The sequence below is a fragment of the Novosphingobium profundi genome, assembly GCF_020524485.1.
Classification (GTDB): domain Bacteria; phylum Pseudomonadota; class Alphaproteobacteria; order Sphingomonadales; family Sphingomonadaceae; genus Novosphingobium; species Novosphingobium profundi_A.
Genome location: NZ_JAIVLF010000007.1, coordinates 1 through 56,890 on the forward strand (window position 1 = coordinate 1; position 56,890 = coordinate 56,890).

The 56,890-nt window shown below is 67.3% G+C and carries 51 protein-coding genes, 1 tRNA gene and 1 other annotated feature; of the genes, 25 read left to right on the forward strand and 27 right to left on the reverse strand.

The genetic code is table 11. From position 1 onward, the window contains the following. From LC060_RS18810 to LC060_RS18835, 6 genes are all read left to right on the forward strand, one after another. Positions 1-290 (forward strand): hypothetical protein (locus LC060_RS18810; protein WP_226638252.1); only part of this gene is annotated, 290 nt, incomplete at its 5' end. A 66-nt stretch (positions 291-356) separates the two neighbouring features. Then, on the forward strand, positions 357-1,358 hold the full coding sequence (locus tag LC060_RS18815) for a glycosyltransferase (RefSeq protein ID WP_226638253.1): 1,002 nt from the start codon (positions 357-359) through the stop codon (positions 1,356-1,358). Continuing rightward, on the forward strand, positions 1,355-2,815 hold the full coding sequence (locus tag LC060_RS18820) for an oligosaccharide flippase family protein (protein ID WP_226638254.1): 1,461 nt from the start codon (positions 1,355-1,357) through the stop codon (positions 2,813-2,815). Before LC060_RS18815 ends, LC060_RS18820 begins: the two co-directional genes overlap by 4 nt. A gap of 12 nt (positions 2,816-2,827) precedes the next feature. Beyond that, entirely contained in the window at positions 2,828-3,691 is an 864-nt protein-coding gene (locus LC060_RS18825) for a glycosyl transferase (RefSeq protein WP_226638255.1), read from the forward strand. Between the two features lie 60 nt (positions 3,692-3,751). Further along, positions 3,752-5,572 carry an ABCB family ABC transporter ATP-binding protein/permease gene (locus LC060_RS18830; RefSeq protein WP_226638256.1) on the forward strand — a complete coding sequence of 607 codons (1,821 nt, stop codon included), beginning with the start codon at positions 3,752-3,754 and terminating at the stop codon, positions 5,570-5,572. Positions 5,573-5,789: 217 nt separating this feature from the next. Further along, positions 5,790-5,845: a sequence feature (sul1 is cis-regulatory element that is thought to sense ions involved in sulfur or methionine metabolism; They are found in Alphaproteobacteria), on the forward strand. Between the two features lie 82 nt (positions 5,846-5,927). Then, positions 5,928-7,412 (forward strand): SulP family inorganic anion transporter, encoded by a 1,485-nt coding sequence (locus LC060_RS18835; protein WP_226638257.1) that lies wholly within the window; start codon positions 5,928-5,930, stop codon positions 7,410-7,412. 276 nt (positions 7,413-7,688) lie between these two features. On the opposite strand, the gene LC060_RS18840 is transcribed toward LC060_RS18835, so the two are convergent. The 6 genes from LC060_RS18840 to LC060_RS18865 form a co-directional block, all read right to left on the reverse strand. After that, positions 7,689-7,895 (reverse strand): DUF1737 domain-containing protein, encoded by a 207-nt coding sequence (locus LC060_RS18840; RefSeq protein WP_148626424.1) that lies wholly within the window; start codon positions 7,893-7,895, stop codon positions 7,689-7,691. A 266-nt stretch (positions 7,896-8,161) separates the two neighbouring features. Continuing rightward, positions 8,162-8,563, reverse strand: a complete 402-nt coding sequence (locus LC060_RS18845; RefSeq protein WP_226638258.1) for a GFA family protein — start codon at positions 8,561-8,563, stop codon at positions 8,162-8,164. Between the two features lie 65 nt (positions 8,564-8,628). Further along, a complete protein-coding gene (locus LC060_RS18850) occupies positions 8,629-9,018 on the reverse strand; it encodes an ACT domain-containing protein (protein WP_226638259.1) in 390 nt (129 codons plus the stop codon). Continuing rightward, entirely contained in the window at positions 9,018-10,319 is a 1,302-nt protein-coding gene (gene hslU / locus LC060_RS18855; protein ID WP_226638260.1) for an ATP-dependent protease ATPase subunit HslU, read from the reverse strand. The genes LC060_RS18850 and hslU overlap by 1 nt, the downstream gene beginning before the upstream one ends. Positions 10,320-10,336: 17 nt before the next feature. After that, a complete protein-coding gene (gene hslV / locus LC060_RS18860) occupies positions 10,337-10,909 on the reverse strand; it encodes an ATP-dependent protease subunit HslV (RefSeq protein WP_226638261.1) in 573 nt (190 codons plus the stop codon). 155 nt (positions 10,910-11,064) lie between these two features. Continuing rightward, on the reverse strand, positions 11,065-11,559 hold the full coding sequence (locus tag LC060_RS18865; protein ID WP_226638262.1) for an outer membrane protein assembly factor BamE: 495 nt from the start codon (positions 11,557-11,559) through the stop codon (positions 11,065-11,067). 192 nt (positions 11,560-11,751) lie between these two features. Between LC060_RS18865 and LC060_RS18870 the strand changes: the two genes are divergently transcribed. Then, positions 11,752-12,291, forward strand: a complete 540-nt coding sequence (locus LC060_RS18870; RefSeq protein WP_226638263.1) for a ubiquinol-cytochrome C chaperone family protein — start codon at positions 11,752-11,754, stop codon at positions 12,289-12,291. Next, complete coding sequence (locus LC060_RS18875) at positions 12,288-12,842, forward strand: YceD family protein (RefSeq protein WP_226638264.1); 555 nt, start codon at positions 12,288-12,290, stop codon at positions 12,840-12,842. Before LC060_RS18870 ends, LC060_RS18875 begins: the two co-directional genes overlap by 4 nt. Positions 12,843-12,923: 81 nt before the next feature. On the opposite strand, the gene ssb is transcribed toward LC060_RS18875, so the two are convergent. From ssb to LC060_RS18900, 5 genes are all read right to left on the reverse strand, one after another. Beyond that, positions 12,924-13,541 (reverse strand): single-stranded DNA-binding protein, encoded by a 618-nt coding sequence (ssb, locus tag LC060_RS18880; protein ID WP_226638265.1) that lies wholly within the window; start codon positions 13,539-13,541, stop codon positions 12,924-12,926. A gap of 105 nt (positions 13,542-13,646) precedes the next feature. Next, positions 13,647-15,488, reverse strand: coding sequence for a ferrous iron transporter B (gene feoB / locus LC060_RS18885; RefSeq protein ID WP_226638266.1), 1,842 nt, complete (start codon positions 15,486-15,488; stop codon positions 13,647-13,649). Continuing rightward, the gene (locus tag LC060_RS18890) at positions 15,485-15,739 is read right to left on the reverse strand and encodes a FeoA family protein (protein WP_226638267.1); all 255 of its coding nucleotides are present in this window, start codon (positions 15,737-15,739) and stop codon (positions 15,485-15,487) included. Before LC060_RS18890 ends, feoB begins: the two co-directional genes overlap by 4 nt. 127 nt (positions 15,740-15,866) lie before the next feature. Next, positions 15,867-16,520, reverse strand: coding sequence for a COQ9 family protein (locus LC060_RS18895; protein WP_226638268.1), 654 nt, complete (start codon positions 16,518-16,520; stop codon positions 15,867-15,869). Positions 16,521-16,531: 11 nt separating this feature from the next. Further along, positions 16,532-17,191: an ankyrin repeat domain-containing protein gene (locus tag LC060_RS18900; protein ID WP_319005450.1), complete on the reverse strand. Its 660-nt coding sequence runs from the start codon at positions 17,189-17,191 to the stop codon at positions 16,532-16,534. A gap of 96 nt (positions 17,192-17,287) precedes the next feature. Between LC060_RS18900 and LC060_RS18905 the strand changes: the two genes are divergently transcribed. The 6 genes from LC060_RS18905 to LC060_RS18930 are packed head-to-tail and all read left to right on the forward strand — an operon-like array spanning position 17,288 to position 21,337. Then, positions 17,288-17,917 (forward strand): SCO family protein, encoded by a 630-nt coding sequence (locus LC060_RS18905; protein WP_226638269.1) that lies wholly within the window; start codon positions 17,288-17,290, stop codon positions 17,915-17,917. Continuing rightward, complete coding sequence (locus LC060_RS18910; RefSeq protein ID WP_226638270.1) at positions 17,914-18,444, forward strand: YcgN family cysteine cluster protein; 531 nt, start codon at positions 17,914-17,916, stop codon at positions 18,442-18,444. The genes LC060_RS18905 and LC060_RS18910 overlap by 4 nt, the downstream gene beginning before the upstream one ends. A 5-nt stretch (positions 18,445-18,449) precedes the next feature. After that, positions 18,450-19,175 (forward strand): M48 family metallopeptidase, encoded by a 726-nt coding sequence (locus LC060_RS18915; protein ID WP_226638271.1) that lies wholly within the window; start codon positions 18,450-18,452, stop codon positions 19,173-19,175. 32 nt (positions 19,176-19,207) lie between these two features. Then, positions 19,208-19,735, forward strand: a complete 528-nt coding sequence (locus tag LC060_RS18920; RefSeq protein ID WP_226638272.1) for a hypothetical protein — start codon at positions 19,208-19,210, stop codon at positions 19,733-19,735. Continuing rightward, a complete protein-coding gene (gene ribD / locus LC060_RS18925; RefSeq protein ID WP_226638273.1) occupies positions 19,732-20,691 on the forward strand; it encodes a bifunctional diaminohydroxyphosphoribosylaminopyrimidine deaminase/5-amino-6-(5-phosphoribosylamino)uracil reductase RibD in 960 nt (319 codons plus the stop codon). The genes LC060_RS18920 and ribD overlap by 4 nt, the downstream gene beginning before the upstream one ends. Before the next feature lie 28 nt (positions 20,692-20,719). Beyond that, positions 20,720-21,337: a riboflavin synthase gene (locus LC060_RS18930; protein ID WP_226638274.1), complete on the forward strand. Its 618-nt coding sequence runs from the start codon at positions 20,720-20,722 to the stop codon at positions 21,335-21,337. Positions 21,338-21,358: 21 nt separating this feature from the next. Here the strand turns inward: LC060_RS18930 and LC060_RS18935 are convergent, their stop codons facing one another. From LC060_RS18935 to LC060_RS18945, 3 genes are all read right to left on the reverse strand, one after another. Then, positions 21,359-21,958: a DJ-1/PfpI family protein gene (locus LC060_RS18935; RefSeq protein WP_226638275.1), complete on the reverse strand. Its 600-nt coding sequence runs from the start codon at positions 21,956-21,958 to the stop codon at positions 21,359-21,361. A 193-nt stretch (positions 21,959-22,151) separates the two neighbouring features. Further along, the gene (locus tag LC060_RS18940) at positions 22,152-23,330 is read right to left on the reverse strand and encodes an aromatic amino acid transaminase (RefSeq protein WP_226638276.1); all 1,179 of its coding nucleotides are present in this window, start codon (positions 23,328-23,330) and stop codon (positions 22,152-22,154) included. Positions 23,331-23,480: 150 nt separating this feature from the next. After that, entirely contained in the window at positions 23,481-24,332 is an 852-nt protein-coding gene (locus tag LC060_RS18945) for a DUF1134 domain-containing protein (RefSeq protein ID WP_226638424.1), read from the reverse strand. A gap of 339 nt (positions 24,333-24,671) precedes the next feature. On the opposite strand from LC060_RS18945, the gene LC060_RS18950 reads away from it, so the two are divergent. Next, positions 24,672-24,762: transfer RNA gene (locus tag LC060_RS18950), tRNA-Ser, on the forward strand. 76 nt (positions 24,763-24,838) lie between these two features. Here LC060_RS18950 and LC060_RS18955 read toward each other — a convergent pair. Next, positions 24,839-25,186, reverse strand: coding sequence for a hypothetical protein (locus LC060_RS18955; protein WP_226638277.1), 348 nt, complete (start codon positions 25,184-25,186; stop codon positions 24,839-24,841). A gap of 321 nt (positions 25,187-25,507) precedes the next feature. Between LC060_RS18955 and LC060_RS18960 the strand changes: the two genes are divergently transcribed. The 3 genes from LC060_RS18960 (at position 25,508) to LC060_RS18970 (ending at position 30,037) form a co-directional block, all read left to right on the forward strand. Further along, positions 25,508-26,944 carry an FAD-dependent oxidoreductase gene (locus tag LC060_RS18960; RefSeq protein WP_226638278.1) on the forward strand — a complete coding sequence of 479 codons (1,437 nt, stop codon included), beginning with the start codon at positions 25,508-25,510 and terminating at the stop codon, positions 26,942-26,944. 75 nt (positions 26,945-27,019) lie between these two features. Beyond that, positions 27,020-28,300, forward strand: coding sequence for a polysaccharide pyruvyl transferase family protein (locus tag LC060_RS18965; protein WP_226638279.1), 1,281 nt, complete (start codon positions 27,020-27,022; stop codon positions 28,298-28,300). A 129-nt stretch (positions 28,301-28,429) separates the two neighbouring features. Next, positions 28,430-30,037, forward strand: coding sequence for a hypothetical protein (locus tag LC060_RS18970; protein ID WP_226638280.1), 1,608 nt, complete (start codon positions 28,430-28,432; stop codon positions 30,035-30,037). A 9-nt stretch (positions 30,038-30,046) separates the two neighbouring features. Here LC060_RS18970 and glgX read toward each other — a convergent pair whose 3' ends face one another. From glgX to LC060_RS18995, 5 genes are read right to left on the reverse strand one after another with little or no spacing between them, the layout of a single operon-like run. Continuing rightward, positions 30,047-31,867 carry a glycogen debranching protein GlgX gene (gene glgX, locus LC060_RS18975; protein ID WP_226638281.1) on the reverse strand — a complete coding sequence of 607 codons (1,821 nt, stop codon included), beginning with the start codon at positions 31,865-31,867 and terminating at the stop codon, positions 30,047-30,049. Beyond that, the gene (glgA, locus tag LC060_RS18980) at positions 31,864-33,315 is read right to left on the reverse strand and encodes a glycogen synthase GlgA (RefSeq protein WP_413465139.1); all 1,452 of its coding nucleotides are present in this window, start codon (positions 33,313-33,315) and stop codon (positions 31,864-31,866) included. Before glgA ends, glgX begins: the two co-directional genes overlap by 4 nt. Before the next feature lie 11 nt (positions 33,316-33,326). Next, complete coding sequence (gene glgC / locus LC060_RS18985; protein ID WP_226638283.1) at positions 33,327-34,589, reverse strand: glucose-1-phosphate adenylyltransferase; 1,263 nt, start codon at positions 34,587-34,589, stop codon at positions 33,327-33,329. Between the two features lie 35 nt (positions 34,590-34,624). Then, the gene (glgB, locus tag LC060_RS18990; protein WP_226638284.1) at positions 34,625-36,799 is read right to left on the reverse strand and encodes a 1,4-alpha-glucan branching protein GlgB; all 2,175 of its coding nucleotides are present in this window, start codon (positions 36,797-36,799) and stop codon (positions 34,625-34,627) included. Continuing rightward, positions 36,796-39,198: a glycogen/starch/alpha-glucan phosphorylase gene (locus tag LC060_RS18995; RefSeq protein ID WP_226638285.1), complete on the reverse strand. Its 2,403-nt coding sequence runs from the start codon at positions 39,196-39,198 to the stop codon at positions 36,796-36,798. Before LC060_RS18995 ends, glgB begins: the two co-directional genes overlap by 4 nt. 282 nt (positions 39,199-39,480) lie before the next feature. Between LC060_RS18995 and LC060_RS19000 the strand changes: the two genes are divergently transcribed. Both LC060_RS19000 and LC060_RS19005 read left to right on the forward strand, forming a co-directional pair. Further along, positions 39,481-40,755, forward strand: a complete 1,275-nt coding sequence (locus LC060_RS19000) for a cation:proton antiporter (protein WP_226638286.1) — start codon at positions 39,481-39,483, stop codon at positions 40,753-40,755. 64 nt (positions 40,756-40,819) lie between these two features. After that, on the forward strand, positions 40,820-42,574 hold the full coding sequence (locus LC060_RS19005; protein WP_226638287.1) for a TIGR00341 family protein: 1,755 nt from the start codon (positions 40,820-40,822) through the stop codon (positions 42,572-42,574). An 18-nt stretch (positions 42,575-42,592) separates the two neighbouring features. Here LC060_RS19005 and LC060_RS19010 read toward each other — a convergent pair whose 3' ends face one another. Both LC060_RS19010 and LC060_RS19015 read right to left on the reverse strand, forming a co-directional pair. Next, positions 42,593-43,279 (reverse strand): GntR family transcriptional regulator, encoded by a 687-nt coding sequence (locus LC060_RS19010; protein ID WP_226638288.1) that lies wholly within the window; start codon positions 43,277-43,279, stop codon positions 42,593-42,595. 94 nt (positions 43,280-43,373) lie between these two features. Then, positions 43,374-44,729: a GntP family permease gene (locus LC060_RS19015; protein ID WP_226638289.1), complete on the reverse strand. Its 1,356-nt coding sequence runs from the start codon at positions 44,727-44,729 to the stop codon at positions 43,374-43,376. A gap of 199 nt (positions 44,730-44,928) precedes the next feature. Here LC060_RS19015 and LC060_RS19020 point away from each other — a divergent pair, with 199 nt between their 5' ends. Next, positions 44,929-46,323, forward strand: coding sequence for an HD-GYP domain-containing protein (locus tag LC060_RS19020; RefSeq protein ID WP_226638290.1), 1,395 nt, complete (start codon positions 44,929-44,931; stop codon positions 46,321-46,323). Here LC060_RS19020 and LC060_RS19025 read toward each other — a convergent pair. Beyond that, positions 46,242-48,023 carry an SLC13 family permease gene (locus LC060_RS19025; RefSeq protein WP_226638291.1) on the reverse strand — a complete coding sequence of 594 codons (1,782 nt, stop codon included), beginning with the start codon at positions 48,021-48,023 and terminating at the stop codon, positions 46,242-46,244. The two genes, LC060_RS19020 and LC060_RS19025, sit on opposite strands and share 82 nt — an antisense overlap. A 15-nt stretch (positions 48,024-48,038) precedes the next feature. Next, positions 48,039-49,604, reverse strand: a complete 1,566-nt coding sequence (locus LC060_RS19030) for a carbon-nitrogen hydrolase family protein (RefSeq protein WP_226638292.1) — start codon at positions 49,602-49,604, stop codon at positions 48,039-48,041. 266 nt (positions 49,605-49,870) lie between these two features. On the opposite strand from LC060_RS19030, the gene LC060_RS19035 reads away from it, so the two are divergent. After that, entirely contained in the window at positions 49,871-50,143 is a 273-nt protein-coding gene (locus LC060_RS19035) for a hypothetical protein (protein WP_226638293.1), read from the forward strand. 694 nt (positions 50,144-50,837) lie between these two features. Here LC060_RS19035 and queF read toward each other — a convergent pair. Continuing rightward, entirely contained in the window at positions 50,838-51,311 is a 474-nt protein-coding gene (gene queF / locus LC060_RS19040) for a preQ(1) synthase (protein ID WP_226638294.1), read from the reverse strand. 130 nt (positions 51,312-51,441) lie between these two features. Here queF and LC060_RS19045 point away from each other — a divergent pair, with 130 nt between their 5' ends. From LC060_RS19045 to LC060_RS19055, 3 genes are read left to right on the forward strand one after another with little or no spacing between them, the layout of a single operon-like run. Beyond that, a complete protein-coding gene (locus tag LC060_RS19045) occupies positions 51,442-52,779 on the forward strand; it encodes a hypothetical protein (protein WP_226638295.1) in 1,338 nt (445 codons plus the stop codon). Positions 52,780-52,829: 50 nt separating this feature from the next. Next, positions 52,830-54,056: a cystathionine beta-lyase gene (metC, locus tag LC060_RS19050; RefSeq protein WP_226638296.1), complete on the forward strand. Its 1,227-nt coding sequence runs from the start codon at positions 52,830-52,832 to the stop codon at positions 54,054-54,056. Between the two features lie 44 nt (positions 54,057-54,100). Beyond that, complete coding sequence (locus LC060_RS19055) at positions 54,101-55,147, forward strand: mechanosensitive ion channel family protein (protein ID WP_413465140.1); 1,047 nt, start codon at positions 54,101-54,103, stop codon at positions 55,145-55,147. Between the two features lie 49 nt (positions 55,148-55,196). Here LC060_RS19055 and LC060_RS21090 read toward each other — a convergent pair whose 3' ends face one another. Next, positions 55,197-56,150, reverse strand: coding sequence for a GGDEF domain-containing protein (locus tag LC060_RS21090; protein WP_226638297.1), 954 nt, complete (start codon positions 56,148-56,150; stop codon positions 55,197-55,199). Between the two features lie 17 nt (positions 56,151-56,167). Then, positions 56,168-56,851: a helix-turn-helix domain-containing protein gene (locus LC060_RS19065; RefSeq protein ID WP_226638298.1), complete on the reverse strand. Its 684-nt coding sequence runs from the start codon at positions 56,849-56,851 to the stop codon at positions 56,168-56,170. Positions 56,852-56,890: the final 39 nt, after the last annotated feature.

The following is a 56,890-nucleotide window of genomic DNA, read 5'->3' on the forward strand; positions in this document are numbered from 1 at the left end:
CGGGGAACAAGCTGTCCGTCTATCGTGGCGACCACCCCAAAGCGCCGTGTTTGGCGGCGTGCTTCGCTGCGGTGAGAGGCCCTCTAAGTGACACCTCCGATTCGGTCAAACCCTTTTTTCAAAAAAGTTTCATCAAATCATGCCAGACCGGTTTGTTCCGGCCTGAGGCTTATGTGGGGTTCCTGCCGGGCCAGTTCAAGGGCGACCCGTGCACCCTGGCTAGAGGCTATCCTGTCCCGTTCCGGGTGCCTCGCCTCGGATGGTTTGTTTACCTGCCCGCCTTAGCCTAGGGTTTCGAGTTCGAGATCCAGCCCCGAAACAGAGGGGGTGGACACCAATGGGAATACGCGCGCCTGATGTCCTCCTGCCCACCTCCTGCCATCAGCGTGGCGATGAGCGTCTACAATGGGGAACGCTACCTGGCGCAGGCTATAGAGAGCGTGCTCGCCCAGACCTTTACCGATTTCGAGTTCCTCATCCTCGACGATGGTTCGACGGACGGTTCGCGGGCGATCCTGGAGCGCTACGCGAAAAGCGATGCGCGTATTCGCCTGACCTTGCGTGAAAACAGGGGCCTTATCGTCAGCCTCAACGAGCTTGTCGTCCTGGCTCAGGCCCCCATCATTGCGCGCATGGATGCCGATGACATCTGCCGGTCGGATCGCTTTGCCCTCCAATATGCCTTTCTGAATGCCCACCCCGAGTACGGCGTGGTGGGCAGCTGGAGCGCGGACATCGACGGCGAAGGCCGTCCGCTCCCCCCGATCGGCGCGGATCACCCCTGCACGCACGACGAGATGCTGGCGGCCATTGCCCGGGGCGGCCAGCTCATCTGCCACCCCTCGGCGATGATGCGCCGTTCGATTGTCGTAGACGCGGGCGGGTACCACGCGGCCTTCCGGCATTGCGAGGACCTGGACCTGTGGCTGCGCCTTGCCAGCCTCACCCGCCTTGGCAACATTCCCGAGAGACTGCTCCAATACCGGCGCTATCCCGAACAGGTCTCCTCGCGCCATGCGACCGAACAGCAGATCGGCAGCGCGGTTGCCCGCCTCGCCTATGCCGAGCGCGCCGCCGGACGGAGCGACCCCACGGCCGATCTTGAGCGCCTGCCGCCGCTCGATGCCTTCGACGATCTTTTCGGGCGCGAAGGCGTGACGCGCGCGCTGCGCGGGCAGATCGCCCTGCACCTTGTCTATTCGCGCGAGGCCATGGGCGGAGATGGCTTTGCCCTGCTTTTGCAGCACATCGAGGATGGCGGTGAAACGCAGGGCCTGTGGCGGACGGTCGTGCGGCTCGTGCGCTTCAGCCTCCCCGGCCGTGCGCTGCGCCTTGCCAGGGCCCTCCTCGCGCGATGAGTGTGCGCGGAGCCGCCCTGTGGTCGATGGGCGCACAATACGCGACCTTCACCGTCCAGTTTGCCGCGAGCGTCATCATCTCGCGCTTCTTCCTCCTGCCCGCCGACGTCGGCCTCTTCTCCATCGCGCTCGCCGCGGCGATGCTCGTCTCGATCTTCCAGGACCTGGGCATCACGCGCTTCATTTCGGGCCAGCCGCAGATGGAGCCCGGCGCCGTGCCGTTCTATGCAGGTGTCGCGGTGACGATTGGCTGGTCGGTCGCGCTTGTCGTCGCGCTGGCCGCGTCGCTCGTCGCGCACCTTTACGCAGAGCCCGCCCTCGCCCCGCTGTTGTGGCTGATCGCGGCTTCCTATCTCGTGACGCCTTACGCCACGGTCCCTGCCGCCCTGCTGGTACGCGCGATGGATTTTCGCGCGCTGTTCAAGGTCAATGCCGGAAGTGCGCTGGCCGGGAACGGCACCGCGGTCGCGCTTGCGGCGATGGGCTTTGGAGCCGGGTCCCTCGCCTGGGGCGTCCTGGCCACCGCGCTCGTGCGCGCCGCGCTTGCCAACTGGCAGCGCCCGGTGCGCCCCCGCCTGCCCCGCGTGCTCGCCTCGGTCCGGCCAATGCTCGGCTTCAGTTCGATGTCCTTCGTCCTGAGCGCGAGCGCGGCCATCGGGCAGCGCTCGCAAGACCTCATCGTCGGACGCCTGCTTGGCCTTGCCGCGACCGGCCTGTTTTCGCGCGCGAGTGCCCTTGCCGGACAGCTCACCACGCTGCTGACGGGCGCCATTGGCACCGTCTTCTATGCCGCCTTTGCCCGTAAGCGCGACGCGGGCGAACCGCTGGCCGAGCCCTATCTGCACCTTGTCGCCTGCTATACCGCACTCAACTGGGCCGCGATGCTGGGCCTGGCGCTCGCCGCCGAGCCGCTGGTCATGCTGCTCTATGGCCCCAACTGGATGGGCTCGGCCTCGCTGCTGCGCTGGACCGCGCTGGGCGAGATCTTCTTCGTGGCCGTCCCCCTGCAGATGGATGTCCCGCTCCTGCTGGGCCAGATCCGGCGCCTCGTCTGGGTGAACCTGCTCGATACTGTCGCCGCCGTCGCGATCCTGACCGCTGGCGCCTGGATCAGCCTCGAGGCCGCGGGCCTGAGCCGCATCGCTTATGGCTTTGTGTGGTGGGCGATCTACGCCAGCTATCTTGCGCGCCTCATGGCCTTTCCCTTCACCGCGCTCCTGCGCGTGTACCTGCGCAGCGGCGCCTGCGCGCTCGCGGCGGGCCTCCCGCTTCTGCTCGCGCGGTGGAGCGGACACGGCGGGGCCGAGATGCCCTTCCTGCAACTTCTCGTCCTTTCGGGACTGGGCGTCGGGCTCTGGCTCATCGCCCTTGCCCTCACCCGCCACCCAGCCTGGAGCGAAGTGCGCGCGATGCTCACCGCCCTCGCCTCGCCGCTGCGCGCGCGGCTCGGCCGCTGAGGAGACCGCCCCATGCGCATGGCCTACCTCGTCCTCGCTCACGACAACGCCGCGCAATTGCGCCTACTCATCGAACGCCTGCTCGTGTCTGGAAACGAGGACATCGCGATCATCCACGCCGACCGCGCCTCGCTGCTCTGGCCCGAGCTGGAAGGCGAGCTTCCCGGACCTTCAGGGCGCGTCCATCTCATCCCCGATCCGGTGACCGTGCGCTGGGGGCACTGGAGCCAGGTTGCCGCCGTTACCAAGCTGGTATGCGAGGGCTTGCGCCTTGGCTGCGATGCAGCGCACCTCATCAGCGGGGCCGACTGGCCGCTTCTGCCCCGCGCCGATCTGGCGCAGGAAATGGCGAAGGGTCTGTGCCATATCGAGGTGCGCCCTGGGCACCTCGAAGAGCGCATGCAGACCTACCGCTTCGACACGCGCTATCTGCGGCTCGATCCGCAGGAGGACGCGCGCGCCTACGCGCTGACTTGGCAGCTGCGCCGCCTGGCCCGCTGGGGGGATACCGCAAGACGCCTCTTGCACCTCGATCGGGCGCGCCCCTTCGGCCCATGGTCCTATGGCGCGACCTGGTGGTCGCTACCCGCCGATGCCCTGCAGACCCTGGGCGAGATCCTGCCCTGCACGCTGGCCTCCGGGCGCCTCAACGGAACCGTGTGCAGCGATGAACATGTCATTCCCACCATCATCGGTACGCACTTCCCCGGCCGGCTCGCCCCCAACCGCCGCTTCGTCGACTTTCCCGAAGGCGCCTCCAGCCCGCGTACGCTGAGCCGCGCCGACACGCCTGCCCTGGAGGCCAGCGGCGCCTTCTTCGCGCGCAAGTTCGACATGGGCCTCGATTCCTTCTTTCTCGACCTGCCCCGCACCTGATACGCCCTGCCGTTCCTGCAAAGGGATGCAATTTGCGCGCAAGGCCCCTAGATAGCGCCCATGCCACCTGACAGCGCTGCTCCCAATTCCGATGCCAACCACGACGGCTGGCGCACCCTCCTGCGGTTCCTGCCCTATCTGTGGCCGCGGGAAAACAAGGGCTTGCGCGTACGCATCGTCATTGCCTGCGTGTTCATCCTGGCCTCCACCGGCACGCAGCTGCTGCTGCCCTACCTCCTGCGCTGGGCGGTCGATGCCATGGGCGCCACCGGCCCCAAGCTGATCCAGCTCGCGATGTGGACGGTGCTGGGCTATGCGGCCGGACGCCTGCTCCAGACCAGCTTCGACAACTTGCGCAACATCGTCTTCGAGCGGGTCGGGCAGGACGCGACGCGCGCGCTCGCCGAGAACGTCTTTGGCCAGCTGCACCGCCTCTCGCTGCGCTTCCACCTCTCACGCCGCACCGGCGAGATCACCAAGACCATCGAGCGCGGCACCAAGAGCATCGACACGATGCTCTACTTCATGCTCTTCAACATCGCGCCGACCGTGCTCCAGCTCGCGATCGTCGCGGTCATCTTCTACGTCAATTTCGGCCCCGGCCTTGTCGCCGCGACCGCGACCGCCATCGTCGCCTACATCTGGGTGACGCGCACGATCACCGAGTGGCGCACCAAGCTGCGCCAGCAGATGAACCGGCTCGACGGACAGGCGCTCGACCGCGCGGTGGATTCGCTCCTCAACTACGAGACCGTGAAGTACTTCGGCGCGGAAGCGCGCGAGCAGGAGCGCTATGCCTCGGCCACCCGCGCCTATGCGGAAGCGGCGGTGAAGAGCGAGAATTCGCTCGGCTTCCTCAACATCGCGCAGGCCGTGGTGACCAATCTCCTGATGGCGGGCGCGCTCGCCTGGACCGTCTGGGGCTGGTACCGGGGCGAATACACGGCGGGTCAGCTGGTCTTCGTCCAGACCTACCTCACCCAGCTGTTCCGCCCGCTCGACATGCTCGGCATGGTCTACCGCACCATCCGCCAGGGCCTGATCGACATGGCCGAGATGTTCCGGCTGATCGACACCCAGGTCGAAGTGCCCGACCGCCCGAGCGCCCCCGCGCTCGCGATCGGCGAGCCCAGCGTCACCTTCGAGAATGTCGTCTTCGGCTACGAGCCCGACCGCACGATCCTGAAAGGACTCTCCTTCCACGTCCCCGCGGGACACAACGTCGCGCTGGTCGGACCTTCCGGCGCGGGCAAGTCGACCATCGCGCGCCTGCTCTTCCGCTTCTACGATCCGCTCGAAGGGCGCATCCTGATCGACGGGCAGGACATCCGCGAGGTGACCCAGGCGAGCCTGCGCGCCGCCATCGGCATCGTCCCGCAGGATTCGGTGCTGTTCAACGACACCATCGGCTACAACATCGCCTATGGCCGCGATGGTGCGGGCATCGCGGACGTGGAGGCCGCCGCGCGCGGCGCCGCTCTGATGCCGCTGATCGAGCGCCTCCCGCAGCGCTTCGACACCGAAGTGGGCGAGCGCGGGCTCAAGCTTTCAGGGGGCGAAAAGCAGCGGGTCGCGATAGCCCGCACGCTGGTCAAGAACCCGCCGATCCTGATGCTGGATGAGGCGACCAGCGCGCTCGACACGCGCACCGAGAAGGACATTCTGGGCACGCTCCAGCGCGTCTCGCGCGACCGCACCACGCTCTCCATCGCGCACCGTCTCTCGACCATCGCGGGCTCGGACCGCATCCTCGTCCTCAACGAGGGGCGGCTTGTCGAGAGCGCCAGCCACGGCGAGCTCCTCGCCCAGCGCGGGCTCTATGCCGAAATGTGGGCGCGCCAGGCCAGCGAAGCCGAGGACCTCGACGAAGCCGCCGAGTAGGGGCCGCTGAGTAGGGGCCGCCAAGTAAGGCCCGGCTTTCGCCCACGACAGGGGCGTCCGGGCCACCCGCGCAAGCGCCTCGAAAAGGGGGCGAATCCTCTGCCTGCCGCGCCCATCGGGGGATCCGCCGCAGGCCGCAGCGCCCCCGCGCGTGCTGCGCCTGCGAGATCACAAGGCTTGCCATTGAGCTTGCGAATCGGCAAAAGCGGCGCATTCGCAAGGACCCGGTGCAATTCCGGGTGGCTATCCCGGCCGCCGATCCGCCGGGCAACATCACACACATGCTTTTGAAGAACCCCGGATTTTTGAATTGAAACCCGGCGCTCCCATGTGCCTGATGCGGAAAATTACCTAAATGAGCAGCTTTCTCGCCCACTACCGTCAGGGATGGCGGTCGAACATTCGCGCCGACGTGCTTTCGGGCCTCGTCGTCGGCTTGGCCCTGATCCCCGAAGCCATCGGCTTCTCGATCATCGCCGGGGTCGATCCCGCGGTCGGCCTCTGGGCCTCGGTCGCCATCGCGATCATCATTTCCTTCACCGGCGGACGCCCCGCCATGGTCTCGGCCGCGACCGCCTCGGTGGCGGTGCTGGTCGGCCCGCTCGTGCGCGAGCACGGCGTCGACTACCTCTTCGCGGCGACCATCCTGATGGGCGTGTTCCAGATCATCGCAGGTATCCTGCGGCTGAACCTCGCCATGCAGTTCGTCTCGCGCTCGGTCATCACCGGCTTCGTCAACGCGCTCGCCATCCTGATCTTCATGGCCCAGCTGCCCGAGCTGACCGGCGTCACCTGGCACACCTACGCCATGATCGCGGGCGGCCTTGCGATCATCTACCTGCTGCCGCGCCTGACGACGGCCGTCCCCTCGCCGCTCATCGCCATCGCGGTCCTCACCGCGATCTCGCTGACTTTCGACACCCCGGTCCACACCGTGGGCGAGATGGGCGAGCTGCCCAAGGGCCTGCCCTCCTTCGCCTTCCCGCAGGTCCCGCTGACCTTCGAGACGCTGCAGATCATCACCCCCACCGCGCTCGCGATGGCGGCGGTCGGCCTGCTCGAAACGCTGCTCACCGCGCAGATCGTCGATGACATGACCGGCACCGATTCCTACAAGCGCATCGAGTGCCGCGGCCAGGGCATCGCCAACATCATCGCCGCCCTGTTCGGCGGCATGGGCGGCTGCGCGATGATCGGCCAGTCGGTCATCAACGTGACCTCGGGTGGCCGGGGACGCCTTTCGACACTGACGGCGGGTATCTTCCTGTTCATCCTCCTCGCCGCGCTCGGCCCCTGGGTCGGCCAGGTGCCGATGCCCAGCCTCGTTGCGGTGATGATCATGGTCTCGATCGGCACGTTCTCCTGGAACTCGATCCCCAACCTGCGCCGTCACCCCTGGCAGAGCTCGGTGGTCATGGTCGCGACCGTCGTCACCGTGGTCGCCACCAGCGACCTGTCGAAGGGCGTGATCGTGGGCGTGCTCCTCTCCGGCGTATTCTTCGCCCAGAAGGTCCAGCGCCTCTTCACGCTGGAGCGCACGGTCGAGGGCGACACCGCCACCTACCGCGTCGCAGGCCAGATCTTCTTCGCCTCGGTCCACCGCTTCATCGAGCAGATGGATGCGGCGAGCGAGACGGCCCCCAAGGTGGTCATCGACATGGAAAAGGCGCACCTGTGGGACATTTCCTCGGTCGAGGCGCTCGACAAGGTCGTTGCCGAACTGGCCAAGGGCGGCGCGGACGTGCGTGTCGTTGGCTACAACCGGGCGAGCGCGGACATCGTCGACAAGTTCGCCGCGCACGACAAGACCGGCTTCGAGCTGGGCACCGTGCCGCACTGATTGTTTCTCCGGGAACCGGGTAGCTGTTCAAGGGTTGGCAATAAACGAACCCTTGACTGCCCCGCCCGAGTTCCCGGAGTCCCCCGTTGAAACGTTCCCTGCGCCACCTGCCCGACCTGACGACCACCCTCCTCTACGCCGCCGCGCTGGCTCCTGCCGCCGCCGTTTTGCTGGTGGTCAGTCCTTTCCAGGTCTGACCAAGACGCATCCGGACACGAAAAAGGGCGAGACGGCCCAGACCGTCTCGCCCTTTTTCGTGTCTGCAGACCATGCAGGTCACATGACCACGTCGGCCTCATGCCAGATCACCGCCTGCGCCGCCTTCATACAGTTCTCGGCCGTGTCCCAGCTGATCGATGGCGAACCGTAGAGCCGCCAGCCCTGCTCCAGAGCCTCGGAAATCCGCTCACAGAAGGCGCGGTCGTCCTTGCCGGTGAGGAGGCGATAGATCGGGCGGTCTTCGGGCGTCTCGTATTGCGACATGGGCGCGGCATCCTTCTTTAAATGGCGTTTACCCGATGCCTAGCCACTCCAGAGGCGCAGGCAAGCCCTGCCCGCAAGAATCGCGCGCGGCACGGGTCCCAACGCCGGATTACGGAAAAGCACCCGAAGCATTCCGTTTGGCAAAAGGCGCAGGGCATCAGGTAGAATGGTCCGAGGGCCATCGCCCTCGGGCTCCCCGAACCGGGCAAGCCTTGGCGTGCGCCCCCGCCCCTGTTCGGGAATGGTAAGGTCTGCCCCCGAACGACCTATTCGCCCGGATAGCGTTCGAATTCGGGAAGGTCCGCGATGCCGCTCATCCAGGTGATCCGGTCCGCAACCTGGATCTGAACCTCGGGCGCCAGCACTTCGGGATCATCGAATGTAGCGATGGGCAGATCAACGAGCCCCGGCAGCACCTGCGCATTCACGAACCACAGCGGCGTGCCGCAGGTGGGGCAGAAATGGCGGATCGAAGCGCCCTCCCCGTTGTAGCGGCCAGGCTCCCCCGAAAGGATCGTGAAGCCCGCTTCGGGAAAGGCCGCCCAGGCGACCATCGGTGCGCCCGAGGACTTGCGGCAATCGGTGCAATGGCACAGCGCACGGTGCGCGGGCTCTCCCTCGACACGGTAGCGAACAGCGCCGCAACGGCACCCACCTTCGAGCTTCATCGGCGATTCTCCTGCAGCCCCGACCAACAGAACGTACAGTGAACACGTAAGCCCGTAAAGCGCGATCAGCCGGCCTGAAGCGCCTCCAGAACGGCGAGCGCCCGGTCCTTCTCGGAAAAGGGGACGAAGACGTGATCGTGGTGGAAGGCGGCAACCATGTTGCAGGCGATGCCGGCCTCGGCGAGCGCGGTGGAAACCGCCGCCGTCAGCCCGTGGCCATCCAGCGCAGAGTGGACCTCCAGCACGATCCGCGCCATCGGGAGCGAGGTGTCATGCCCCGCCATTTCGGCAAAGGCGAGGGGAAGGATCTGTGAGAGACCTTCCGCCTCGGCAAAGCTCGCGATGGCCTGCGTGAGCGGCGCGCCGCCAGTGCAGAAGATCCAGGTTTCGGGATCGAGCCGGGGCGACATCCCCGCGATCATCGCGCGTCCCTCGCGCACCGGCCCGTCCGTCATTACAGGATGTACTTGGAAAGATCGGCGTTACCGGCCAGGCCTTCGAGCTTCTCGCGCACGTAGGCCTCGTCGATCGTCACCGTCTCGCCGCCACGGTCCTCGGCCTCGAAGGAGAGCTCCTCGAAGAGCTTTTCCATGACCGTCTGGAGGCGGCGGGCGCCAATGTTCTCGACGCTCTCGTTCACCTGCGCGGCGATCTTGGCGACTTCGCGCACCGCGCCCTCGGTCATCTCGATGGTGAGGTCCTCGGTGCCCAGCAGCGCCTTGTACTGGGCGACCAGGTTGGCCCGCGTTTCGGACAGGATGCGCACGAAGTCCGCCTCGGTCAGCGCCTTCAATTCGACGCGGATCGGCAGGCGGCCCTGGAGTTCGGGCAGCATGTCCGAGGGCTTGGAGACGTGGAACGCGCCCGAGGCGACGAAGAGGACATGGTCGGTCTTCATCGCGCCGTACTTGGTGGCTACGGTCGTGCCCTCGATCAGCGGCAGCAGGTCGCGCTGCACGCCCTCGCGGCTGACGGTGCCGCCGCGCTGGTCGGAGACCGCGATCTTGTCGATCTCATCCAGGAAGACGATGCCGTTCTGCTCGGCATCGGCGATGGCGACGCGCTGGACATCGTCCTGATCCAGGCGCTTTTCCGATTCCTCGTCGACCAGCTTGTCCCAGGCCTCGGGCACCTTCATCTTGCGCCGCACGGTCTTCTGGCCGCCGAACGCCTTGCCCATCATGTCGGAGAGATTGATCATCCCGACCGAGCCGCCCATGCCGGGGATCTCCATGGCGCCGCTCGGCGCGTCCTCGACCTCGATCTCGACTTCGGTGTCGTTCATCGCGTTCTGGGTGATGCGCTCGTGGAAGGCGGCGCGGGTGGCCTCGGAGGCCCCTTCGCCGACCAGCGCGTTGAGCAGGCGGTCCATCGCCGCCTTGCTGGCGGCCTCGCGCACGGATTCGCGGCGGCGTTCCTTTTCAAGGCGGATCGCTTCCTCGACGAGGTCGCGGGCGATCTGTTCGACATCGCGGCCGACATAGCCGACTTCGGTGAACTTGGTCGCTTCCACCTTCACGAAGGGCGCATCGGCCAGCTTGGCGAGGCGGCGGCTGATCTCGGTCTTGCCGCAGCCCGTGGGGCCTATCATCAGGATGTTCTTGGGCGTCACCTCATCGCGCAGGTCGGCGGAGAGGCGCTGGCGGCGCCAGCGGTTGCGCAGCGCGACCGCGACGGCCTTCTTGGCCTCGGACTGGCCGATGATGTGCTCGTCGAGCGAAGCCACGATGGCCTTGGGGGCAAGGGTGTCTTTCATGGGTCTCTTCGCTGCAATCAGATGGTTTCGACCGTCACGCGGTCGTTCGTGAAGACGCAGATGTCGGCGGCGACCTGCATGGCCTTGCGCGCGATCTGTTCGGGATCGTCCTCGTAGGCGTCGAGCGCGCGGGCCGCGGCCAGCGCGTAATTGCCGCCCGAACCGATCGAGGCGATCTGGCTGTCGCCGATGGCCTCGGGTTCGAGCACGTCGCCGTTGCCGGTGAGGATCAGCAGCGAATCGGCGTCCGCCACGATCATCAGCGCTTCCAGGTTGCGCAGGTACTTGTCGGTGCGCCAGTCCTTGGCAAGCTCGACCGCGGCGCGCATGAGCTGGCCGCGGTGCTGCTCCAGCTTGCGTTCAAGACGCTCGAACAGGGTGAAGGCATCGGCCGTCGCGCCGGCGAAGCCGCCGATGACCTTGCCGCCCTCACCGATGCGCCGGACCTTGCGCGCGTTGGGCTTCATGACGGTGTTGCCCATGGAGACCTGACCGTCTCCGGCGATCACCGTACGCCCGCCCTTGCGCACGCCGATGATCGTCGTCCCATGCCACTGTACCAGGCCGTGGCTCGCTGCATCGCTATTCATGGGCGAGGATATATGCCCGCATGTGTGCCGTTCAAGACATAGCCTGCGCCCGATTGCACGCCCCCCACGCAAAAGGCGCGCGGGAGTGTGCATCCCGCGCGCCTTTGCAATGGATCTGCGGCCCCTTCGAGGCCGCGCTCTTCAAGCCGGAACGATCAGCTGCCGTTCGGACCCGGGCCCTGCGGTGCCTGACCGCCGCCCATGCCGCCGGTGCCCACCGCGCCGATGTTGCCGAACAGGTCTTCGAGCAGCGTGCGGTGACGGCCCAGCGTAGGCGTCTTGTCGCCGTTGGGGCTGATGCGGGCGACCTGCTCCATGCCGCGGCGCTGGACGTCCAGCACGTTGTCGTTGGCGTCGAACTGGACACGGAACACGGTCTGCTGATCGGTGCGCGGCTTGCGGAACGCGGGCGTCTTCACCGTCTGCGAGACATAGTACCAGTCCTTGGCGCCGAACTGGCTTTCAAAGGTCGGACGGCCCAGCGTGCGCTCCACCGACTGGCGGTTGTCGACGCCCGGCTGCACCGAATCGACCAGCGTCTGATCCACGATGTACCCGCGATGGTCCTTGATCGAGCTGCAGCCCGCGACCAGCGCGCCAAGCGCGAGGAGCGCCCCTGCCGACCTGAGCTTCAAACCACGGTTACCCATCACTACACTCCAAAACCTCGGGGACATGGCGGGCAAGGATCCTTGCCAGCGCGCCTGCCGCCCATGTATCGGCATCAGGCCTTAAGGCCCCGAAAGCGCGTGCGCAATGGCTGTGCGCCCAAAGGGACCCGATTTGCACGGCCTTGGCCAGTGCCGATTGAATTGCCGCTGAACGAAGGAGTGCTCTGCCCCGTGTCGTTGTTTTCCCGCCTCATGGGCACACGCAAGGCGCCGCGCACCGACATGCGCCCGCTCTGGCACCGCCTCGTGGAAATTGCCCGCGAGGAACACTGGTACGCGCGCGAAGGCGTTGCCGACACGGTGTCGGGCCGTTTCGATGCGGTGACACTGGTGATGGCGCTTATCATGCTGCGCATGGAACGCGCCGCACTCGACGCCGAGGCCCCTGCCCCGCTGATCGATGCCTCCGCGCGCCTCACCGAACTGTTCGTCGAGGACATGGACGGCCAGCTGCGCCAGTCGGGCGTGGGCGATCTGGTCGTGGGCAAGCGCATGGGCAAGCTGGTGAGCGTCCTTGGCGGGCGCATCGGCGCGCTGCGTGACGCGCTTGCCCCGGACAGCGACACCGCGCTCGAGGACGTCCTCGCGCGCAACGTGACCCTGAACGAAGGCGCTTCAACGGCGGCACTGGCCGAAGCCGTGCGCGCACTTCACACCACCTTCCAGTCCCTGTCCGACGACGACCTGCTAGCCGCAAGGATTGCGCGATGACTTCTTCCCCCGACACCCCCACTTCCGGCCCCACCCCGGCCCCTGAATTCTCGCACACGGTCGACGTGCGCCAGGTCGAAGGGCTGGCCCCGCGCCTGGAAGCGAACGAGACCGAGCGCGCCGCGCTGGCCAAACGCTTTGGCCTGGTGCGCCTCGACAGGCTGGTCGCCCAGCTTGAACTGAGCCGCAAGGAGCGCACCGTCTCGGTGAAGGGAACGCTTGATGCCGCCTGGGTGCAGACCTGCGCGATTTCGGCCGATGAACTTCCCGTGGAGATTTCGGGCGAGCCCATCGAGGTGCGCTTCGTGCCCCAGCTGACCGGCTATGCGCCCGATGCCGAGATCGAGCTCGACAGCGACGAACTTGATGAAATCGAATATTCCGGGACCTACATCGATCTTGGTGAAGCGGTCGCGCAGTCGCTCGCGCTCTCGATCGACCCGTACCTGACCGGCCCCGACGCCGAAGCCGCGCGCGCCGAAGCGGGCCTGTCGAGCCCGGAAGACAACAGCCCCTTTGCCGCGCTCAAGGGCCTCACCGGCAAGGACTGAGCCGGGCGGCCAGCCTGAACGCAAAAAGGGCGGGATACCCTGTGGTGCCCCGCCCTTTTTGCTTTGTGATCGGAGCTTCGATCAGAACGGAATATCGTCGTCCAGATCGTCGCCGAAACCGCCGCCCGAGGAGGACGAGGACGAACCGCCGCTGCGGCCCCAGTCGCTGCCGCCCGAGGACGCGCCGCCACCCGAGGAACCGCCGCCCCAGCTGTCGCCGCCGCCCGACGAACCACCCGAACGGCCCCAGTCGCCGCCGCCCGAAGACGAGCCGCCACCGCCGCCCCAGCTGTCGCCGCCCGAGCTGCCGCCCATGCCGCCACCGCTGCGCTGGCCACCGCCGCCGCCCGCGCTGTCGAGCATGGTCAGCACGCCGCCCATGCCCGCGACCGAGATCTCGGTGGTGTAGCGGTCATTGCCGTCGCGGTCCTGCCACTTGCGGGTACGCAGCTGACCTTCGATGTAGACCTTCGAGCCCTTGCGCAGGAAACGCTCGGCGACGCCAACGAGGCCGTCGGACTGGAGCACGACCTGGTGCCACTCGGTACGCTCGCGGCGTTCGCCGGTCTGGCGGTCCTTCCAGGTTTCCGAGGTCGCGATGCGCAGGTTCGCCACGCGCCCGCCGTTCTGGAACGACTTCACTTCGGGGTCGGCCCCGAGGTTGCCGACGAGGATGACCTTGTTGACGCTGCCTGCCATGGATGAATCGCTTTCTTCTGAATTTCGGCCACCGGAGTTAGCGAATGGCTGCCCGGGACGCGAGTCGTGCGCCCCGGTTTTTAACAGCCCTGCCTGAATTGCGGTCTAGAGCCCGGCCCAGACCGCCAGCCAGTACGTCGCCCCGGCCGCCACGTAGGCAAGGCCGAAGAGGTAGGCGAGCATGAAGGTCGGCCATTTCCAGCCATTGGTCTCGCGCCGGGTCACGGCGATGGTCGACATGCACTGGGGCGCAAAGACGAACCAGGCCAGGAACGCGAGCGCCATCGGCAGGGTCCAGCGGCCCTTGAGCTGTTCGCCCAGTTCGGCCGCTTCCTCGTCCTCGTCGCTGGCATCGACCGCGTAGGTCGTCGCCAGCGAGGAGACCGCCACTTCGCGCGCGGCCATCGCCGGGATGAGCGCGAGGGCCATGTCGCGGTTGAAGCCGATCGGCTCGACCACCACGGCCAGGCCATTGGCGATCTTGCCCGCGAACGAGGCATCGACCTGGCTCTGCCCGGGTTCGGCGCGCGGGAAGCTCAGCATGATCCACAGGACCACGGTGACCATGAAGATGATCGTGCCCGCGCGGCGCAGGAAGATCCACGCGCGCTGCCAAAGGCCCAGCAGCAGGTCGCCCGGCCGGGGCAGCTGGTACTTGGGCAGCTCCATGATGAAGCCCGAGGCCGCGCCCTTGGTCACCGAACGGCGCAGGATCAGCGCAACTAGCATCGCGCCCAGCACGCCCGCGACATAGAGCGCGAAAAGCACGAGGCCCTGCAGGCCCACGCCCCAGCCCACGCTCTCGTTCGGGATGAAGGCGGCAATGATGACGGCATAGACCGGCAGGCGCGCCGAACAGGTCATCATCGGGGCAATCAGGATCGTGGTCAGCCGGTCCTTGGGATCGGTGATCGAACGGGTCGCCATGATGCCCGGAATGGCGCAGGCAAAGCTGGAGAGCAGCGGAATGAAGCTGCGCCCGGAAAGGCCCACGCTCGCCATCATGCGATCCATCAGGAAGGCCGCACGCGCCATGTAGCCCGAGGCTTCCATGGCGAGGATGAAGGCGAAGAGGATGACGATCTGGGGCAGGAACACCACCACCGAGCCCACGCCCGAAATGATGCCCTCGGTCAGGAGATCGCGCACGAAACTCGCGGGCATGAGGCCCGTGACCGCGTCGTGCAGCGCGCCCACGCCCGCCTCCAGCGCGTCGGCAAAGGGCGTGGCCCAGGCGAAGACCGCCTGGAAGATCACGAACAGGAGCGCGAACAGCACGAAGGGCCCGGCCCAGGGATTGAGCAGGACCGAATCGAGACGCGCGTGCAGGCGGCGCTGGCGGGTTTCCGACAGGATCGCGCCGTTTGCCATCGCGTGCGCGGCCACGCGCCGCTCGGTCTCGCCGATCTCGGTAAGGCTCGGGCCCGGTTCGCGAAGCCCGGCTGAAGACGCGGCTTCGGCGAGCTCGGTCAGGCCGCGGCGGCGCACCGCCACGGTCGGTACGACCCGCACGCCCAGCTCTTCCTCCAGCACGGCAGGATCGAGCACGAGCCCGTCGCGCTCGGCCAGATCGACCATGTTGAGCGCGATCACGGTGGGCTTGCCCAGCGCGAGCAGTTCCTGTGCGAAGACGAGGTGCTGTTCCAGGTTCGAGGCGTCGAGGACGACGACCAGCACATCGGGCTCGGCCTCGCCGGGAAATTCGCCGCGGATGACCTTGGAGGTCACTTCCTCATCGGGGCTCGTCGCATCGAGGCCATAGGCGCCGGGAAGGTCGGTCAGCTCGACCGGCTCGCCGGTCGGCAGGATTAGGCGGCCCGACTTGCGCTCCACGGTAACGCCCGGATAATTGGCGATCTTCTGGCGCGCGCCGGTCAGAGCGTTGAACAGCGCGCTCTTGCCGGCATTGGGATTTCCGACGAGGGCAATCTTGCGGGGGCGGCTCATGCCTTGGTGCTCTCCAGATCGCTTACCTCGATCGCGGCGGCGTGGGCGCGGCGCACCGCGACGACCATGCGCCCGATGCGCAGCGCGATGGGGTCACGCCCGCCGAACACGCCGCGCTGCGACACCGAAACCTGCGCGCCGGTATCGACGCCCAGCGCGCGCAGACGCCGCGCTTCCTCGGGGACGAGCTGGTCCCAGTCGACCGCAACGATGCGGACCTTCTGATCGATGGGTTGTTGATCGAGAGTCATAAGATGGCGCTGCCAGATTAGAGGCTTCTTTGCAACTGCTTCGCAATAAGCGGGGCGCCATGTCATGGACCGAAATCAAATCTTGCAGGCGCGCAACATGGCGCGCCTGCAGACGCGGATGCCGGTGTCAGCGCGCCGGGTAGCGCAGGCGCCCCAAGAGGCGGGTCAGGCTGAAGCGCTCGTCGGGCGAACGGGTAAGCTGCGCCTTGACCTTCTCGAAGCGCAGGATGCCCTCGATCCGGCGCTCCAGAAAAGCGCGGGTTTCGGGCTTTTCCGGGTCCTTCTCGCGCGCGAAGACCTGCAGCGTCGCGGCATAGAGCGCGCCCAGCGTGGTGCGCTTGGTGTAGTGGTTGTAGTCGGTCGCGGTGTCACCCGCCACGCGCCACATGAGGTCCGCGCTGTACCAGCCCAGTTGCGCGGCGCGCGCGAGGTTTTGCGGCATTGCCATGATTGCCAGCGCGCGGGTGAGCGCTTCCTCGCGCCCGCTCGCAGCTTCGAGGCGGGCCATGACGAGACGGCGGATCTTCTCGCGCACGGGCACGCCCGCCAGCGAGTCGGCAGGAACCGCCGCGAACATTGCCGCGTCGATCGCCTCGATCCAGGCCTCGATCATCGCCATCTGCTTGCCGCCAAAGGCATAGGCGGCAAGTTCGGGATCGACGCCGTGCTGGCGCGCGGCCTGCTCGACCGCCTGCGCGCTCCAGCCATCGAAGGCGGCGGCATCGGCAATCGCGGGCGCCAGGTTGCGGCGCAGGTCGGCGAGAGAGGTGGCTTCTTCCATGCCCAGTTCCTTCAGAAAGTGGGGCCGTAAACGGGCTTGGAGTTCTTGCTGGCGCCTTCGGTCACGTTGTCGTCGATGACCTTCACCAGATAGCTGTCCTTGCCATTCAGTTCGGCATAGTCACGCGCGCTGCGCCCCGAATTGTCGGTGCGCGAGGGATCGGCGCCGGCCTTGAGCAGCGCCTTCATCAGTTCGGTATCGCGGCGGTGGACGGCCGAGATCAGCGGGGTCTCACCGGCATCGTTCGAGTCGTTGGTGCGCGCGCCGTTCTCGATCAGATAGATCGCGCCGTCGCGCCAGCCCAGGTTCACCGCCTGCTGCAGCGGCGTGCGGCCATGGTCATCGGCGAGGTTGGGCTCGGCGCCCTTCTGGACGAGGTAGCGCAGCCAGGTGATGTCGCGGCGCTGGACGACGATGTGGAGCGCGGTCTCCCCGCTCGTCACGTCCCTGGAATTGACGATGAGGGGCGTGCTCATGATCGCCTGCTCGACCTCTTCGCCTTCCTTCTTCTTCACCGATTCGAGGAACTTGTAGCCTTCGGAGAAACCGGTCTGCGCCGCAGCGCCGCTCGCCAGCGAGCCCGTTGCAAGGCCCGCTGCGGCCAGCGCCAGGGCCCCTTTCAGAAACAGCCGGCCAAGCGGCGTTCCGTTCCGGTTCGCGAGTTTCGACACCTTTGATATCCTTCCGTGAATTCTCAACAAGCTGGGCGCGCGCCCTCCATCCGCGCCTTGCAAGTCGCGGTCTAGCAGAGCATGAACCGCTTCGCCATGACCCATCTTGCCTCCCGCACCGTCCGCCGCACGCTCCTTGCCGCAACGCTGGGCCTCAGCCTCGCTGTTGCGGGCTGTTCGGGCGGCAGCGACGCGCCCGAAATGCCCCCCATCGTCGGCACCGACATCACCGGCGCCGAGATCGGCGGGCCCTTCACGCTCGTCGACAAGGACGGCACGACCGTCACCTGGCAGGATTTTCGCGGTAAGTGGGCGATGCTCTACTTCGGCTACACCTTCTGTCCCGACGCCTGCCCGATCGACGTGCAGGAAATGATGATGGGCTACAACGCCTTCGCCAAGGCCCATCCCGAGGCCGCCGCCAAGGTCCAGCCCATCTTCATCACCATCGACCCGGCGCGCGACACGCCCGAGATCGTGGGCGAATGGACCGCCGCCTTCGGGGAGAACCTCAAGGGCCTTACCGGCACGAAGGAGCAGGTCGATGCCGCCGCCAAGGCCTTCGCGGTCTACTACGGCAAGGGCGCGGAAACGCAGGGTGGCTATCTCATGGACCATTCGCGCTTCGTCTACCTGATGAACCCGCAAGGCGAGCCCGTCGCCATGCTGCCTGTCGACAAGGGCCGCAAGGCCGTCTCCGGCGACCTGGAGGCCCTCGTCCAGTGAGCGCCCGCCCGTTCTGGGAGCGCCCGCTCGCCAGCCTCGACAAGGCGCAGTGGGAAGCGCTGTGCGATGGCTGCGGCCAGTGCTGCCTGCACAAGGTAGAGGACGCCGACAGCGGCGAGATCTACCACACCAATGTCGCCTGCAAGCTGCTCGACACCAAGACCGCGCTGTGCAGCGACTACCCCCACCGCAAGCGCGCGGTGGCCGATTGCCTGACGCTGACCTTGCGCACAGCGGGCTCGCTTCCCTGGCTGCCGGAGACCTGCGCCTATCGCCTGCGCGCCGAGGACCAGCCCCTGCCCGAATGGCACTACCTAGTCTGCGGCGACCGCGAGGCGGTCCACCGCGCCGGGGTTTCGGTGGCAGGCCGCGTGGTCAGCGAGATCGATGCAGGCCCCCTCGAACAGCACATCATCTGGCCCGAGGGGATGGAGCAGGAATTCGAGATCGAGGACGGCCAGAACCCCTGGGACATCGTCGAGGCCGAAACCGAAACCGGCACCGACGATGGGGAACGGGACGCCTGAGGCCCATGCTCGACTGGCTCAAGCGCGATCCCCGTGAGGAGCCGAGCGTCGCGCTGTGCGGGCGCGACGTCCCCATTATCCTTCGCCGCATGGAGCGCGCCCGGCGCATGACCATGCGCCTCGCTCCCGATGGCAGCGCGGTGCGCATCACCCTCCCCCCCTATGTGCGCGAGAGCGAGGCGGTGGCCTTCGCGCGTTCGCGCACGGCGTGGCTGGAAAAACAGCTGCGCGCGGTGCCCGAGGCGAGCGAACTGGCTGACGGGGCGCAGATCCTCTTTCGCGGCGCCGCGCGCGTACTCTCGCACGATCCTGCCGCCCCGCGCCGGGTGGTGCTGGGCGCCGAGACGCTGGAGGTCGGCGGCCCCACATCCTCGCTCCCCTCGCGCCTTGCGCGCTGGATGCAGGGCGAGGCGCAGCCTCTCCTGGAAGAGGACCTGGCCGAATACTGCGCGCGCGCAGGGCAGCCCACGCCTGCGCTGGCCCTTTCCAGCGCCAAGCGCCGCTGGGGCAGCTGCGCGGCGAACGGCGCGATCCGCATCAACTGGCGCCTTGTCATGGCCCCCGATGCGGTGCGCCGCTCGGTCGTCGCGCACGAGGTCGCCCACCTTGTCCATTTCGACCATTCGCCCGCCTTCCACCACTGCCTCAAGACCATCTTCGAAGGCTCGGTCCACGAGGCGAACCGCTGGCTCAAGGCACATGGGCGCAGCCTCTATGTCCCCTTCGGCTAGCGTTTGCCCGCAATAGGCTCTAAATAGCCCCCATGCTTTTCTCAAAACGCTCCGGATACTGGCAGGACGTCAAGCCCACCGGCATGCTCGCGGACTTCCGGTTCGTGTGGCAGCAGGCGGGCACCAACCGCTGGCGCATCGCCGCGATTTCGGCGGCCTGCACCTTTGCGATCTTCTACATGATGGCCGGCCAGGAGGGTTCTGCGCCCCATCCGCCTCCCAAGGTAACCTGGATCTCGACGCTGCCCGAAGGCCGCTCGGACGAGGAAATCCTCAAGGAAAACATCGCCAACCAGAAGGCCAAGGAAGAGCTCGCCTTCGAGCAGGCCAAGCGCGACAAGGAAGTGCGCGAGATCTACAAGACGCTGGGCCGCTGGTCGGGCATGGACGTCGACAAGATCGCGCGCGAGGCCGAAGCCGAAGAGGCCGCCGAAAAGGCCGCCAAGCTCAAGGAAATCGGCAAGCCGCGCCTGCCCGAAGGCGCGGTCGCGCCCAAGATGCCCGGCGAGACGGCGGGTGAACTCACGGCCGAAACCGGCGACACCCCCACCCGGCCGTGAACGAGGATTCGCGCTGGCTTGCCGCGGCGGCTGCGCTTGCCGCGCGGGCCCGTCCGCTCAGCCGCCCCAACCCCGGCGTCGGCGCCCTCCTCGTCAAGGACGGGCGCGTCCTGGCGCGCGGGTGGACGCAAAGCGGCGGACGCCCGCACGCCGAGGCGATCGCGCTCGGCCTGGCCGGAGAGGCCGCGCGCGGCGCAACCCTCTACGTCACGCTGGAGCCCTGCGCGCACCAGTCGCCGCGCGGGCCCTCCTGCGCCGACCTGATCTGCGCGGCGCAGCCTGCCCGCGTCGTCATCGGCTGCATGGACCCTGACCCGCGCACCAGTGGCGCCGGGCTTGCCCGCATCCGCGCCGCCGGGATCGCGGCGGAGTATCTGCACTCGCCTGCGTGCGAGGAGAGCCTTGCCGGCTATCTTCTCCAGCGCACGCAGGGGCGCCCGCAGGTTACGCTGAAGCTCGCGCTCTCGCTCGATGGCTGCATCGCCATGCAAAGCGGCGAAAGCCAGTGGATCACCGGGGCCGAGGCACGGGCCCACACCCACGCCCAGCGCGCCAGGAGCGACGCCATCCTCGTGGGTGGCGGCACGCTGCGCGCCGATGCCCCGCGCCTCGACGTGCGCCTCCCCGGTCTGGAAGAGCGCAGCCCCGAACGCTGGGTCCTGACACGTGGCGCGGTACCGCAGGGATGGAACGCCCTGCCCTCCCCCGACGCGATCCGCGACATGGACGCCGTCCAGTACCTCTTCGTCGAGGGCGGCGCAGACGCGGCCGCGGCCTTCCTGAAAGCGGGGCTGGTCGACCGCCTGCTCATCTACCGTGCGCCCATCCTTGTCGGCGGACGGCCGGGCCTTGGCGACTACGGCCTCGCAGCTCTCAGCGAAGCGCATGGCCGATGGTCGCTGGTCGAACGCCGCGCCCTTGGCAGCGACACCCTCGAAGTCTACAGCGCGCGCTGAGCACCAATCACCAAGGGACCCTGCCCGCATGTTCACCGGAATCGTCACCGCCATCGGCACCCTGCGCGAGGCGCGCCACGATGGCGACCTGCACGCGGTGATCGCCTGCCCCTTCGATCCCGCGACCATCGCCATCGGCGCCTCGATCGCCTGCTCGGGCGTGTGCCTGACGGTGGTGGACAAGGGCGGCACGGCAGGCGATGCCTGGTTCGCGGTCGACATCTCGGGGGAGACCATCGCGCGCACCGCGCCCGGGCACTGGGCGGAAGGCGCGCAGCTCAATCTCGAACCAGCGCTGAAGCTGGGCGATGAGCTGGGCGGGCACATCGTCACCGGCCACGTCGACGGCGTCGGCTCGGTCGTCAGCATCACGCCTGTCGGCGATTCCAAGCAGTTCGTGATCGCGGCGAGCAAGGAGCTGGCCCCTTACCTCGCCCCCAAGGGCTCGATCACGCTCGACGGGGTATCGCTCACCGTCAACACCGTGGACGATCAGGCGGATGGCACCTGCCACTTCATGCTCAACATCATCCCGCACACCGCCGAGGTCACCACCATCGGCCAGCTTTCGTCGGGCGATGCGGTCAACCTCGAGATCGACGTGCTCGCCCGCTATCTCCAGCGCATGCAGTCGCTGCGCAGCTAAGCCGCCGCCGGGCTCTCGCCTTCAGGGAAGGTAGGGCCCGATCACGTCCATCGCCTGGCGCACCGTGCGCTCTTTTTCGCCCACGGGCGCAACGTAGTGGATTGCGGCCCGCGCGTCCGCCTCCCCGCTCCCCTTCGCGATCATCCAGGCCGCAAGATACTGCGAGGCCAGGCATCCGCCCGCCGTCGCGACATTGCCGTGGGCGATGAACGGCGCGTCGCGCACCTCGACACCAGTCTCCACCACCCAGGGCTTCGTCGTGAGGTCGGTGCAGGCGGGAAGATCGCCGATCAGCCCCAGCCGCGCGAGCAGCAGCGTGCCCGAACACTGGGCCCCGATCAGCTGGCGCGCGGGATCGAGTTGCAACTGTTCCAGGATCGCGGGATCCTGCGCGATTTCGCGGGTGTAGATACCACTCCCGATCAGCACCGCGTCCGCCTCGCGCGCGAAGGCGAGCGGCTGCTGGGCGCGCACGGTCACCCCGTTCATCGAGGTCACTTCCGCGCTCGGACAGGTGATCTGCGCCGACCAGCCCTTGGGCTTCATCCGGTTGAGCAGGGCCGAGGCGATGAACGAATCGAGTTCGTTGAAACCCTCGAAGGTCAGGATCGCGATGTTCATGGGGTGTCCCCGAGGCCAGGCGCCGGCCGCACACCGGCACGCGGCTGCGATTTGATCCAGCGATCTGGGGAGGGGTGTCCCGCCAGGACAGCGGGATCACGTGCCACCTTGCCAAAGGCGCAAGGGGCGGCCTCGCACAGAGGCCAGAGCGTCAGCCGGCCCCCAGCGAGGACCGGCTGACGCTCAAGAGGCATCAGGCGGTCACTTCCGCCACAGCGGCAATAAACTTGTCGATGTTGCCGGTGGTGAGACCCGCCACGTTGATACGGCCCGAACCGGCAAAGTAGATGCCGTGGCTCTTGCGCATTTCCTGCACCTGCTCGGGGGTGAAGGGAATGATCGAGAACAGGCCGTTCTGGATACCAATGGGCGAAAGATCGACGCCGCCGGTGACACCAGCCGCGGCCAGCTTGTCACGCACCCAGCGCATGCGCTCGCGCATCTCATCGAGTTCGGCGAGCCACTGCGCGGTCAGCGCTTCGTCTTCGAGCACCAGACGCACCGCCGCACCGCCGTGATCTGGCGGCTGCGACCAGTTGGCACGCGCGAGGCTGTGGCCGTTCGACATGATCTTGGTCAGGTCGGCCGGGTCCTTCGCCATGGCGTAGAGCGCGCCGACGCGGTCGCGGTAGAGACCGAAGTTCTTGTCGCACGAGTAGCAGATCAGCGCGTCGGGAACTGCTGCAAGGACGGTGCGAAGACCGTAGGCGTCCTCTTCCATGCCAAGGCCAAGGCCCTGGTAGGCAAGGTCAAGGATCGGCATGATCGGGCTGTTCGCCAGAAGACCCGCGATCTCGTCCCAGTTGGCGTGGGTATAGTCGATGCCGGTCGGGTTGTGGCAGCAGCCGTGCAGCAGCATGGCGTCACCCTCGGCGCCCGCCGCAATCGCGGCGCGCAGCGCGTCCATGTCCACCTTGCCGTCTTCACCGGCGTGGTTGAACTCGACGACCTCGAGGCCAAGGTCCTTGCAGATCTGCGCATGGTTGGGCCAGCTGGGCTTGCCCACGATGATGCGCTTGGCGCCCGCGCGCTGCACCATGGCAAGCGCGAGACGCAGCGAGCCGGTGCCGCCGGGCGTCTGCATGCCCTCGATACGGCCACCCATGTCCGGGTTTTCCTTGCCGAAGACGTAGGGCATCAGCGCGGCCACGAAGCCCATGTCACCCTCGGGGCCGAGGTAGGCCTTCGAGTCCTGGGTCTCGACGAGTTTCTTCTCGGCGGCCTTGATCGCGCCGAAGACCGGGGTTTCCCCGTCACCGGTGCGGTAGACACCCACGCCAAGATCGATCTTGTCGGCGCGCGGGTCGTCGTTGTGGAGCTTGATCAGCGCAAGGAGCGCGTCGGCGGGCTGTTGTTGAAGGTTGCTAAGCATGGCGGGCGGCACTTACTCCGGACGCCGTTGGCGCGCAACAGCCTAATGCAACAATTGCGACACCAAGAAACGCAAAGGTGCCCGAAAACGAAACGCGCCCCCGGACAGGAGGCGCGCTCGCATTTCAATCGTTGCGCGACGTGCGCGCGATCAGAACGGCAGCCAGCGCTGTTTTTCGGAGAACTTCATGTAGCCGATGTTGGCACCAAGGCGCAGACCCGCACCCGCGCGCACGGGAATCAGGACGACATCGCCGCGTCGCAGGTACGAGACGTTGAAGCCGCCGATGAGGTAGGCCTGCCCCTCGCCCGCGCCGAAGCGCTTGTAGAGGTCCTCGGTGTCGTAGAGGTTGTAGACCAGCACGAAGGTGCTCGCCGCGTTGGCGCCTGCATCGAAGCCGATCGAGGGGCCCGTCCAGTAGACCGGACGCTGGCCCTCGACCTTGTGGTACAAGGTGCCCGAACCATAGCGCAGGCCAATCGCGAGCGCCGCTCCGCCCTCGCGCCCGACGATATAGCCGTTGGGTTCGCCCTGCTTCTTCAGGAGGTCCCGGATGACATCCGCAAGCCCCTGCGCGCCCTTGCCGAAGACACCTTCGGCCGCGCCGATCAGGTCATCCTCGTGGTAGGTCGTGCCGTTCTGCCCGGAACCCGTCGCGTTCCCGGCGAAATCCTGCGTGTTCCAGTCCGACACGCTGCCCGGCGATGAGGCCGTGGGCGCGGGGACCGGCGAGGTCATCGGCGTGCCGAGGGGCGTACCGTTCCCGGCGCTGCCCGTGTCCTGGTCGCCCATGCCCTGATCTGACGAATACGTCCCGGGCGGGTAGTCGTTGTCGGTCGCGGGCAGTTCGCCCGGCCGCGGATAGGTCGGGGTGGCCGTCGCCGTTGAAGTGGGCGCAGGATAGCGGGTGGTCCCTCCCTGCAGGTCACCGTCGATGGCAGTGTCGGGATCGACCGTCTGGATCTGGGCCGAGGCGGTGCCCGCCGGGCCCAGCACAGCCATCGCCGTTGCCGCGACGAGAGCCACGAGGCTCTTTCCGATACCGGCCCGCTGTGTGGTTTGCTTGCGCACGTGCTTGTTCCTCCCGGGCCTGGGGTGCCCTTTGCGCCAAATGTCGTTGCACCGCCTGCCCCCTGCACGCGGCGCCATGATTACACGCCCATAAAGAATCGAGTGCGCCTGACCTCGCAATGAACGGGCGGCCAGACAACCTGCTTTTGCGGTCAGCCGAAATCCCCTGCCCCGCTATTTTCCCCAATTGCGCAAGGAATTGAAAAAACCGCGCGATGGCCCCTTGCGGCCCCGGATGACCATGGCTATAGGCGCTCCCCTAGCCGCTGCGGAGACGTGGGTGAGTGGCTGAAACCAGTTCCCTGCTAAGGAACCGTACTCTATCAGGGTACCGAGGGTTCGAATCCCTCCGTCTCCGCCACGGCCCTCAACGGGCCACACGGCAACCGGGCCAAAGGCCCTCCCGACATGAATGCGCGAACCTCCCTTCGGGGGAGCTAGGTGATTTCCACCGTCCATGACGTGCCCGTGATCTCGTTATCGAGCGCCTGATTGAGCAGGATTTCGTCCGCGTAGAGCACGATCCAGTCGGGCAGTTCGGCCTTCACCGCGCGCGCCTGCGCATAGCCCTCGCGCACGAACCCCACGAGATCGAAATCAGGATCCTTACCCCCGCAGCGAATCTGGCTGTCGTGCCAGGCCTGCCAATCCTGGATCCGCGCCCACAGCGCCTCGCTGACCCGCAAGCCCTCCATCGTGCTGTCAGGAATGTAGGAGGAGGCCGACCAGACCCCGTCCGCACACAAGTCCGCCATGATCCGCACGGCCTTGATCGTCTCGTTCATCCCCCGATGTCAGCAGGGTGGGCATCGCCCGTCCTGCGATAAAAAGGAGGTGCCGTCGCGCGCAGGGTACCGGCGCAGCCATGGGCCCTATGCCTCGGGAATGGAGCATTCGCGGCTTGAGCATCGCCGTCGCCCGACCGATCATGGAGAGGCCCCGCAACCACCCTTCGGCCGGATCGCGCGCTGCACACCACAGCCACGGCCGGAGAGAGGCGCCTGCGGGCCCGAACAGGAGAATAGGGGCGATGCTGGTGCCTGAGATCTGGATTTCGCTGCGTGCCGCCTCGTCCCTTCGCCTGAGCGCCCTTTTCCGCCGCTGCGATGGATAAGGCCCGAAGGACGCACCTGCAGGAACATGTCGTGGTCCTGGGCGGCGGGATCGCAGGCCTGAGCGCAGCGGATAGTCTCAGCAAAGCGGGCATGCGCGTCACCGTGATCGAGGAGCGCGATGCCTGCGGCGGCACCCACCGTTCCCGCTCCATCGGCCCCTACACCTTCGATGTCGGCTCGATCTTCTACGAGAGCAACGCGCGCCTGTTCAATCTGGCGCCCGGACTTCGCGAGATGTGCCCGCAGGTCATCCGCCGCCAGCGCCGGATCGCGCCGGGCGGCGGGCTCGCGCACTACCCGCTCGAACCGCGTGAATTCCTGCGCCGCCCGCCACGCGAACTGGCCGCAGCCCTCATGGATCTGGCCGCCTCGCGCTTTGCGGTGCGGCGCGATGGCAGCCTCGCCGCGATATCGACCCAGCGCCTCGGACAGCGCTTCTTCGCGCAGACCGGCCTGCGCAGCTACATCACCCGCTTTCACCATGTCCCGCCCGAAGAAGTGAGCGAATCCTTCTTCTTTCACCGCATGGCCTTCATCGAGAAAGCCACGCGCCCGCGGGAAATGGCGCGTCTGGCCTTGCGCGCGCTGCTCAGCCGGGGCTCGGTGGCCGGCCGCCCCCGTCCCGCCCTCCACGTACGCCCGCGCGAGGGATACGCCCCGCTCTTCGCCGCCATCACCGACCGCCTCGCCGAACGGGGCGTGGACATCCGGACCGCAACCGCGCTGCGCACCATCTCCGCGTCCAACGGCACCTACCGGATCGAAACCGATCACGGCTCTCTCGACGCCACCGCCGTCGTCTCGGCGCTCCCGCTCGACACCCTGCACCGCGCCCTGTTCGGCGCGCCCAGCGGTCTGACCTCGCTCGGCATGACCACTCTCTTTGTCTCGGCGGCCCAGCTCTCGTCCGACACGGGCAACGTGCTGTTCAACTTCGATACGCGCGGGCGCTGGAAACGCGCGACGATCTATTCGCGCATCTACCCCGAACCGCAAATGCCGCGCGAATTCTTCGCCGTCGAATGCACCCTTCCCCCGGGATGCGAACACGCGCCCAAGGACGTCTTCGCCGATTTTCGCGACCACCTGTCCGCCGTCGACCTCGCCCGCGACCTGCGCCTCGAAGGGCACGAGCATGTCCCGGATTGCTACCCGCTCTATCGCCCGGGAACCGAAGCCATCCTGCACGACACGCTTGCCCGGATTGAGGGACAGGGCATCGTCCTTGCCGGGCGCCAGGGCCGCTTTGAATACCTGCCCACCTCGTCGGGCGTGATACGCCGCGTCGGCGAGGAACTTGCCCGCGCGGCGCTTCCGGCCAATCCCGGGCCCACGAACGAGCAGGCCCTCTGCCCCGTCACATCTCCGCCTCCCGGACCGGACCGGTCCCCCACAGGCGGATTGCCCACCATGCCAAGCCACTCCTGACCCCTCCACGAAATTGGGTCCAAAAGGGCGGTAGTTCTACTGGTGGCCCCGCGCTGTTTCCCGCACCCCTTGGGCATGAGCACTGCACAGACCTGCGCGATGGACGTGGCGCCGCCTTCGGTCTCCTCTCTTCAGGACGGCCCGAACGTGCGCATCTTCAACGTGAAGTACAGCCCGAACCTGGGCGACGGACTTCTCAGCGAGTGCCTTGAGGGCGGCCTGGCCCGGCACGGCGCTGCCCAGGCGCGCTCCATCGACCTTGCGGGCCGCTCCGCCTATTCCAGGGGCACCGCTGCGCGCAAGCATGCCTTGCAGCTTCTTCACGCCCTGCCCTCCCCGCTGCGGCGCGAAGCGGTACGCCTGCCGCTGGCCCTCGCCTCCCGGCGGATCTGGGCCCCCCACTACGCCACCGAACTGGAAGAGGCCGACGCGGTGGTGATCGGGGGCGGCAATCTCCTTGCCGACATGGACCTCAACTTCCCCACCAAGCTGGCGCTGGCCATCGAAAGCGCGGCCAGGCGCAACCTGCCGATCTTCCTCTACGGCCTGGGTGTCTCGCCCGGTTGGAGCAAGGAAGGCCGGGCCCGGCTTCACCGGGCCCTGCGCTGCGGGCAGGTGCGCCGGGTGTGGGTGCGCGATGCCCGCTCACGCGAACTCTGGCAGGACCTTGCCGGCGATGCCTTCGGCCTCGATGCCGACGTGGTGCGCGATCCGGGGCTGCTCGCCGCGCGCCAGTACGGCGTGCCGGAACGGGCTGTGCGTGACATGCGCCCCTCGGCTCCGGCCCGGATCGGCCTCAACGTGATGAGCGCGCTCGCGGTGGCCTACCATGGTGGTCAGGCGCTCACCGAAGAGGCGCTCGACGCCTGGTACCTCGCGCTGGGGCATGATCTGCTGGCGCGCGGATATCATCTCAGCGTCTTTTCCAATGGCAGCCCGGAAGACCGCGCCGCCGTCGAGCGCCTGCGCCTGCGCTTCGAACTGGCCGAGGGCCCGCGGCGGGTCGCCTTCCCCGAAATCCGGACCCCAGGCGATCTGGTCGCCTGCATCTCCGATCTTGATGGCCTGGTCGCGTTCCGCATGCACGCGATCATCGCGGCCTATTCCTGCGCGGTCCCCTTCCTGGCGCTTGCCTGGGACGCGAAACTCGACGCGTTCCTGGCCTCGGTCGAGTGCAGCAACAACCTCGCCGATATCACCCGCATCTCTCCGGACACCGCCGCAGAGCGCGTCGCGCACCACCTGACACAGGGGATCGCGCCTGCCGCCCGCCGAGCCACGCTCGATGAGGCCGAGGCCGATATTGCAACCCTTGCCGCCGCCATTCGGGAAGCCCTGCCCCCCTCGCCGCGTTGAGGCTCCGCGATGTTGCGCAGGCACCTTCCGAGCTGGCCCCTGGCACTCGCCGCCGTCCTGGCGCCAGCCTTGCCCGTGGATGCCTTTGCCGCGCCTCTCTCGGGATTTTGCAGGCCGCAAACGCCGAACTTGGCCGGCACACGGCTGGGCGCTGCGTCCAATTTCGCCCAGGGCTGGAACCCTGTAACCCTGAAGGCCGCCACCCGGCTGGGCGTCACCCGGTTTCGCGACAGCCTGCGCTGGCAGGATATCGAGCGCACCAAGGGCAGCTACCGGTTCGAGGGTGCGCGGAACCGCTATCCCGATGAACTCGCCCGGCAGGGGGCGCACCTGACCCTCACACTCAATTGGGGCAACCCGCTCTACGACGGCGGGGAAACACCCCATAGCGCCGAGGCTCTGGACGCATTTGGCCGCTTCGCGCGCGCAGCGGTTCGGCGCTTCCCGGCCATCGACACCCTCGAGATCGGCAACGAGGTCAACGGCGCGAACTTCGTGAAGGGCAAGGTCAAGGCGGACGGCCTGCCCCGGCGCGCAGACTACCATCTGGCCATGGTCCGCGCAGCCTCTGCGGCCGTAAAGGCCGAGCGGCCCGACATCACGGTGCTGGGCGGGGCCACCCATTCGCTTCCGGCGGGCTTCCTCTGGCCCCTGCTCGAAAAGGACAGGACGGGCGCCATAGAGGGCCTGGCCCTTCATCCCTACACCACTCCGATAGACCAGTTGCCCGCGCAGTTTGCCCTGCTGTGCCAGAGCCCGGCTGTGGGGACGCGCAGCCTCACCGTCACGGAATTTTCCAGCGCCCGGCCCCGACAAGCTCCGGACGATCTGGTGCGCACCTTCGCGGTTCTCGCCAGCCTCGGCACGGCGGAGGTCGACTGGTATCCGCTCAATCCGCGCGGCGACCGGCAGGCGCCCCTTGTCGATCACGCGGGACAGATCACCCCTGTCGGCGAGGCCTTCCGCTTCGTGGGAGAGCATCTTGCCGGGCAACCGGTGCGCCGCCTCCGCGTCGATGACTTCACCTTTGCCGCCGCCTTCGGGTCGCGCGCCTGGGTTCTCTGGGGCGCACCGCGCACACTGCGCATCACCGCACCGGGAGTTCGGGCCTTCGACGCGCAAGGGCGCGCCCTTGGGGGCGACGAGCTGAACCTGGCGGAGACCCGCGCCCTGATCCTGCTTGCCGACCAGCCGCAGACGCGTCCACCGTTCGCGCTGGGCTGCCAGACGCAGATTGCGGACAGCCGCCTCCAGTTTGCCTATCCGTCCCGGCATGACAACGCGCCGTCCGGGGACCCGTTTAAGCGGCTGGCCCGGATCGATGGCGTCGACAGACCACTCACGGCCATGCCCGGTCAAGAGCGGCGCGGTGTACCCTGGACCCCGTACCTCAGCCTCGCTGGCCATCGCGGGGTGCGGCTCGACGGGACCAGCCTGCGCCCCGCCTTCGGGCGCAAGGACGGCGCCCTTGTCCAGAGCATCGCCATTGCCCCGCATACCGAGGTCGAACTGGACCTCGAACTCACCCCCACCTCGGGCGCGCTTGATGTGCAGCTACGGCTGGGCGGGCAGGAGCTGGAGGCCTTCACGGTCACCGCGCCCGTTCATCTGAAGCGGCGCCTGCACAGTAAGACACGCGCCCGGCTCGAGATTATCGTTGCCAGCGCTTCGGGCGCAAAACCCGCCACTGCCGACTATCGCATTCGCCTGACCCAGCCGGGACGGTGCCCGGCCTGAGATATCCTGTCAGGTATCCTTCCACGCCAAGGACACCTCACGGGCATCTCGATCGAGGGTCAGGTGCAAGGCCCTGCCGCCGGGCGCCGCCGCCCGCACGAGGTGCAGCGCGGCGCGGCCTGGGTCCTCCCAATCGGCCACCGTCATGGGCTGATCAGGTCCGGCGAGCCAGAGCGTCTCCTGGGGGAGCGCGGCAAGAAGATCCCGCGCTTCGCGGCGCAGCGCGGAAAGGCGCGCGACATGGTCTTCCAGGTCCCGATCGCGCGTCGACCAGTCGACCCAGCCGATCGGATTGTCCTGGCAATAGGCGTTGTTGTTGCCCTGCTGGCTGCGGCCGAACTCGTCTCCCGCGGTCAGCATGATCGTCCCGGTCGAGGCGAACAGCGTGGCGAGCATGGCCTTCAGGTCGCGCCGCCGCGCCGCCTGGATCGCAGGGTCTGCGCTTGGCCCTTCGGCGCCGTGGTTCCAGCTGTGGTTCTCGCCGTGGCCGTCGCGGTTGTTCTCGCCGTTCGCCGCGTTGTGGCGCTGGGCGTAAGACACCGTGTCGGCCAGCGTAAAGCCGTCGTGCGCGGCCAGGAAGTTGACCGAGCGGCAGGGGCGCTGCGGCGAACTTTCCCCGAACACGTCACTCGATCCGGCCAGCCGCGTCGCGAGCACACCCACGCCCGCCTCGCTCTTCCAGAAGCGGCGCACATCGTCGCGAAAGCGGTCGTTCCACTCCAGCCAGTTTTCGGGGAACCGGCCCAGTTGGTAGCCACCGGGGCCGATGTCCCAGGGCTCGGCGATGAGGATCCGGTCCGCCAGGACCGGGTCGGCGGCGATCTCGGCGAAGATGGGGGCATCGGGCGCGAAGCCGGGTCCCCGCGCGAGGACGGGCGCGAGATCGAAGCGGAAGCCGTCGACACCGGCATGTTCGACGAAGTGGTGCAAGGCCGCGCAGGTCAGCGCGCGCACGGCCGGGTTCGCAAAGTCGAGCGTATTGCCACAGCCCGTATCGTTGATGAGCGAACCATCGCCCGCGTGGGCATAGGCGGCGTTGTCGAGCCCGCGCAGCGAAAGCACGCCGCCCTCACGGTCGCTTTCGCCCGAATGGTTGAAGACCAGGTCGAGCACCACGCCGATGCCGTGTTCACGCAAGGTGGCAACGGTTGCGCGCAGCTCGGCCACGCCGCCGGGGCACAGGCCGGGGTCAAGCGCCATCATCGCGACCGGATTGTACCCCCAGGCGTTGACCAGCCCGAGCGGGGGCAGGTGGCGCTCGTCGATCCAGGCGACGATGGGCATGAGTTCGACCGCTCCGACACCCAGCTTGCGCAAATGGGCGAGGACGGAAGGATGCGCGAGCGCGGCCACGGTCCCGCGCAGCGCTTCGGGCACCTCGGGATGGCACATCGTGAACCCGCGCACATTAATTTCGTAGACCAGCCCACCGGGGCGCAGGAGCGCAGGCTCGACCACCACGGGCTCGTACGGTGCCGGGACCCGCGCGCGCGGTACGAGGTGGGCGGTGTCTTCGCCAAAGCGGGCAAGCGCCGGGTCCTGCACGAAGCGGCGATCCAGCTCTAGGGCATAGGGGTCGACCAGCAGTTTGGCCGGATCGAACCAGAGCCCGTGCTCGGGCGCCCACGTTCCCTGCGCACGGTAGCCATAGAGCGCGCCGGAAAGGTCGCCGGGACACTCCAGCGTCCAGACCTCACCCTCGCGGTGCATTTCACGGCGCGTTTCGCCGCCCGTATCATCGAACAGGCATAGCCAGACCTGTTCGGCCCGGGGCGCGCGCACCGCAAAACGGGTGGCCCCGCCTTGCACCTGCGCGCCCAGCCGGATCATCCGATCAGGTCCCGGTAGAGCCGCGCGTAGGCCCGCCCGCTCGCTCCCCACGAGAAATCGGCCTTCATCCCGTTCTTCTGAAGGCGCTGCCAGTCGTCCTTCTGGCCGTAGAGCGCGACCGTGCGTTCGATGGCCGCGGCCACGTTCTGGGCGTCCACACCGTCGAACTGGATGCCTGTCGCCACACCGGCTGCCAGCGCCGCTGGATTGGCGTCGATCACGGTGTCGGCCAGCCCCCCGGTGCGGGCGACCACGGGAACACAGCCATAGGCGAGGCCGTAAAGCTGGGTCAGGCCGCAAGGCTCAAACCGCGAGGGAATGAGGATCGCGTCGCCGCCCGCCTGCATGCGGTGGGACAGCGCCTCGTCATAGCCGATGCGCACCGCGACGCGGCCCGGATGGCGCGCGGCCACCGCGCGCAGCTGCGCTTCGAGGTCGGCATCGCCCGATCCCAGCACCGCCAGCCGCGCGCCCTGGGCCACGAGGTGGTCGGCCATCTCGGGCAGGAGATCCATGCCCTTTTGCCAGGTGAGCCGGGTGATCGCGACGAAGAGCGGGCTCTCCTCTTCGACAAGGCCGAACTCGGCCTCGAGCGCGCGCGTGTTGAGCGCCTTTCGGCCCAGCGTGCGCGCGGTGTAGGTGGCCGCAAGGCTGGCGTCATGGGCCGGGTTCCACAGCTCCCCATCGATGCCATTGAGGATACCGTGGACCGCGCTGCCGCGCTCGGCGATCAGGCCTTCGAGGCCCATGCCAAAGCGCGGACTGCGGATCTCGCGCGCGTAGGTCGGGCTGACGGTGGTGATCGCATCGGCGCAGAAAAGACCCGCCTTGAGCATGCCGAAACCGCCATAGTATTCCACACCCTGCATGTGCCAGGCCCGGCTCGGCAAGCCCGTCTCGGCAAAGATCGCGGCCTCGAAGCGGCCCTGGAAGGCGATGTTGTGCACCGTGACCACGCTGGGCACAGCCGCGCCGCCGAAGGGCGCATAGCGGGTGTAGGCTGCGGCCATGGCCCCCTGCCAGTCGTGCGCATGGAGCAGATCGAAGCGCTGCGCCTTGCCGCGCAGCACGACCGCCCCGCCCGCGACATCGGCCGCGGCCCGCCCCAGCGCGCAGAAGCGGCGCCAGTTGTCGGGCCAGTCCTTGCCCGCCGCGTCGGCGTAGGGAAGCCCCTCACGCGTGAAGAGGTCGGGCGCGTCGAGAACATAGAGCGGATGCGCGCCCAGCTTGCCCGTAAGCAGGCGTGCCGGACCGCCGAACAGGTCCGGCCAGGTGTGGACCGCGCGCGCGCGGCCCAGCGCCTTGAGCACCGAAGGGTAGCCCGGAAGCAGCGTGGTGACCGCCACACCCTCGTCCGCCAGCGCGCCCGGAAGCGCCCCCACGACATCGGCGAGCCCGCCCGTCTTGACCAGCGGAACCGCCTCCGAAGCGACGGAGAGAACACGAATATCGGGCAAGGTTACAGCTCCAGCCGGTCGATCATGGCCTTGGTGATGAGGCATACGCCCTTTTCGGTACGGCGAAAGCGCACCGCGTCAAGCTCGGGGTCCTCGCCCACGACAAGACCTTCGGGGATGCGCACGCCCGAATCGATGACCACGCGGCTGAGGCGCGCGTTACGTCCGATGTTGCAGTAGGGGAGGATCACCGCCTCATTAACCTCGGACCAGCTGCCCATCTTCACCCCCGTAAAGAGCAGCGAGCGGCGCGCGAGCGAGCCCGAGACGATGCAGTCCTGGCTGATGAGCGAGGAGATCGCCTGCCCGCGCCGCCCGTCCTGGTCGTGGACGAACTTGGCCGGTGCAGCGACCACGGTGTCGGTCCAGATGGGCCAGTCGCGGTCGTACATATCGAGCTTGGGGACGGTGTCGGTGAGGTCGAGATTGGCCTCGAAGTAGGCATCCACGGTGCCGACATCGCGCCAGTATTCCTCGATCTCTTCGGCCGCGCGGATGCACGAGGCGGTGAAGCGGTGCGCCTTCGCCTTCCCGTGCCGGACGATGTAGGGGATGATGTCGCCGCCGAAATCGCGCCTAGAATCGGGATCGGCGGCGTCGCGCCGCAGCTGTTCGAAAAGGAACTCGGTCTCGAACACGTAGATGCCCATGGAGGCAAGCGCGTGCTCGGGATCGCCCGGGATGCCCGGCGGATCCTCGGGCTTTTCGAGGAACGAGGTGATGAAGTCATTTTCATCGACGTGCATCACACCGAACGCGGTCGCATCGGCGCGCGGGACGGTGAGGCAGCCCACGGTCACGTCCGCGCCCGATTCCACGTGCTCGCGCAGCATGACCTCGTAGTCCATCTTGTAGATGTGGTCACCCGCCAGGATCACCATGTAGCGCGGCGCATGGGCGGCGATGATGTCGATGTTCTGGAACACCGCATCGGCCGTGCCCTCGTACCACATGTACTCCGAGATGCGCTGGGAGGCGGGCAGGATGTCGAAGCTCTCATTGCGTTCAGGACGCATGAAGTTCCAGGCCCGGTTCATGTGCCGGATCAGGCTATGCGCCTTGTACTGGGTGGCAACGCCGATGCGCCGGATGCCCGAATTGATCGCGTTGGACAGCGCAAAGTCGATGATCCGGCTCATGCCCCCGAAGTAGACCGCAGGCTTGGCCCGGTTGTCGGTCAGCTCCTTGAGCCGGCTGCCGCGCCCACCGGCCAGGACGTAGGCCATGGCATCGCGCGCAAGGGGTTGTGGACTGGGGGTCTTCATCGTCCTTTTATCCTCTCATGGCCCACGGCCTGGTGCTATCCCGCGTATTCCAGCATGATCGTGGCAAGTGGCGGCAAGGTGACATGCGCGAGCCCGCCTGCGGCCTTGATCTGCCCGAGGTTGCCCTTGCCCGACCCGCCGTAATAGACCGAGTCCGTGTTCAGGATCTCACGCCAGTTGCCCTCGCCCGGCAGGGCAAGCGCATAGTCCTTCAGAAGGTTGGGCGTCATGTTGCTGATGACCACCACGGGCCTGGCATCCGGCGCCTTGCGCACCCAGGCGAAGACCGAGTTGGTCGCATCGTCGACGACCAGCCACTCGAACCCCTCCCCCTCGCAGTCGCGCCCGTGCAGCGCGGGTTTGTCGCGGTAGAGGCGGTTGAGGTCGCGCACCAGGTTGCGCACACCCTCGTGCGCGGGCGCCTCGCGCAAGTGCCAGTCGAGCGCCCTCTCCTCGCTCCACTCGCTGCGCTGCGCGAACTCCTGCCCCATGAACAGCAGCTTCTTGCCGGGATAGCCCCACATGAGGCCATAGTAGGCGCGAAGGTTCGCGAACTGCTGCCAGTCATCCCCGCTCATCTTGGAGAGCAGCGAGCCCTTGCCATGGACGACCTCGTCGTGGCTGAGGGGCAGCACGAAGTTCTCCGAGAAGGCGTACATCAGGCCAAAGGTGATGTCCTCGTGGTGGAACTGGCGGTGCACCGGATCGCGGCCCATGTAGCGCAGGGTATCGTGCATGAAGCCCATGTTCCACTTGAACCCGAAGCCCAGCGCAGTCCCGCGCGTGCCGTCCTCGGGCTCGTCGGCAGGCGCGCTCACGCCCGGCCAGGCGGTCGATTCCTCGGCAAAGGTCATGATGCCAGGATGCTCGGCGTAGAGCGTGCGGTTGACCGCGCGCAGGAACTCCACCGCTTCCCAGTTCTCGCGGCCACCCTCTTCGTTGGGCGTCCACTCGCCCTCCTTGCGCGAGTAGTCGCGGTAGAGCATCGAGGCGACCGCATCCACGCGCAGGCCATCGACATGGTAGCGCTCGGCCCAGAACAGCGCGTTGTTGACGAGGAAGCTCGCCACTTCCTTGCGGCCGAAATTGTAGATGAGGGTGTTCCAGTCCGGGTGGAAGCCCTGCCGCCAGTCCTCGTGCTCGTAAAGCGCGGTGCCATCGAAGCGGACAAGGCCGTGTTCGTCGGTCGGGAAATGGGCGGGCACCCAGTCGAGGATCACACCGATCCCGGCCTTGTGCGCCCCTTCCACGAAGCGCGCGAAGCCGGCCGGTTCGCCAAAGCGCGCAGAGGGCGCGTAGAGCCCCGTGGTCTGATAGCCCCAGGAGGGATCGTAAGGGTGCTCGGCGATGGGCAGGAACTCGATGTGAGTGAAGCCCATGTCGACCACGTAAGGGATGAGCTGCTCGGCCATCTCGTCCCAGTTGAGGAACCAGTTCCAGCGATCGCGCTGCCAGGACCCGGCGTGGACCTCGTAGATCGAGACCGGCACGCGGCGCGCATCGACGCTGGCCCAGTGGGTGCGGTGGGCCGCATCGTTCCAGTCGGGCTTTTCCACGCGCGCGGTGATCGAGGCCGTGCGCGGGCGCACCTCGGTCATGAAGGCGAAAGGGTCGGCCTTGAGCGGGCGGGCGATGCCATCGGGTCCGACGACGTGGAACTTGTAGGCGCGGTAATCGCGGATGTCGGGGATGAAGATTTCCCACACGCCGATGTCGCGGCGGTGGCGCATGACGTGACGGCCTGCGTCCCAGTCGTTGAAATCGCCCACCACGCTGACACGCTGCGCGTTAGGGGCCCAGACCGCAAAATGGACGCCCTTGGCGCCCTGGTGCTCGATGAGGTGAGCGCCCAGCTTGTCGAACAGGCGCATATGGGTGCCCTGCGCGATCAAGAGGTCGTCGAGGGGGCCAAGCACCGGCGCGAAGCTATAGGCATCGGTCTGGATCCAGTCGCGCGTCGCGGTCGAGCAGCGGTAGCGCACGGGCTGCGGCGTGCCCAGGAGATAGCCCTCGAACATGCCGCGCGGATCGATCCGGGCGACCTCGCCCAGGCACTGCCCGTCGATCGAGAAGGCCTCCGCGGTCTCGGCCCCCGGCAGGATCGCGCGCGCGAAGGTCCCTCCGGGGCCGGAGTGGACGCCCAGAAGCGAAAAGGGATCGCCATGCGTGCCATCGAGCAGGGCATCGAGAGAACTTTCAGGAGGCTTCACGTAACGTTCCAGATATCCTTGGCGTATTCGCCAATCGTGCGGTCCGAGGAGAACCAGCCGACATTGGCGATATTGCGGATGGCGCAGCTGCGCCACGCAGCGGGATCGCGCCAGCGCGCATCAACCGCGCGCTGCGCTTCGGCGTAGCTTTCGAAATCGGCCGCGCACATGAACCAGTCGTGCTCGTAGAGGCCGCCGATCAGCCCGGCGTAACGGTCACGGTCGTCGGGTGAGAAGACCCCCGAGGCGATCATCGAGAGCGCCTGGCCCAGCTCGCGCGAGCCTTCGATGATCGCGCGCGGATCGTAGCCGTTGGCGCGCCGCTCGGCGACATCCTCGGCCGTCAGGCCGAAGATGACGATGTTCTCGTCCCCGACCTTGTCCTTGATCTCGACATTGGCGCCGTCGAGCGTGCCGATGGTGAGCGCGCCGTTCAGCGCAAACTTCATGTTGCCCGTGCCCGACGCCTCCATCCCGGCGGTCGAGATCTGCTCGGAGAGGTCGGCGGCGGGAATGATCTTCTCAGCGAGGCTGACATTGTAGTTGGGCACGAAGACGACCTTGAGCAGGCCGCCCACCGAGGGGTCGGAGTTGACGCGCCGGGCAATGTCGTTGGCCAGTTTGATGACGAGCTTGGCGTTGTGGTAGCTCGACGCGGCCTTGCCGCCGAAGATCTTGACGCGCGGCACCCAGTCGCGCTCGGGATGGCTGCGGATCTGGTCGTAGAGCGCGACCGTCTCGATCAGGTTGAGAAGCTGGCGCTTGTACTCGTGGATGCGCTTGATCTGGACATCGAAGAGCGCGTCGGGATTGAGGCGAATGCCCATCGTCGCCTTGAGATGCTCGGCCAGCGCGACCTTGTTGGCGCGCTTGACCTCGGCAATGCGCTCGCCCAGCTGCGTGTCGGTGGCCAGTTCGTTGAGCGCCGAGAGCTTCTCCGCGTCCTGGATGAAGCCGTCGCCAATCGCCTCGCGGATGACCTTGGTGAGGCCCGGGTTGCACTGCTGGAGCCAGCGGCGCGGGGTGACCCCGTTGGTCTTGTTGTTGATCCGCGTGGGGTAGAGCGTGTGGAGATCGGCAAAGACCGTCTCCTTCATCAAATCTGTATGGAGCGCGGCGACCCCGTTCACCGAATGCGCGCCGACGAAGGCGAGGTTCGCCATGCGCACGCGCCGCTCCCCCGATTCGTCGATGAGCGAGATCGCCGCGATCTGTCCATCGTCGCAGCCCGCCTTGCGCGCCTCGCGCAGGATGCGGCTGTTGATCGCGTAGATGATCTGCATGTGGCGCGGCAAGAGCCGCTCGAACAGCGGCAGCGGCCAGGTCTCCAGCGCTTCGGGCAGGAGGGTGTGGTTGGTGTAGGAGATAGTCTTGCGGCAGACCTCCCAGGCCTCGTTGAATTCGAGCTGGTGAACATCGACCATGAGCCGCATCAGCTCGGCCACGGCGACGGACGGGTGCGTGTCGTTGAGCTGGATCGAGGCTTTCTCGGGCAGCGTGCGGATATCGCCTTCGTACTGCATGTGGCGGCGCACGATGTCCTGCACCGAAGCGGCGGTGAAGAAATACTCCTGGCGCAGGCGCAGTTCCTGGCCCGCCGGGCTGGAATCGGCCGGGTAGAGCACGCGCACCAGGCTGTCGGCGCGCACCTGCTCCGAAAGTGCGCCGAAGTGGTCGCCCGCGTTGAAGGCGTCGAGCTTGATCGGGTCGAGCGCGGTCGCGCTCCACAGCCGCAAGGTGTTCACCCGTTTCGCCTTGTAACCCACGACGGGGGTATCGACCGCAGTCGCCTCGACCTGCTCGGCCGGGTGCCAGGAGGCGATGTCCCCGTCCACTGTCACCTCGCCGCCAAAGCCGATGCGGTAGCTGCTCTCGAGCCGCTCGAACTCCCAGGGGTTGCCGTGTTCGAGCCAGGTCTCGGGCAGTTCCACCTGCCAGCCATCGTCGATGCGCTGGCGGAACATGCCGTTCACGTAGCGGATGCCATAGCCATAGGCCGGGATGTCGAGAGTGGCGAGGCTCTCCATGAAGCAGGCGGCGAGACGCCCGAGCCCCCCGTTGCCCAGCGCGGCGTCAGGTTCGAATTCCTCGATCTCGGCGAGGTCGAGCCCGTGCGCGGCGAGCGCCTTTTCCATCTCGCGGGTCATGCCCATATTCGAGAGCGCGTCGCGCAGGAGTCGCCCGATCAGGAACTCCATCGAGAGGTAGTAGACCCGCTTGCCGCCGGTCTCGTACGTGCGGCGCGTGGAATCGATCCAATCGTCGATGATGTGGTCGCGCAGCGCGTAGATCGCCGCGTTGTACCAGTCGTGGTGCTTGGCTGCGCGTTCGTCCTTGCCGACGCGGTGGCGCAACACGCGAACGATGTGATCGTCGAACTCGGAAGGACTGCCTGCCACGGAGATTCTCCTCAAACGGCAAGGACCCGGCCCCAGGCACCCGACAGGATGTCCCGAAGAACTGGCCCATGCACGGCCAAAAGCCTGAACGGAGCGCAACCGCGCCCGGGAATCCGAAACTACGAGGCACCATGGCTACCACAAGGTTGCAATGCAGCAAGCCAAATTGTGCAGCGCCGAACAAAAGAACCCCGCTTTCCAATGGACTTGCCCGCCTTCGCGTCCCCGGAGCCGCCCCCGAGACCGCTAGGCAAGCCCGGGAGCGCGGGCTAAGGATGGGCGATGCACGAACTCTCCCCATTCGATGCCGCCGCGTTCCTGATCGTGATGGCCGCAGCGCTCGGCTATCTCAACTACCGCACGCTGCGCCTGCCCTCGACGGTGGGGCTCACGATCATGGGGACACTCGCCTCGCTGCTGCTGGTCGCCTACGACCACCTGGTTCCCACCAGCACGCTTTCGGCGACCTTCGGCCGGTTCCTTGCCGACCTCGACTTCTCCAAGACACTGATGGACGGGATGCTCTCGTTCCTGCTTTTTGCGGGCGCGATGCACGTCAGCTGGGCGCACATGCGAAAAGGTGCCCTGCCAATCCTGGTCTTCAGCACCGTGGGCGTGCTCCTTTCGACCGGGCTTGTCGGCGCGGGGTTCTACGCGCTCTCGCTGGCTGTCGGCATCCCGGTACCGCTCACCTGGTGCCTCGTCTTCGGCGCGCTCATCAGCCCGACCGACCCGGTCTCGGTCATGGCGGTGATGAAGCGCGCGGCGATGCCCGAGACGCTGCAAGCGACGGTTGCGGGTGAGAGCCTGTTCAACGACGGCATCGGCGTCGTCGTCTTCACCATCCTCATCGCACTTGCCACCGGCACGGAAGAATTCACCTGGTCCTTCGCGCTCGGCCATTTCGCGCGCGAGGCGCTGGGCGGGGCGGTCCTGGGCCTGGCCGTAGGCGGCATCGGCTTTGCCGCGATGAAGTCGATCGATGAATACAACATCGAGGTGATGATCTCCCTCGCCGTTGTCATGGGCGGCTACAGCCTGGCCATGGCGACCCACGTCAGCGGCCCTGTCGCGATGGCGATTGCCGGGCTCATCATCGGCAACGCCGGGATCGCCCACGCCATGAGCGACACCACGCGCGATCACGTCATCAAGTTCTGGGCGCTCATCGACGAGATCCTGAACGCGGTGCTGTTCCTGCTGATCGGCCTCGAGGTCATCGCGCTTGATCTGGAGCCGGGCTACATGCTGGTCGGGCTCGCGACGGTGGGCATTGTCCTCGCGTCGCGCGCGCTGGCGGTCGGCGCGCCGCTGCTGGCGATGAAGCGGGCCATCGACATGGGCCCCCTCGCCTTCCCGACGCTGGTCTGGGGAGGTCTGCGCGGCGGTATCTCGATTGCGCTTGCCCTCTCGCTCCCGCTCGCCGATATCCGCTCCGAACTGCTCGCGGTGACCTACATCGTCGTGGTCTTTGCCGTCGTCATCCAGGGCGGCACCATTGCCCGCCTCATCTCCGCCATCCAGTCGCGCGAACCCCGCGCGGCCCAAGCCGGGTAACATCCCTGTGACATCGACCCCTCCCCCCGAAGGTCCTGATCCCGCCCAAGGCCCTGATCCGGCCATGCCCGAGACCCAGCTTCCCGGCGATGGCACAAGCGGCCCCGACACCGAGGCCCCGTTCACACCCAAGGGCCCGATCAACGAGATGTGGGCGGCCCGCCCGCAATGGGTGCGCCGGGGCGAGGCCTTCTTCCATGTCCTGCGCGTCAAGTTCGCGCACGCGGTGCTCCTGCCCGAACTGAGCCCGGACCAGGCCTACGACCTGCGCCAGACGGTGCGCCAGGAAGGCCAGCTCACCCACGGCTATGTGCTGATGTGCGCGCTCGCGGCGGGAATCGCGATCCTGGGCCTGCTCCAGTCCTCAACCGCGGTCGTCATCGGCGCGATGCTCGTCTCCCCGCTGATGAGCCCGATTGCGGCCATGGGCTTCGGCTTTGCCTCGCTCGACGGGCACCGCATCCGCGATTCGATCCGCGTCGTCGCCATTGGTGCAGGCATCGGCATTGCCACCGGCATCGTCCTCACCTGGCTCTCGCCCATCCGCAACGCGACGCCGGAAATCCTCGCGCGGACCGAGCCCAACCTGCTCGACCTCGCGGTCGCGCTGTTCTCCGGCATCGCCGGTGGCTACTCGACCGTCATCGGCAAGGGCGGGACCGCCATCGGGGTTGCCATCGCGACCGCGCTGATGCCCCCCCTGACGGTCATCGGCTATGGCATCGGCGTGTTCCAGCCAATGTTCGCGCTGGGCGCACTTCTGCTGTTCCTGACCAACCTCGCCGCGATCACCTTCGCCTTTGCCCTTATCGCGCGGCTTTCGGGCGCGGCGCGGCCCTTCGGCAAGGTCGAGTGGACGCCGCGCTATGCGACGATCCTTGTCGCGGCCTTCCTCGCGCTCGCCACCCCGCTCACCATGACGCTGATGAAGCTCACCAACGAGGCGCGCATCCGCTCGGCCGCACAGGAGGCGATCATCGCGGCCTGCGGCGACCGGGGCGTGACCATCGCCCAGCTCGACGTCAGCTCCAGCCTGCTCGGTTCGCCCAAGGTCAAGGCGCTGGTCATCGCCACCAGCTACACCGGCAACGCCGAGATCGCGGCCGAGAACGCGCTCAAGGAAACGCTGGGCGAGGACGTCGATGTCTCCTTGCAGCAAGTGCTCGCCGCCGACGTCCGCTCGCAGACGCAGGCCATGGTCGATGCCGCGATGGAGCGCACGACCGCGGGCATTGCCGCCGACGTTCCGCCCTACAAGGCGATCCGTCAGAAAGTCGGCCTGCCGACCCGCTCGATCTGGACCGACCGCGCGCAGCGCATGGTCTACCTCGAGCCTGTCCCTGCGCCCGACTGGCCCCTGGCCGACTACCGCGCCACCGAGAAAGCGGCGAGCCAGGGCGTCAACGGCTGGACGGTGCGCCTGATGCCCCCGCCCCAGCCGCGCCTGACCGTTTTGCTGGAGGCGAGCGAGGACGCGCAGGTCCCCGAGGACGCCATCGCGACCGACCTTGGCATCTGGGCGCTCCAGCGCTGGGGCCTTGGCGAAGTGACGATTTCCGGGGCCGATCCTGCCCGGCTGACGGCGCTCGCGCGCCTGCTCGCCGATGCCGGGATTGCCGCGCAGATCGATGGCGCGGTGATTCCCCCGCCCGAAGAGCCGCGAGCGCCTGCCGGGGATGGGGCTGAGGCCGCCCCCCGCGCCATCACCGCGACGATTGCGGTCTACGCGACCAGCCCCTCGCGGCTCGAGGCGCAGCGCGCCGAGCGGGAGGCCGCGGCGCGCGCGGCGGCGCTGGAGGAAAGCTTCTCAGCGCCCTGACAGCGCCCGAGGCGGAGTTCAGACCCGGGCGGCCTGCGCCCTGTGCATGGCCTCGACCTGCCCAAGCACGACCGCGCGGATGCGCCGTACGTGGAGCACGAGCGCGGCCTGGGCGGTTTCCAGCTCGCGCCGGGCAATGGCCTCGCACAGCATATGGTGTTCGCGCAGATGGTCCTGACGGGCATGCTCGGCGGCCGCGGCATCCATCGTCTTCCACGTGCCTAGGACGAACGCCTGGCCCACGTCCCAGACGCGCTCGACCATGGTCGCCAGCAGCGTCGAGGAGTGGCGGCTGTAGGTCATCCAGTGAAATTCGCGCCCGTGCTCGATCATGTCCTCGGCCGTTGTCGCGGTCTCGCCGGCGCGCACGACCGCGCGCAGGGCCTCGACGTCCTCCGCGCCGAAGTTGGCCATGCTGTCAGCCAGGAGCAGGGGCTCGAGACGCTCGCGAATGTCGAAAGCGGCAGCGATATCCGAGCGCGCGGGCGCAACGACCCGCGCACCGGTGTTGGCGCGCATCGTCACCAGTCCACGCGATTCCAGGATACGCAGCGCATCGCGCACGGGGATGCGGCTCGTGTTCAGCTCGGCGGCCAGCTCGTCCTGTTTGATCCGCAGGCCCGGCGCCAGTTCGCCCGACAGGATGCGCCGGGCCAGAATGGCGGCCACGCGCTCGCTCACCGCTTCGCTTGGTATCTTTGTCATTGCGAGTTCATTTTTTCCGTAATCTCGAAGGTCCAATTATTGGACGTGAGTATAATCCGACGCAATATCCTTTTTTTAGCGTTAACTCCGTGCCTCAGATCACGACAAATATGCCGATAGCAAGGGCGAGGCCGAGAAGCGGCACCAGCACCGTCAGCACGCCAAGAGCCGGGTAGGCCGCCTTGTGAGTCTCCCCGCAGATCGCGCGAATGGTGGTCACGACATAGCCGTTGTGCGGCAGGCTATCGAGCGCGCCGCTGGCGATCGCCACCGTGCGGTGAAGCTGCGCGGGATCGGCTCCGGCCTCAAGGTAGCCGGGCGCGAGCAGCGGCAGGGCGATGGTCTGCCCGCCCGAGGCCGAGCCGGTCAGCGCGGCGATCACGGTCACCGCCACCGCCGCGCCGATGAGGGGATCGCCCGGAAGTCCCTGCAGCGCCTCCAGCGCCATCTGGAACGCGGGCGAAAGTGCGGCGACCGAGCCGAAGCCAACGACCGCGCAGGTGTTGGTGATGGCCACCACGGCCCCGCTTGCCCCGCGCGCGAACGCGCCCGGCATGGCCGCGCGGGCCCGGTAGCCCACGCCCAGCGCCAGCAGGCTCCCCGCGCCCAGCGCCACGACCAGCGCCCACTTGCCCAGCGATTGCTGCGGCAGCGCCCAGGCGAGCCCCGGCACGCCCTGCGGATACTGGAACAGCATGAAGACGCCGAGCACGGCAAGGAGCGGCACGAGGCACAGCAGCGGCGGGGGAAGGTGCGGATGGTCATCAAGCGCGCTGTCGCCCTTGCGTACTTCGAAACGCTCCCCCCGCGCCAGCGCGCGGCGCATCATCCGGTCGAGCAGGAGATAGCCCAGCCCGGCCATCAGGCCTGCGACCAGCAGGCTGACCGGCCAGGCCGCGTAGGCATCGGTGCCCAGGTACTGCATCGGGATCAGGTTCTGGATCTCGGGCGAACCTGCGCTGGTCATCGTGAAGGTAACCGAGCCGAACGCGAGCGCGGCCGGGATGAACCGGCGCGGCAGGTCGGCCTCACGGAAGAGATGGACCGCGAGGGGATAGACCGCGAAGCCCACGATGAAGACCGACACCCCGCCATAGGTGAGAAGTGCCGCCGCCGCGACCACGGCCAGCACCGCATGGCGAAGGCCGATGCGCGCGACGACACCGCGCGCCACGCTCGCCGCCGCCCCGCTTGCCGCCATGACCTCGCCGAAGATCGCGCCGAGCAGGAACATCCAGAACCAGTCCGCGAAGAAGCCGGTGAACCCGGCCATGTAACTTGTCGCAAAGTCCCCCTCGCCCGCGTCCGCCAGCGGCGGCAGGAAGGCCAGACCGCTGGTCGCGGCCACCACCGCCGCGCAGGCGGGCGCGGCGAGCAGGATATGCACCCCGCGCACGGTCAGGAGAATGAGGAGAGCAAGAGCGGCAACAAGGCCGACAGCGCTGAACACGAAGACCATCTCCCAGAGGCAGGATAGCGACCACGGCCCTCTTTGCGGAGCCTTGCCACGCGCGATGGTGCCGCCTTGCCAGCCACTTGTCCATGGCGTCTTCCGGCCAGCCTTCCAAGTATATCCACGTGGTCCGGCGATGACGGGAAAGAGACGATATCCTGACACCATCACCGCCCGGCACAGGGACAGTTCATCCATGGTTCTCAAGCGCATCGCGCCCTCGCAGGTCGAGCAGGGCATGTACATTCACGCCTTCCAGGGCAACTGGTTCGCCCACCCCTTCTGGCGCGCACACTTCGTGGTCGAGGACGCCGCGCGGTGCAGCGAACTGCGCGCCAGCGGGCTCGACGCCATCGTTATCGACACCGACAAGGGCCGCGACCTGCCGGACGAGAAAACCGCCGCCTCCTCGCCCGCGCCAGCTCGTCCCTTGCGCCGCCCGCTGGTGGCCACCCCTGCAGCAGGCCCCAGTTCGCCTCCTCCCGCCGCCTCGCCTGCTGCGCCCCCCCGTCCTACCGCGCGCACCGCATCGGGGCCTGTCCCCCTCACCCGCGAATTCGGCTCGGCCCGGCGGCTTGCGGGCAAAGCCAACAAGATCATCTCCAAGGTCTTCCTCGAGGCGCGCCTGGGCAAGGCGCCGCGCGTGGCCGATGTCGCGCCGGTGGTGGAGGACATCTTCGCCTCGATCCAGCGCAACCCCTACGCCTTCTCGGGCCTCATGCGCTGCAAGGCCGAGAGCGAGGCGACCTACCACCACATGCTGTCTGTCAGCGCGCTGATGGTCTCGCTCGCCCGACAGATGCGCCTGCCACCGGGGGAAATGCGTCTGGCGGGCCTTGCCGGGCTCCTCCTCGACGTCGGCCTCGCGCGGGTCGAGGCGGATCTGCCCGAGGTTGCGCAGGCGGTCCTTTCCCCCGCCCAGGGCGAGGAGCGCGAACTGCTGGGCCGCCATTGCCTGATCGGGCGCGAGATGCTCGCCTCGGCAGGCGACGTGCCCGAGGAAGTGCTGCAGGCGGTCATGCGCCATCACGAACGGCTCGATGGCGAAGGCTACCCCCAGGCGCTCGACACCCGCGACCTCGATGTCTTCTCGCGCATGGCCGCGATCTGCGACAGCTACGACCTGATCGTCTCGGGCGCGGTCAGCGGGCGCGCACTCGACCCGTCCGAAGCCATGGAAACGCTGATGAGCCTGTCGGGCTCGCTCGACACCGAGATCCTCGCCCGCTTCAGGGAAGCGCTCGGGGTCTATCCGGTGGGCTCGTTCGTGCAGCTGCGTTCCGCGCGCGTCGCGCTCGTGGTCGACCAGTGCCCCGGCGACCCCGAACTCCCCACGGTCACCGCGTTCTACTCACTGGAGACGAACAAGCACGTGCGCGCAAAAACCATCGCGCTTGCCGAGTGCTATGGCGAGGATGCGATCGTGGGCGTGGCGGACCTCGACGCGCTTGACCTGCCAAGCCCGGAGGACCTGCGCGAAGCGCTCCTCTCGGGCCGCAGCCGGACCGATCAGATCCCGTACCAGAAAACCAATGTGGTCGAGAGCGCGGCCACCATGATGAGTACGAGCGGCACGCCCGAACGCAGGTAATCCTTGAAGGTGTAATCGCCCTCGGTGAGGATCATCATGTTGGTCTGGTAGGCAACCGGCGTCGCGTAACACAAGTTGCAGCCGAACAGCACGGCCAGCACCAGCGGCTCCTCGGGCATGCCCAACTGCTTGGCGATATTGAAGGCAATCGGGGTGCCGACGGCGGCGGCGGCGGTGTTCGAGGCGAAGTTGGTCATCAAGGTCACGAAGACCATGATCGCGGCGAGCACGCCTGCGGGCGGCAGGTACTGCAAGCCGCTCGACAGGATCTGGCCGAGCCATTCCGCCGCACCCGAAACCAGGATGAAGCGCCCGAGCGCAATGGAGCCGGCGACCAGGACGATGATCTTGGCCGAAAGCGCCCGGCCCACACGTTCAAAGCGCACGCAGCCCGTCGCGAACATGAGGATCGCGCCCGCCAGCGCCGAAATCGCAATCGGCACGAGGCCGAAGCTGGCAAGCCCCACCGAGCCGAGCATGATCGCGACCGCGAGCAGCGCCTTGCCCGAACGGGTTATTTCTTCCCCGCCCTCGATCTGGAGTAGGCCCTCGGTCTCGGCAAAGTGGCGCAGGTCCTCGGGCATGCCCATCATCAGGAGCACATCGCCCTCGGCCATCTCGGTGTCAGGGGTGTGCGCGCGGGTGTCGCGTAAGGGCTGGTGGACGTGGTGGATGCCCAGCATCGCCACGCCTTCGAACCCCGCGGTACTGGGCGTCAGGCCGATCAGGCGGCAATCGGGCGCGAGGATCATCTCGGCCACCATCAGGTCCTCGCGCGAGCGGGTGGAATCGGCCTTGATACGCTCGGTCAGCCAGCGCGGCGCGAGCGTGGCCGACAGCGTGCGCGCGGCCTCCTGCAGACCCTGGTAGGTGCCCTCGGCCAGAAGGCGACGTCCGACGTGGCTGCGGTTGCCCGGCGGCAGCCAGGCGCGCACGTCCTCGGGCAGGTTCCCGCGCGCTTCCTCGATGGTCTTGCCGCGCATCGGCGCATCGTCGGAGAGGCGCAGCTTGGCAAGGAAGCGGCGGCTTTCCACCGAGACCTGCTTGGTATTGTCGGGCAGCAGGCGCGGCATCACCAGCCACAGATACGGCAGCGCCACCAGCACCGAGATCAGCACGATCGGGGTAAAGTGGAAGACCGAAAGCGTGCGCATGCCCAGGTCCTGGGCAATCGAGACGACGAGCAGGTTGGTCGAGGTGCCGATGGTCGTCGACATGCCGCCAATGAGGATCGCGGCGTTGACCGGCATCAGCGTCTTGGAGGCAGGCATGCCCCCGCGCGTCGCCATTTGCGCCAGGATCGGGATCATCAGCACGAGCACGGGCGTGTCGTTGATGAGCATCGACATGAACAGGCACACGACGAGCGTGAAAAGCAGACCCAGGCTCTTGTTGAACTTCCACACTCGCGCCAGCGCGCGCGCCGCCGGATCGAGCGCGCCCGTCACGACGAGGCCCCTGCCCATGATCATCAGCGCGCAGATGGTGACCAGCGCGTAGTGCCCGAAGCCCTGGAACGCCAGTTCAAGCCCCGCGTACTTGGTCTCGCCGGGCATCGGCATGACGTAGAGCAGGAGGGCAATCGCCGCGATGGTCAGCAGCGAGACGATCTCGACCCGCAGCTTTCCATTGAAGAAGCCATAGAACATGGCCAGCGCGATGAACATCGCACTCGCTGCGTGAAAGCCGGGAAGGATCATGGACTTGGCCTTGCCTTACCCTTGCGCCTGTGTCCACTCCACACGGTAGAGGTCAAAGCGACGGTCGCGCAAGTTTCGCACCGCGCCCGACTGGCGCGCGGTCAGCAGCGAATCGAGCGAAAGGTCGGCAATCGCGATGGTCTCGGTGTTGGGCGCGGTGTCCGCCGCCACGCCATCGCGCGAGAACGGGAAGTCCGAGGGCGTCAGGATCGCGCTTTCGGCGTAGTGGACGTCCATGTTCTCCACGTTGGGCAAGTTGCCCACAACGCCCGAGGTCACGACGTAGCACTGGTTCTCGACCGCGCGGGCCTGGCAGCAGTAGCGCACGCGCAGGTACCCGCGCCGCTCGTCGGTGCAGAAGGGCACGAAGAGCATCAGCGCGCCCTGGTTGACGAGGTGGCGGGCCAGCTCGGGAAACTCGCTGTCGTAGCAGACCATGACGCCGATGGGACCGCAATCGGTGGGGATCACGTTGGCGCCGTAGCCGCCCTTGATGTTCCACCACTTGGCCTCGGACGGGGTGGGGTGGAGCTTTTGCGATTCGTGCACCGAGCCATCGCGCAGGAAGGTATAGGCAATGTTGCGGATCTCGCTCTTGCCGTCCTCGGTCTCGACGCGGGTGGGGTGCGAACCGCCGATGATGTTGATATTGTAGCTCACCGCCATGTTCTGCATGAACGTGACGAAGCGCTTGGTGTAGGTGGAAATCTTCTCGATCGCCTCGACCGGCTGGAGCTTCTTCTCCTCGACCGAGAGCAGCGCGAGGGTGAACAGTTCGGGGAAGACCACGAAGTCGCTCTCGTAGTCCGCCGCAACGTCGACCCAGTATTCCACCTGCTCCTCGAAATCATCGCGCGAGGAGATCTTGCGCATCATGAACTGGACGGTGGCGACGCGCACCTGCGAGGGCACACGCTCCTTGAGGCCAGGCACGGCCTTGCCGGTGTCGCGCGGGGCGAGCGGGTTGGTCCAGTACATCAGGACCGCGTTGCCGCCGCTTTCCTTGTCCTTGGGCAGATAGTCGCGCAGGATCCCGCGCGGCTCGTACCCGCCGTTCATCTGGAAATTGATGACCTGGTCCTTGGCCTGCTTGTCGATCACGGCCTGCAGATAGTCGGACGGGTTGGGGAAGGTCCGCTTGCGGCGGTAGTAGCCCGGCATGCGGCCGGCAAAGGCGATGCCCTTCAGCTCGAAATTCTGGCACAGTTCCTTGCGCTTGCGGTAGAGGCGCTGGCCGATGCGCAGGCGGCGGTAGTCGGGATCGACGCAGACCTCGAAGCCGTAGAGCACGTCGCCATCGGGGTCCGGGATGCGGCCGTATCCGCCGTTGGTGATCTCTTCCCAGGTGTGCGGCTTGAAGGCGAGCGCGGTGGTGATGATCATCGTGGCGCAGTGGCCCACGATCACGCCCTCGTACTCGGCCACGAACTGGCCTTCGGGAAAGTTGATGATCTGCCCGCGCAGTTCGGCCCGGGTGAAGGCGTCGGCCTTGCCGTAGACCTTGACGGACAGCGCCGCGATCGCGGGGGCGTCCCCGACCGTGGCCTCGCGGATGATGAGTTTGGCTTTGGTATGGTCCATGCGGGCCTTAATACGCGCCAAAGCCCCCCAGGTTCCAGTGTAGAGTTCACCATTCCCGAGAGATTGCACGCACTTGAGGGAAGCCCTGCACATCCATGTCACATGCTTCCGGCAAAACGGCTCGTCGCACACATGAGTCGGCTCACCGACCGAGAAAAAGCAGCGCGAATTCATCCCCTTGGCAAAAGTTCCCGAATTTTTCGCAGAATTCCGGGATACTTTTGACGGGCGCCCCCGTTGTCTTGGGGAAGGAAGGAGACACACCGATGAGCGCTACCCTGATCGCCCTTGCCCTGTTCGGATGCAGTGACGATGGCACCGCGTGCCGCCGCCTCGAGGCGCAGGCTCCGGTCGCGACCTTCCAGACGCGAGCCGAATGCGACCGCCAACTCGAAGACGCGCTGGAGACCGACGCAGCCCTGCGCGCCGATGCGCCGACCGTCTACGCCCAGTGCCTCCCCTCCGCCCAGCTTGCCGCGCTGGGCACCGGAGAAGTCGACCTCACCCGCGTCGGCAAGGTTCAGTTTGCGCAGAACTGACCATGCGTGCGTGAATTGGTCGTCAAATGCGGCATCTCGAATGAGGGGGGAAGCGGACGCTAGCCAAACCGAGCTAGTCCACTTTCATGGGCTGCTGCCAACTCTTTGATCGGCCCAGCCCCTCCTCTGTGGTGACCTCGGCGTGGTAAAATCGTCCACCAACAATCTCCGTGGGCTCACCGGCTCGTCTCAAGCCCTGTTCAGGCTGCGCAAAGTTCGCCTTGGAAATTTGGGTGCAATCATCTTCGAAATGCGTTGCGAAGAGCGACATCACAGGCTTGTCAGTCACATCGTCGATAATATCGGCTTGCCACAAGCAGACGGTGGGAAGCGGGCGAGGGAAGAATCCAAGTGTACGGAAAGAGAGAACGGGCAGCCCGCCCAGTAACGCAACGTTCACATCTATCGCCCGCGAGCATCCCGTCAACGCAAGGACGAAAATAGGCAAAATCAACAGGCGGGGTGGGGGCATAGGAGCATAATAGGCATGCGTTTAGTGTCCGCAACGGGGTGGAACCGGACATCAAAGATAATTTCTCACGCCGTACGAGACGCCTTCGGCCGCTGCGAGCGTCTCGCTTCTCGCGAAGACCTGCGCGCAAGCGCGAGTTTTGAAAGGCTTGGGGAGCCCGAGGGCGATGGCCCTCGGAACTTCACCTTCTACTTTACACGAATCTGGCAACCCCAGCCCGCATCACCCCCGGCCGCGATAGCCCTGCACGCCCTGGTCGGGTACCCACAGGCCTTCGGGCGCTGCGCCCGACTGCCAGAACACGTCAATGGGGATGCCGCCGCGCGGGTACCAGTAGCCGCCGATGCGCAGCCAGTGAGGCTTCATCTCGTCGAACAGGCGCTGGCCGATGCCTACCGTCACGTCCTCGTGGAAGCCGTTATGGTTGCGGAACGAGCCGAGGAAGAGCTTGAGGCTCTTCGATTCGACGATGGTCTCACCCGGCGCGTAGTCGATGACGAGGTGCGCGAAGTCGGGCTGGCCGGTCACCGGGCACAGCGAGGTGAACTCGGGCGCGGCAAAACGGACAAGATAGAGGGACTTGGCCCGCGGATTGGGCACATAGTCGAGAACCGCCTCCTCAGGAGAAGCGGGAAGCGCGCTCTGCTGGCCCAGATGCACGGGCGCCAGCGACGGGGAAGAGGATGTATCGCTCATGCCCCTGCGCATGGACCGGGAGGCCGTGCGAGGCAAGAGGTCTCGCAAACGCAACCGTCCAGCGCGCCGCCCCCGGCCACGGCGCAGGCATTAAGTCACGGTTCACCGCGCACGGCGTTGGGAGAGAGGCATGAGGGGAATCAATCAGGTCATCACCGCCAGCGCCTTTGCGCTGCTTACGCTGTCCCTGGCACAGGCCGCATCCGCGCAGGAGCGCGCGCCCTGGAGCCTGCCCGCTGGCCCGGCCAGCCAGAGCGCGCCCGACGTGGCCGGCCCGGTCGATCCGGAGGACCCGACCACTCTGCCAGGCGGCGTGCAGCCGCTGCCGCCGCTGCCCATCCCCACGCAGTCGCCCGCGCCCGCTGCGCCCGCCCCATCGCCATCCGCCGCGCCGACGCCTGCGGCAGATCCTTCGGCCACGCCCACACCCGACGCTCGCCCCACAGCCCGGCAAGCCCCTTCCCCCGCCCCGTCCGAGCGGACTCGCCCCGAGCCGAGCCGCCCTGCGCAAGCCCGCCCTGCGCAAGAGAGTGCGCCGACACCCACCCCGCCCCGCGCCACACCGTCACCGGAGGACGCCGAGGCCCGCGAAACCGCGAGCCCGGTCGCTCCATCCCCCGCGCCGGAGCCAGCATCGGCCACGCCCACGCCCCCCGAAGCCACGTCCGAGGCATGGCCGCTGTGGTGGTGGGCCCTTCCCGCCGGGTTTCTGGCGCTGCTCGTTCTCGGCGGCTTCGCGCTGGCGCGGCGCAAGGATAAGGGCAAGAAGGCCGCGCCCCAACCTGCCACGCGTCCGGCAACCCGACCGACGCCGCGACCCGCAACCGCAACGACGCCATCGCCGGACGTGGCCCCGCCCACTCCGACTCCGGCCCCGGCTCCGGCTCCGGCTTCCAACCGCCCGCAGGCGCACGGCGAGATCGCCTTCGAGGCCGTCTCGCTGCGCCTCTCGCTCGTCTACGCCTCGCTGCGCTTCCGCTTCTCGCTGCGCGCGCTGACCGATATCCCGCCCGCCAACCTCCACGCCGACCTCACTTCCGCGCATGGCTCGGCCAGCCGCGAGGAGCAGCTCGCGCCCGCGCTGGAAGGCCTGCCCGTGATCGCCGCGATCCCGCGCCTCCAGGAAGGTGAGGACATCGTGCGCGAGGGCGAACTGCAACTCCCGCTGAACGCAATCCGCGCGGTCAATGAAGGCAATGCGCGCTTCTTCGTGCCGCTCGTGCGCCTCGCGCTCGTGGCCGACATGGCCCATCCCGAGGCGAGCGCGGACCAGCCCGAACTCGGCCTGGGGCTCGTCTTCACGGTCGGCCAGCCGGCCCGCGCGGGCGCCGATGCCCCAACCTCCGCCCTCGCGCCCATCCGCATCGACACCGGCCCGCGCGACATGGCCGTCCTCGACGTGCGCGAAATCGCGGCCGGGCGGCGCAAGCATCTCTTGCCTCTCGATTTCGCGGGCGCGCCCGGTTAGGCTGCGCGCTCATCCCCCTCACACGAAGCCTCCCCAAGCGAGGCGCGGAGTTGAACTTGAGCGACAGCACGGATCTGAAGACCACGCGCACGGCCACCCGGGTCGTGGGTGCGGGACGGCGCAAGGAATGGACAGGCGCCGTCGTCAACCCGCCAGTCTGGCGCGCCTCGACCCACCTTTACGAGGACACCGCCGCGCTTGCGCGCGGAAGCCAGTACAACGAGGACGGGCGCTTCTTCTACGGCCGTCGCGGCAGCCCGACGCAGTGGGCCTTGTGCGAGGCGCTCACCCAGCTCGAACCGGGGGCTGCGGGCACAGTCATCTACCCTTCGGGCGTCGCGGCGATCTCGGGCGTGCTGCTCACGCTTCTGAAACCGGGCGATGTTCTGCTCATCAGCGACAACGCCTACGACCCCTCCCGCTCGATGGGCACCGGACTCCTCGCCGATTTCGGGGTGGAGACGCGCTTCTTCGATCCGCTCGACATCGAGGGCTACAGCGCAGCCTTCTGCGCCAAGACCCGCGCCGTCCTGCTGGAGGCGCCGGGCAGCCTCTCCATGGAGATGTGCGACCTTCCTGAACTCGCCGGCATCGCGCGCGAAAAGGGCGCGATCTCGGTGCTCGACAACACCTGGGCGAGCCCGCTCGGCTTTGCCGCGCTGGAAAAGGGCATCGACATCTCGCTGATGGCGCTCACCAAGCACGTGGGCGGGCACTCGGACCTGATGATGGGCTCTGCAAGCGCGGGCCCCGAACTCTACGAAGCGCTGCGCAAGCGCGCGCAGCAGCTGGGCAATGTCGTCTCGCCCGACGACGCCGCGCTGGCCCTGCGGGGTCTTCGCACGCTGAGCCTGCGCCTGCGCCAGGAAGCGGCCAGCGCCCTCAAGATCGCGCAGTTCCTGCAAGAGCGCGCGGAAGTGGCGCAGGTCCTATGCCCGATGCTGCCCGGTGCGCCCGGCCACGATGTCTGGGCCCGCGATTTCACCGGCGGCTGCGGCCTCTTCAGCTTCGTCTTCCGGGGCGGCTCGATGGAGGACCGCAACCGCTTCGTCGACGCGCTCCAACTGTTCGGGATCGGCTTCTCCTGGGGCGGCTATGAAAGCCTCGCGCTTCCGATCCAGCCCAAGAGCGCGCGCTCGGTCATGCCCTGGCCGCCAGTCAGCGCCAACGACGCGGCCGCCGACCGCCATGGCGTGCGCCTTGCCATCGGCCTGGAGGATCCCGACGATCTCATTGCCGACATCGAACAGGCGCTTGCCGCCTGGCAGGGCGCATGAACGTCACCGCCGCACTGGCGGCCGCCGCGATGATGGCGAACGAGATGGCCGCAGGTAAGAGCCCCGATCCCGAGGCCACCGGGGACGTCCTCACCGCGCCCTCCCCGACGCCCACGGTCACCCAGTACGTCGAGCAGCCGCTGGCGGGCGCAGACGGCCTGCGCGATGCGGTTGCCTCGCACTCGAACACGATTGGCGGCTTCATCAACACGCTCGATGCCATCGCGATTGAGGTCGGCTCCACGCGCCTGTCGCTCTGGGACCTGGCTGTCGTGGCCATCGTCATGGCGCTGGTCATCTCGATCGCCTGGATGACAAGCAAGCTCTCGCACCGGGTGCTGAGCAGCGCGACGCGGCTCGACATGACGCAGCGCCTCCTCATCGAGAAGGGGTTGAGCCTGCTCATCTGGGGCATTGCCATCCTTGTCGGGATCGATGTTCTGGGGATCGACCTCACCGCGCTCACCGTGTTCTCGGGCGCGTTCGGCCTTGCCATCGGCTTTGGCCTGCAAAAGACCTTCGGCAACCTGATCGCAGGCATCATCCTGCTCATGGACAAGTCGATCAAGCCGGGCGATGTCATCGCGATCACCGACCAGGCGGGCAATTCCACTTTCGGGCAGATCCGCCGGATCGGCATCCGCGCGGTCTCGCTGACCACGCGCGACCAGAAGGAATACCTGATCCCGAACGAGAACCTGATGATCAATCAGGTCGAGAACTGGTCCTATTCCAGCCGCAACGTGCGCATCCAGGTACCGGTTGGGATTTCCTACAATTCCGACATCGACCGTGCAGAGAAGCTGATGCTGGAAGCCGCGCGCTCGGTGAAGCGCGTCCTCGATGCCCCGCCGCCCACCGCGTGGCTGGAATCCTACGGCGACAGCTCGGTGAACTTCATCATCCACTGCTGGATCACCGACCCCGAGGAAGGCATCGGCAACGTGCGTTCCGAGGTCCTCAAGACCCTGTGGCACAAGTTCCAGGAGGAAGGCATCGAGATCCCCTTCCCCCAGCGCGATATCAACCTGCGCACCAACGAGGCGCTGCGCGACCTGGTCGAAGCCCTGCGCGGCCGCGAGGGGCGCTGAGCCTCAAGCCGACGCGCTCGGGCCGTTGCACTTTGCCCGCGGGGCCGGTTCAGTCGTCGTGGCGGCGGTTGTGCATCTGCCCGGTGGCGGACGGCGCGGCAACGAAGCGCGGCCGGTCGCGGCGCTCCATCTCCAGCCGGTTGCGGCCCTTCGCCTTGGCGGTGAAGAGCGCCATTTCGGCGCGCTCCATCGTCGAATCGAGATCCTCCGAGATCTGCGCGACACCCGCACTGGCGGTAATCGCGAATTCGCATTCGCCCACCTTCTGGCGGCGTTCGGCCAGCGTCGTCACCACGCGCGAGCAGATCGCCTCGGCCTGTTCGGCGGTGGTGCGCGGGAGGAGCACGGCAAAGCGCTCCGAGCCGATCCGCGAGATGATGTCGTCACCGCGCAGCATCTCGCGCAGCAGGTCGGCAAAGACGCGCAGCACCGCATCGCCGGTGTGCTGGCCGTACTTCATGTTGATCGAGCGGAAGAAGTCGAGACTGAAAAGGCCAAGGCACCCCTTCATCTCGCTGCCCAGCATGTGTTCGAGCATCGAGACGAACGCGGACCGGTTGGTCAGGCGCGTCAGCGTATCGGTGTAGGTCGCCGCGAAGAGCTGGTCACGCAGCTCGCGCTGCTCGTCGATGCTGCGCATCAGGCTGATCGCGCCATAGACCTCGCCGCTCTCGTCGCGCAGCGCCCGCGCCCGGAAGCGGTACCAGCTTTCGCGCTGGTCGGGGGTGTGCGCGGCGACCTCGATCCAGGCCCCGTCCTCACCGCCTGCAACCGCATTGCCGTGGGCGTGGGCGACCTGCGACTTGCCCTCCTCGCCGACAAGATCGAGCAGGTGTACGCCGACATGGGCGTTGGTGCCGACATCGAAGCCGAGCTGCGCGATCGCGGGGGAGGCATCGACGATGTACCCCTTGAGGTCGGTCTTGACGACGATGTCCCCGCTGCCATCGGCCAGGAGCCGATAGAGCGCGACACCTTCCTGGAGATTGAGCTTCTCGATCACCGCGTGCGCCCGGTCACCTAGAGTTCGATCATGATCCGCACCTTTTCAGGGGCGGTTTCGACTGCGCTGGCGATCTGTTCGCGGCAGCGCGCGATGAGTTCGGCAAGCCCCGGTGTGAAACGGTCGGGGCGCAGATCATCAACGGGGACGCCAAGGGCATCGGCAATTCCGCTCATGCGCTCCTCGATGGGGCGCGCCCGGCCCTGCTCCCAGGCCCACACGGTGGGCTTGCTCACGCCCAGCTGGCTCGCGAGTTCGCCCTGGGTGAGCCCACGCAGCTTGCGCAGACGGTGGATCCGCTCGCCCAGGCTCTCCCCGCCGACCGTCGTGTCGGGCGCGGGATGGGCCGGCAGGACGCCAGTCTGGAGCTGGACTGCGCTGCGCAGTTCGACCGCGCTCAACGCGCTTTCGGGCACCGGCGCCAGGAAGGCACAGCCGTAGAGCCGGCCGCTCGACCAGATAACGCGCGCGGGCAGCGCGCCCACTTCGGGAAGGGCGATCTCCAGCGTCTCGCCGATCTCGAGGTTCTCCTCGGTCTCGAGCAGCGCGCCGGTCTCGCTGAAATTGTGGATGGCGACCTGCGCCTCGCTTCCAGAAGGCAGCTTACCACGGGTTTCCAGGAACAGGCGCCGACGCTGCGCGCGCGCCAGCCCCGATGGGTCCTCGACGGTATCGAAATGAGCGGCAATGGCCAAGGTCACGGTACTCCACTAAGGGGTGAAGCACTGGCGCATCGGGGT

What these genes read in the sequence shown, in the direction of transcription:
- LC060_RS18895 (WP_226638268.1), bottom strand. Translation starts at nt 16,520, where the DNA reads ATGGAAGAAGCCACCTCTCTCGCCGACCTGCGCCGCAACCTGGCGCCC.
- LC060_RS18875 (WP_226638264.1), top strand. Translation starts at nt 12,288, where the DNA reads ATGACTTCTTCCCCCGACACCCCCACTTCCGGCCCCACCCCGGCCCCT.
- LC060_RS18955 (WP_226638277.1), bottom strand. Translation starts at nt 25,186, where the DNA reads ATGAACGAGACGATCAAGGCCGTGCGGATCATGGCGGACTTGTGTGCG.
- LC060_RS18945 (WP_226638424.1), bottom strand. Translation starts at nt 24,332, where the DNA reads ATGGCTGTGCTGGGCCCGGCGGGCACCGCCTCGGCCCAGATCCAGACG.
- hslU (WP_226638260.1), bottom strand. Translation starts at nt 10,319, where the DNA reads ATGAAAGACACCCTTGCCCCCAAGGCCATCGTGGCTTCGCTCGACGAG.
- queF (WP_226638294.1), bottom strand. Translation starts at nt 51,311, where the DNA reads ATGAGCGATACATCCTCTTCCCCGTCGCTGGCGCCCGTGCATCTGGGC.
- LC060_RS18930 (WP_226638274.1), top strand. Translation starts at nt 20,720, where the DNA reads ATGTTCACCGGAATCGTCACCGCCATCGGCACCCTGCGCGAGGCGCGC.
- LC060_RS18960 (WP_226638278.1), top strand. Translation starts at nt 25,508, where the DNA reads ATGGATAAGGCCCGAAGGACGCACCTGCAGGAACATGTCGTGGTCCTG.
- LC060_RS18915 (WP_226638271.1), top strand. Translation starts at nt 18,450, where the DNA reads ATGCTCGACTGGCTCAAGCGCGATCCCCGTGAGGAGCCGAGCGTCGCG.
- LC060_RS18935 (WP_226638275.1), bottom strand. Translation starts at nt 21,958, where the DNA reads ATGAACATCGCGATCCTGACCTTCGAGGGTTTCAACGAACTCGATTCG.
- LC060_RS18905 (WP_226638269.1), top strand. Translation starts at nt 17,288, where the DNA reads ATGACCCATCTTGCCTCCCGCACCGTCCGCCGCACGCTCCTTGCCGCA.
- LC060_RS18940 (WP_226638276.1), bottom strand. Translation starts at nt 23,330, where the DNA reads ATGCTTAGCAACCTTCAACAACAGCCCGCCGACGCGCTCCTTGCGCTG.
- LC060_RS18890 (WP_226638267.1), bottom strand. Translation starts at nt 15,739, where the DNA reads ATGACTCTCGATCAACAACCCATCGATCAGAAGGTCCGCATCGTTGCG.
- LC060_RS19020 (WP_226638290.1), top strand. Translation starts at nt 44,929, where the DNA reads ATGGTTCTCAAGCGCATCGCGCCCTCGCAGGTCGAGCAGGGCATGTAC.
- LC060_RS19030 (WP_226638292.1), bottom strand. Translation starts at nt 49,604, where the DNA reads ATGGACCATACCAAAGCCAAACTCATCATCCGCGAGGCCACGGTCGGG.
- LC060_RS19005 (WP_226638287.1), top strand. Translation starts at nt 40,820, where the DNA reads ATGCCCGAGACCCAGCTTCCCGGCGATGGCACAAGCGGCCCCGACACC.
- feoB (WP_226638266.1), bottom strand. Translation starts at nt 15,488, where the DNA reads ATGAGCCGCCCCCGCAAGATTGCCCTCGTCGGAAATCCCAATGCCGGC.
- LC060_RS18835 (WP_226638257.1), top strand. Translation starts at nt 5,928, where the DNA reads ATGAGCAGCTTTCTCGCCCACTACCGTCAGGGATGGCGGTCGAACATT.
- LC060_RS18840 (WP_148626424.1), bottom strand. Translation starts at nt 7,895, where the DNA reads ATGTCGCAATACGAGACGCCCGAAGACCGCCCGATCTATCGCCTCCTC.
- LC060_RS18865 (WP_226638262.1), bottom strand. Translation starts at nt 11,559, where the DNA reads ATGGGTAACCGTGGTTTGAAGCTCAGGTCGGCAGGGGCGCTCCTCGCG.
- LC060_RS19000 (WP_226638286.1), top strand. Translation starts at nt 39,481, where the DNA reads ATGCACGAACTCTCCCCATTCGATGCCGCCGCGTTCCTGATCGTGATG.
- glgC (WP_226638283.1), bottom strand. Translation starts at nt 34,589, where the DNA reads ATGAAGACCCCCAGTCCACAACCCCTTGCGCGCGATGCCATGGCCTAC.
- LC060_RS19035 (WP_226638293.1), top strand. Translation starts at nt 49,871, where the DNA reads ATGAGCGCTACCCTGATCGCCCTTGCCCTGTTCGGATGCAGTGACGAT.
- glgX (WP_226638281.1), bottom strand. Translation starts at nt 31,867, where the DNA reads ATGATCCGGCTGGGCGCGCAGGTGCAAGGCGGGGCCACCCGTTTTGCG.
- LC060_RS18850 (WP_226638259.1), bottom strand. Translation starts at nt 9,018, where the DNA reads ATGACGGACGGGCCGGTGCGCGAGGGACGCGCGATGATCGCGGGGATG.
- LC060_RS18820 (WP_226638254.1), top strand. Translation starts at nt 1,355, where the DNA reads ATGAGTGTGCGCGGAGCCGCCCTGTGGTCGATGGGCGCACAATACGCG.
- LC060_RS19045 (WP_226638295.1), top strand. Translation starts at nt 51,442, where the DNA reads ATGAGGGGAATCAATCAGGTCATCACCGCCAGCGCCTTTGCGCTGCTT.
- LC060_RS19025 (WP_226638291.1), bottom strand. Translation starts at nt 48,023, where the DNA reads ATGATCCTTCCCGGCTTTCACGCAGCGAGTGCGATGTTCATCGCGCTG.
- LC060_RS18825 (WP_226638255.1), top strand. Translation starts at nt 2,828, where the DNA reads ATGCGCATGGCCTACCTCGTCCTCGCTCACGACAACGCCGCGCAATTG.
- LC060_RS19055 (WP_413465140.1), top strand. Translation starts at nt 54,101, where the DNA reads ATGGCCGCAGGTAAGAGCCCCGATCCCGAGGCCACCGGGGACGTCCTC.
- LC060_RS18965 (WP_226638279.1), top strand. Translation starts at nt 27,020, where the DNA reads ATGAGCACTGCACAGACCTGCGCGATGGACGTGGCGCCGCCTTCGGTC.
- LC060_RS19010 (WP_226638288.1), bottom strand. Translation starts at nt 43,279, where the DNA reads ATGACAAAGATACCAAGCGAAGCGGTGAGCGAGCGCGTGGCCGCCATT.
- LC060_RS18815 (WP_226638253.1), top strand. Translation starts at nt 357, where the DNA reads ATGTCCTCCTGCCCACCTCCTGCCATCAGCGTGGCGATGAGCGTCTAC.
- LC060_RS18830 (WP_226638256.1), top strand. Translation starts at nt 3,752, where the DNA reads ATGCCACCTGACAGCGCTGCTCCCAATTCCGATGCCAACCACGACGGC.
- hslV (WP_226638261.1), bottom strand. Translation starts at nt 10,909, where the DNA reads ATGAATAGCGATGCAGCGAGCCACGGCCTGGTACAGTGGCATGGGACG.
- ssb (WP_226638265.1), bottom strand. Translation starts at nt 13,541, where the DNA reads ATGGCAGGCAGCGTCAACAAGGTCATCCTCGTCGGCAACCTCGGGGCC.
- LC060_RS18845 (WP_226638258.1), bottom strand. Translation starts at nt 8,563, where the DNA reads ATGAAGCTCGAAGGTGGGTGCCGTTGCGGCGCTGTTCGCTACCGTGTC.
- LC060_RS18920 (WP_226638272.1), top strand. Translation starts at nt 19,208, where the DNA reads ATGCTTTTCTCAAAACGCTCCGGATACTGGCAGGACGTCAAGCCCACC.